Source organism: Micromonospora avicenniae (assembly GCF_900156065.1).
Lineage (GTDB): Bacteria > Actinomycetota > Actinomycetes > Mycobacteriales > Micromonosporaceae > Micromonospora > Micromonospora avicenniae.
Map to the genome: position 1 here is coordinate 1 of NZ_FTNF01000018.1, position 57,671 is coordinate 57,671.

Consider the following 57,671-nt stretch of genomic DNA (forward strand, 5'->3'; position numbering starts at 1 on the left):
CGCCCGGTAACATTCCGAACCCGGAAGCTAAGCCCTCCAGCGCCGATGGTACTGCACTCGGGAGGGTGTGGGAGAGTAGGACACCGCCGGACATTTTTCCAGTCGAGGGCCGCCCCATCCGGGTCGGCCCTCGACTGCGTAGCGCCGCAGGTGGCGCAATCAGGAAGGATGTACCCCGTGAGTTCAGGACCGCAGGGCAGCGACCGCCCCCGCCGTCAAGACGACCGTACGGACCGGTCGGGCGGGCGTGACCGGACGCCGCGGCGTGACGACCGCGACCGGCCGCCGTACCGCGGAGACCGCGACAACCGCGGCGGCTCGCGTGGGTACGCCGGCGACCGTGAGGGCGGCTTCCGCGGCGGCGACCGCCGTGAGGGTTTCCGTGGGGGCGACCGGGACCAGGGGTTCCGTGGCGGCGATCGCCGTGGCGCCGATCGGGACCCGCAGGGCTTCCGCGGCGGCGAGCAGCGCGGTGGCTTCCGGCGTGATGACCGCGAAGGCGGTTTCCGTGGTGGCGACCGCCGCGAGGGCGGCTTCCGTGGCGGGGATCGTGAACGCGGTTACCGCGGCGGCGACCGCGCCGGCGGGTTCCGGTCCGGCGACCGCCCGGGTGGCTTCCGCCCCGCTGATCGGGACGCCCAGTTCCGCGGTGGCGACCGTGAGGGTTTCCGCGGTGGTGAGCGCCGTGAGGGTGGCTTCCGCGGTGGTGACCGTGAGGGTGGCTTCCGGGGCGGTGAGCGCCGCGAGGGCGGTTTCCGCGGTGGTGAGCGCCGTGAAGGTGGTTTCCGGGGCGGCGACCGCGAAGGCGGTTTCCGGGGTGGGGACCGTCGCGAGGGCGGCTTCCGCGCTGGCGACCGGGACAGCCGCGGTGGTGAGCGCCGTGAAGGTGGTTTCCGGGGCGGCGACCGCGAAGGCGGTTTCCGGGGTGGGGACCGTCGCGAGGGCGGCTTCCGCGCTGGCGACCGGGACAGCCGCGGCGGTGACCGTCGTGAGGGTGGCTTCCGCGGTGGTGACCGTGAGGGTGGCTTCCGGGGCGGTGAGCGCCGTGAGGGCGGTTTCCGGGGCGGCGACCGGGACAGCCGCGGCGGTGAGCGCCGTGAGGGTGGCTTCCGCGGTGGTGACCGTGAGGGTGGCTTCCGGGGCGGTGAGCGCCGTGAGGGCGGTTTCCGCGGCGGTGACCGGGACAGCCGCGGCGGTGACCGTCGTGAGGGTGGCTTCCGGGGCGGTGACCGTGAGGGTGGCTTCCGGGGCGGTGACCGTGAGGGTGGCTTCCGGGGCGGTGAGCGCCGTGAGGGCGGTTTCCGGGGCGGCGACCGTGAGGGTGGCTTCCGGGGCGGCGACCGTCGTGAGGCTGGCTTCCGCGGTGGTGACCGTCGTGAGGGTGGCTTCCGTGGTGGTGACCGTGAGGGTGGCTTCCGCGGTGGCGATCGTCGTGAGGGCGGCTTCCGGGGCGGTGACCGGGACAGCCGCGGTGGTGAGCGCCGTGAGGGTGGCTTCCGTGGTGGTGACCGTGAGGGTGGCTTCCGGGGTGGGGACCGTCGTGAGGGTGGCTTCCGCGGTGGTGAGCGCCGCGAGGGTGGTTTCCGGGGCGGCGACCGGGACAGCCGCGGCGGTGAGCGCCGTGAAGGTGGCTTCCGGAGCGGTGACCGTGAGGGCGGCTTCCGGGGTGGGGACCGTCGTGAGGGCGGCTTCCGCGGCGGGGACCGTGAAGGCGGGTTCCGGGGTGGCGAGCGGCCGCGCCGGGATGAGCGCCGGTTCGAGGACCGCCGGGGTGAGGGCGGCTACGGTGGCCGTCGCGACGAGGGCGGGCCGGAGCGGGCTGCGGGCGACCGCGTCGCCGCTCCCGCGCTGCCCGATGAGATCGTCGCGACCGATCTCGACAAGGATGTCCGCGCCGAGCTGCTGTCGCTGGCCAAGCCGGTCGCCGAGACGGTCGCCCGGCACCTGGTCGCGACCGGTGTGCTGATCGACGAAAACCCGGCCGAGGCGCTGGCGCATGCGTTGGCCGCCCGCCGGCTGGCGTCCCGGATCGCCGCCGTACGGGAGGCGGTCGGGCTGGCCGCGTACCACGCGGGGGAGTGGCAGACGGCGATCGCCGAGCTCCGGACGTACCACCGGATGACCGGGCTGCAGAGCCACATCGCGGTGCTGGCCGACTGCGAGCGCGCGCTCGGCCGCCCGGAGCGGGCCATCGACCTGTTCCGCGGCGCCGACCGAGACGCGCTCGACCCCGCGACCTCCATCGAGCTGCTGATCGTCGCCGCCGGCGCGCGCGGCGACCTCGGGCAGAAGGACGCCGCGGTCGCGATGCTCCAGGTACGCGAGCTGACCAGCGACACGACCGAGCCGTGGACGGCGCGGCTGCGCTACGCGTACGCCGACGCGCTGCTCGCCGCCGACCGGCGCGAAGAGGCACGGGAATGGTTCTCCCGCGCCGCCGAGGTGGACACCGACGGAGAGACCGATGCCGCCGAACGGCTGCTCGAGCTCGACGGCGTGCTCATCGAGGGCGACGAGGAGGACGACGAGACGGCGGAGGAGATCGCCGCGGGACCGGGTACGCCCGGCGCGGTGCCGGCCCAGCCGGATGTCGACCTCGTCGCGAACGCGGACGAAGACGACGAGGACGAGGACGACTCCGACGACGAGGACGACGACGACGACTCCGACGCGGACGACGACGACTCCGACGAGGACGACTCCGACGACGACGACGAGACGCGGCCGGCCGAGGGCGAGCGGGTGACTCGCGACGACGTGGTCGGCCGGGGTGGCCCGGACGACCCGGACCTCGGCACGCGTGGCGGGGCGGAGGCTCCGGTGGGTGACGACGAGACGGGTCCGGTCGCCCGGTGACGGGAAACGCCGGGGCGCGGCTGGTCGACGGGTACGCCCAGGTCGTCTTCGACCTGGACGGTGTGATCTACCTGATCGACCGGCCGATCCCCGGCGCCGTCGAGGCAGTCGGCCGGCTGCACGCCGAGGGGCGGGCGGTCGCGTACGCCACGAACAACGCCTCACGCCGGTCGAGCCAGGTCGCCGAACTGCTCACCGGCATGGGTGTGCCGGCCCGGCCGGAGGAGGTGCTCACCAGCGCAGCCGCGGCCGCGGAGCTGCTCCGAGACCGGCTGCCGGCCGGTGCCCCGGTGCTCGTGGTCGGTGCCGAGGCGCTGCGTGCCGAGATGGCCGCGGTCGGGCTCGTACCGGTCGACCGGGCCGAGGACTCCCCGCAGGCGGTGGCGCAGGGGTACGGGCCGCAGGTCGGCTGGGCCGACCTGGCCGAGGCCACGGTGGCGGTCCGGGCCGGCGCGATCTGGGTCGCCACGAACACCGACCGCACGCTGCCCAGCGCCCGGGGCCCGCTGCCCGGCAACGGCTCCCTGGTGGCCGTCGTGCGTACCGCGCTCGGCCGGGACCCGGATGTGGTGGTGGGTAAGCCCGAGCCGGAACTGTTCGCCACCGCCGCCCGTCGTGTGGCCGGTGGCCGGACGCTTGTCGTCGGTGACCGGCTGGACACCGACATCGAGGGTGCCCGCAGGGCCGGACTGGACAGCCTGCTCGTACTCACCGGCGTCAGCGACGTACCCGAGTTGCTCGCCGCCGAGCCGGCGCGCCGGCCCACGTACGTCTCGCGGGATCTGGCCGGGCTCTTCGACCCGGCGGCGGTGGTGCGGGTGCCCGGCCCGACGGACGCCGGAGGTTGGTCGGTGACGGCACGCGACGGCGGGCTGGAGCTCGGCGGCGACGGGGCCCCGCTGGACGCGCTCGCCGCCTTGTGCGCCGCGGCCTGGTCGGCGCCGGCGGTGCCACCGATCCGTGCCGCGTCGGCGGACGTCGCTCGTGTGCTGGCCTCGCTCGGCCTTCCCGCCTGAGCGCGCGCCGGCCTCGACCACCGGCGCGCGGCCGCGCCGCGGCCGCGCGCCGGTGGTCGAGGCCCGGGCGGACGTCGCCGGCACGGGACCTTCCGCCGACGGCGCGTGAGGCCGTCGCCTCCGCCGGCCTCGGCGTGCCCGTCGTCAGAGCAGCTTGCGGAGCTTCATCAGGTCGAACGGGTTGGCCTTGATCGACACGCGGCGGGAAGCCACCGCCCGGCCGATGTCGAGATCGCCGCGCACCAGCGCGACGAGGTCGTCGCTGCTGGTGTTCAGAGCGATCTTGGCCTTCGGGTCGTCGCCGTCGGTCAGGTCGATCAGCCGGCCTCCGGTCAGACGACCGTGGAAGGCGGTGTCGAGGTCGGTGATCCGGCAGGCGAGCGTGCGGTCCAGGTCGACGCGCTCCCGCACCGTCTCGGCGTTGCGGTCCAGCCGGGCAGCGAGCTCCTGCAACGCCTGCCGACATTCGTCCACGCTGGCCACCCGTCGCCTCCTCACCGTGAGCCACGCCGTCCTCGGCACCGTACCGCACGGGCCGGTCACCGGTGCCCGGTAGCGTGACACCTGCAAACCCCGCCCCGCGGAAGGACTCAGGCATGCAGGACGCGTGGCGCGCCTACCTCGAGCTGGCCATGGGCCTGACGGAGGCGCCCCGGAAGAAGGCCCAGGACGTGGTGCGCCGGGTCGTCGGTTCGGGTGGCACGACGGCCGCCCAGCTCCAGGCGCTCGGCGAGGAACTCGTCTCCACCGGCATGGCGAATCGCGACGCGCTGACCAAGCTCGTCCGCTTCGAGGTCGACCGTGCGCTCGGCCGGGTCGGGCTCGCCACCGCCGAAGAGGTCGCCGAGCTGACCCGGCGGGTGCAGGACCTGGAGCGCCAGCTGCGGGAGGCGCGCTCGGCCGGCGCCGGTGCCGCGCCCGGAGCCGGCACGAGCCGGACTGCGGCGGCCGCCGGTGGCCCGCCGCACGCTCCCGCCCCGGCGACCGCGCCCCAGGGTGACGCGGCGGCTGGCGGGCCGCCGGCTCCCGCCGGCCCGGTGCCGTCCGCCGAGTCGCTCTCCGCCCCGGTCGCCACACCGCCGGCGAAGAAGACGGTCGCGAAGAAGACGGTCGCGAAGAAGGCCGTGGCGAAGAAGACGGTCGCGAAGAAGGCCGAGCCCGGCAAGGCCGTGATGCGGCGCTCGCCCGGGACGCTCAGTCCGACCGGTGGGGACGCCGAACCGGCGCACCCGCCGAAGAAGGCCGTTCGCAAGCAGCAGCCGGGCGGTGCCGAGTGACCGTCCCGTACCGTCCGGGTCCGCCGCCTGGCGGCTCGCCCGGGCCCCGGCCCGGACCGCCGTCCGGTGGCCTGCCCGCCGCGCGGCCCGGCCCACCGCCGGGAGCGCGTCCCGGGATGCCGGCGCCCGGTGTGCGCCCGGCGCCACCGTCCGCCGATGATCTCGACGGGCAGGGGCACCCCGCGGTCGATGCGGCAGTGCAAGCGATGATCAACGCCTCGTCGCTCGCACCGGCCGACCAGATCGCCCAGTACGAGGCGGCGTACGAGACGCTGCGCGAGACCCTGGCCGGCATCGACCAGGCCTGAGACCGGAGAACGAATGGCACGTCGCAACCGGCTGGACGCCGAGCTCGTCCGCCGTGGCCTGGCCCGCTCCCGTGAGCAGGCTGCCGCGCTGGTGGAGGCCGGCCGGGTCCAGCTGCGCGGGGTACCGGCCCGCAAACCGGCCGCGATGGTCGACCCTGCCGACGCGTTGCTGGTCACCGGCGCGGATCCGACCATGGAGTACGTCTCCCGAGGCGGGCACAAGCTGGCGGGCGCGCTCGAGGCGTTCGGTGGGCTGGCCGTCACCGGCCGGCGTTGCCTGGACGCCGGCGCGTCGACCGGCGGCTTCACCGACGTGCTGCTGCGCGCCGGCGCCGCCGAGGTGGTGGCGGTGGACGTCGGCTACGGCCAGCTGGCCTGGCCGCTGCGCACCGACGAACGGGTCCGGGTCTTCGAGCGGACCAATGTGCGCACACTCGGCCCGGACACGATCGGCGGTCCGGTCGACCTGACCGTGGCGGACCTGTCGTTCATCTCGCTGCGGCTGGTGCTGCCCGCGCTGGCCGGCTGCACCAGGCCGGACGGTGATCTGGCGCTGATGGTCAAGCCGCAGTTCGAGGTCGGCAAGGAGCGGGTGGGTGCCGGCGGGGTGGTGCGTGACCCGGAGTTGCGCGCCGAGGCGGTGCTCGACGTGGCGGCGGCCGCCGCGCAGCTGGGCCTCGGTCTGGCCGACGTGGCCGCGAGTCCGCTGCCGGGGCCGAGTGGCAACGTGGAGTTCTTCGTATGGTTACGCCGGGACGCGCCGCCGGCAGACCCGCAACGGGTGCGGGCGGTGGTTGCGGCCGGGCCGCGGGGCCCGGTGACGCCCGGTGACGTGCCGGGCGCGGCGGCGGAGGAGGTCGCAGGGTGAACGCGAGCAGCGGAGGTAGCGCGGCAGGCCGATCGACCCGGGACAGGGTCGCGGCGGATGCCTCGCGGCGGCCCGTGGCGATGAGGTGGGCTCGGTGAGCCGGACCGCGCTACTGGTCACCCACACCGGTCGCCGGCGCAGCACCGAGCACGCCCGGGCGGTCGCCGCCGACCTGATCGCTGCCGGCTTCGAGGTGCGCGTCGTCGCCGAGGAGGCCGACGATCTCGACCTGCCCGGCGTCGTCCCGGTCACCGGCCTGGAGGCCGCCGAGGGCGCTGAGATCGTCTTCGCGCTCGGCGGGGACGGCACGTTCCTGCGTGCGGCGGAGCTGGCGCGGCCGGCCAAGGTGCCGCTGCTCGGCATCAACCTCGGCAAGGTCGGCTTCCTCGCCGAGGCGGAGATCGGCGACCTGGACAGCGCGGTCCGCGACGTGGTCGCCCGGAACTACACGGTCGACGAGCGGCTCACCCTCGACGTCACCGCCGAGTTCGACGGCGGGCCGACGATCGAGTCCTGGGCCCTCAACGAGATCAGCGTCGAGAAGGGGGAGCGGGCGCAGATGCTCGAGCTCCTCGTCGACGTGGACGGCCGGCCGCTGTCCCGGTACGGCTGCGACGGTGTGGTCTGCGCGACCCCCACCGGCTCCACCGCGTACGCCTTCTCCGGCGGCGGGCCGGTGGTGTGGCCGGAGGTGGAGGCGTTGCTGCTGGTGCCGATCAGCGCGCACGCGTTGTTCAGCCGGCCGCTGGTCACCGCGCCCACGTCGACGTTCGCGATCACCGTGGATCCGTTCACCACGCTCGCGGTGATGAGCTGCGACGGCCGACGGGTGTACGACCTGCCGCCGGGTGCCCGGGTGACGGTGCGCCGGGGCGCGCTGCCGGTGCGGATCGTCCGGCTGCGGGACCGCCCGTTCACCGATCGCCTGGTGGCCAAGTTCGGGCTGCCGGTGCAGGGGTGGCGCGGCTCGCGTCGCTGAGCGGCACCGGCCACGCCCAGCCCGACTCGCCGGGTCTCGGCCGGGCACCCAGACCCTTCCGCCCCCGCGTGTCGGCGCGACCCGGACCAGGCTGTCCGTAACCTGTCGGACACGCGGCGGTCGTTCCGTCGCGGCCCATGTGTCCACCTGGCGACATGTCGCCGGTGCGGCGTGCGCCAGCTAGTGACCACTAGGTGATCTCCGTCGCAGACTCCGATCGGTCGCCCCCGAGGGGTGCCGATTCTGGAGTAGAGGAGCGCATCTCATGCACTGGTCCCCACGCTGGCTCGCCGCCGGCGCGGTCGGGGCGCTGGTGGTCGGGCTCGCCGCACCGGCGTCAGCCGATCCGCCCGCCCGGCCCGCCGGCCCGAGCCCGGCCCCGCCCGCCCCGGGCGCCGCGCCCGCCCGCATCACCCTGATCACCGGTGACCAGGTCGAGCTCGCCCAGGCAGCCCCCGGCCGCGTTGCCGCCACGGTCCACCCGGGACCCGGTCGTGAGCGGATCACCTTCCAGACCGTGTCGGCCGACGGTGGGCTGCGGGTGCTGCCCAGCGACGTCGTGCCGTACGTCTCCGCCGGGGTGCTCGACGCCGACCTGTTCGACGTGGAGGAACTCGTCGCGCAGGGGTACGGCGACGCCGCGCAGGGCAGCCTGCCGCTGATCGTCCGCTACCAGGAGCCGGCCGCCGGTCGGGTCCGGCCGCTGGCCGGGGCCGCCGCCGCCCGGCCGCTGGAGAGCATCAACGGCGCCGCGCTGCGCGTCGGCAAGGGTGAGCTCGACGAGTTGTGGAACACCCTGCGGAGCACGCCGGCCGGCCGTACGACCGCCGGCGGGGCGGTGCGGCTCGGGGCCGGCATCGCCCGGGTGTGGCTGGACGGCCGGGTCCACCCGGCGCTGGAGCACAGCGTGCCGCAGATCGGCGCCCCGGCGGCCTGGGCGGCCGGCCGCGACGGCAACGGTGTCGAGGTCGCGGTCCTCGACACCGGCGTCGACGCCACGCACCCCGACCTCGCCGGGCGGATCGCCGAGGCGCGGGACTTCACCGGCGGCGGCAGCACCCGGGACGGCCACGGCCACGGCACCCACGTGGCGGCCACCATCGCCGGCAGTGGCGCGGCCTCCGACGGGCTGCGCAAGGGCGTCGCGCCCGGTGCGAAGCTGCTCGTCGGAAAGGTGCTCGACGACTCCGGCTCCGGCTACGACTCGGGGATCATCGAGGGCATGGAGTGGGCCGCCCACTCCGGCGCCAAGGTGGTCAGCATGAGCCTCGGCGGGGGCCCGACCGACGGCACCGACCCGATGAGCCAGGCGGTCAACGACCTCACCGCCGAGACCGGCACGCTCTTCGTGGTCGCGGCCGGCAACGAGGGCGCCGCGCAGAGCGTCGGCAGCCCCGGCGCGGCCACCTCGGCGCTCACCGTCGGCGCGGTCGACCGCAACGACGACCTGGCCGACTTCTCCAGCCGCGGACCGCGGGTCGGCGACAACGGGCTGAAGCCGGAGATCACCGCCCCTGGTGTCGACATCGTCGCGGCCCGCGCCGCCGGCACCAGCATGGGTACGCCGGTGGGCGACGCGTACACGACCGCGTCGGGGACGTCGATGGGCACCCCGCACGTCGCGGGCGCCGCCGCCATCCTCGCTCAGGAGCACCCGGACTGGACCGCCGGAAAGCTCAAGGACGCGCTGGTCAGCACCGCGAAGAACAATCCCGAGCTGACCGTCTTCGAGCAGGGCGGCGGCCGGGTCGACGTGGCGCGAGCGCTGGGCCAGCGGGTGTACGGGTCGGCCACCGCCGACTTCGGCCGGGTCTCGACCGGTGGTCCGGTGGTCGAGCGGACCGTCACGTACACCAACGGCACCAGCGCGCCGCAGACCCTGCGTCTGGCGCTGGAGCTGCGCAACCTGGACGGCGGCGTGGCCGAGACCGACGGCGTGTCGGTCGGCGCCAGCGAGGTGACCGTGCCGGCCGGTGGCAGCGTGCCCGTCGCGCTGCACGCCGACCCGGCGAAGCTGGATCGCGGCCTGCACAGCGGCTGGCTGGTCGCCACGGGCGCGGACGGTGTCGCCGTGCGTACCGCCGTCGGCCTGACCCTCGCCGGCCCGTTGCACACCGTCACGCTGCGTGCGTTGGACATGACGGGGAAGCCCGGCCTGGCGCCGGTGCTCACCCTGTTCGGCGAGCATCCTGAGTCCGACTACCTCGGCTGGATCGCCGGTGAGTTGCAGGTGCAGGTCGAGGAGGGCCCGTACCTGGTGGAGGCCCTGATCGAACACGGCGCACCGCTGGACGAGCAGCTCACCCTGGTCACCGACCCGGAGTTGACCGTCGACCGGGACCTCACGGTGGTGCTCGACCCGCGCAAGGGGACCCCGGTGCGGATCGAGACGCCGAAACCGACCGAGCAGTACGCGGGAATCAGCTTCTACGAGCACCGGATCTTCGGCAACGGCCGGCAGATCGACCACGGCACGATGACGTTCAGCACCGTTCAGCAGGTCAACGTCACGCCGACCAAGCCGGTGCGGCAGGGCGAGTTCGAGTTCTCCTCCCGCTGGCAACTCGTCGCGCCCATGGTGGACGCCGAGTTCAGCAAGGTCTCCGGGCCGCTGGACATCAACCTGCTGGGTCAGTCCCCGGCACCGTCCGGCCGGCGGAAGCTGCCGGTCGTCTGGGGTGGCGGCGGGACTCCCGCCGAGCTGACCCGGGCCCGGGGCGCTGCCGTCGTCGTCGAGGGCAGCCTGGACCGTTCGGAGGACGAGCAGATCGCGGCCGCGGCCGCAGCCGGCGCGGCGTCGGTGTTCATTGTCCGGCCGGCCGACTTCAGCGCGTGGACGGTCTGGAGTCCCACCGGAGACCGCCTGCCGATTCCCTCGATGGTGGTGGCGCACGACGACGGGCAGAAGCTGATCGCGGCGGCGAAGACCGGCCGGATGATGGTGGACCTGACGCTGACCGTGGACAGCCCCTACCTGTACGACGTGTGGCAGGTGTCGAAGGGCCGGATCCCCGAGGAGATCGTGCACAAGGTCACCGCGGCGAACACCGCCGAGGTCACCGCCCACTACGGCGACACCGGCGGGTTCGACTGGGCCACCGAGCAGCGGTTCGGCTGGCGGCCGTGGCAGGAGTACTCCTGGAACGACGACAAGCGGATGGTGCGTACCGGCACCACCCGGCAGGAGTTCGTGAGCTCCGGTGACTCGTGGTGGCAGCAGCGGGTGCTGCACAAGCTGCAGTCCAACTGGGGACCGCTGCTCGGTGGTCTGACCGAGCAGCCGCGCCGGTACGCAGCCGACGACAAGATCGCCACGAGCTGGTACGCCCCGGTGGTGCGTCCGGCCGTTCCGGCCGGTGGGCCGGTGCCGACGCGTACCGGCGACGAGCTCGACCTGCGGGTGTTGGAGTTCGTCGACGCCGACGGCCACTACAGCCCGGCCGGCGCCGGCGAGGAGCAGGACACGGTGCAGGCCCGGCTCAGCCGCGACGGCGAGCAGATCGCCGACCTGTCCGGCGGTTGGGCGCCCGTGGCGACCACCCCGGGTCCGGCGCGTTACCGGCTGGACGTCACCACCGAGCGCTCCTCGGACGAGTGGGTGCGCGCCACGCGTACGGAGACGGCGTGGCAGTTCACGTCGGCCCGGCCGGCCGGGGACGCGGCGCAGCCGTTGCCGCTGCTGCAGGTGGACTACGACGTGCCGGCCGACCTGCACGGCGAGGTGCCGGGCGGTAAGGCGCACAACCTCGGGCTGACCCTGCGCCAGCCGGTGGGGGTGGCCGAGCCGGCCGGCACCACCCTGCGGGTCGAGGTCTCCTTCGACGGCGGCCACAGCTGGCGGCCGGCGTCGGTGAAGGGCTCGGGCACCCGGTTCACGGCGACGGTGCCGGCCGGACGCGGCACGGTGTCGCTGCGGGTGCACGCCGGCGACCGCACCGGCAACACGGTCGACCAGACCGTGATCGACGCGTACGGCCTGCGCTGACGCGGGTGGGGGCGGGACGGGTACGTCCCGCCCCCACCACCGGTCTCAGAGCCAGCCGCGCCGGGCGGCCTGGAAGGCCAGCCCGGGCCGGGTGTCCACCCCGGCGGCGGTCATCAGGTCGGCCAGCCGCCGTTGCACGGTACGACGGCTCACGCCCAGCTGGGAGGCGATGGACTTGTCCGGCACGCCGGCCACGAAGAGCGCGAGCAGCCGGGTCTCGTCGGCGTCCGGCCGGAAGTCGTCACCGGCCGGTTCGTGCACCGGTGTGCCGGTCGACCGCAGCGGGGTGGCGATGCGCCAGTGGCTCTCGAAGAGGGCGAGCAGCGCGTCGAGCAGCTGGCTGCGGCCGATGACCGCGGCGCTCGTCTCGCCGCCGGCCCCGTCCGGCACCAGCGGGCAGATCGCCGTGCGGGCGTCCACGATGGCCAGCCGCACCGGCAGCCGGTCGAGCACGCGGGCCTGCTCGCCGGCCCGGACCCCGTTCTCGAGGTCCTCCAACGCGCCGGGTTCGAGGAGCATCTCGCGCTCGTAGATGGCCCGGTAGCGCACCCCGCGGGCCAGCGCGTCGAACTCCTCGAGGTTGTCCTGCCCCACCATGGCCAACGGGTTGGCACGGCAGAACCACAACACCTCGTCGCGGGCGCCGTTCTGCAGGTCACGCAGGCGTTCCCGGAGCGCCCCGGCGCCTCGGACGATCTCCACCAGGTGCGCCGCGTCGTGCCGGCGCATCCCGGCCCGGTACTCCTCGGTGAGCTGGTTGACCGCCGCGCGGGCGGTCTCCAGCGCCTCCTGCCGGCGCAGCAGCGCCGCGCCGAGCGGCACGTCGGGCGCGAGCGGCCGCAGCGGGGCGTCCGGGTCCGCTCCGGCGGGCGGCACCAGCCCCTTGCCGCGCAGCGCGTCCAGCTGCGTCAGCACCTCCGTACGGGGCCAGCGCAGCCGCTCGACCAGCTCGTCGACCCGCGCGGCCGTGAGCCGCACCAGAGCGCGGTAGAGCTGCTCCTCAGCCGGGGTCAGGCCGATCACCTCAAACACGGAGCTGAACTGTACGAGCCGCCCGACGTGGGGTCGTCGGCTGGTCAACTGTCGGACTGCGCGTCTACTGTCAGGTGCTGTGCTGGAGGAGCTGCGCATCACCGGACTGGGCGTCATCGAGGACACCACGCTGCCGTTGACCGGCGGCATGAACGTCATCACCGGCGAGACCGGTGCGGGCAAGACCATGGTGGTGACCGGCCTCGGCCTGCTCTTCGGCGGTCGGGCCGACGCCGGGCGCGTGCGGGCCCAGCCCGGCCGTGCCGTGGTGGAGGGGCGGCTGCGCCTGACCGGCCGGGTCGCCGAGACGGTGCACGCCCGCATCACCGACGCCGGCGGTGAACCGGACGAGGACGGCTCGCTGCTGCTGAGCCGCACGGTTACCGTCGAGGGCCGATCCCGGGCGCACGTGGGTGGCCGCAGCATGCCGGTGTCGATGCTGGGCGAGGTCGGTGAGCAGGTGGTCGCCGTGCACGGCCAGTCGGACCAGCTACGGCTGCTGCGTCCGGCCGAGCAGCGGGCCGCGCTCGACCGGTTCGCCGGCCCGGAGCACGAGAAGCTGCTCGAGACGCTGCGCGAGGCGTACACCGGGTGGCGGCGGGTGGTCGACGACCTGGCCGACCGGCGGCGCAACGCCCGCGAGCGCCACCAGGAGGCCGACCTGCTGCGGCTGGGGCTCGACGAGATCACCAGGGTCGACCCGCAGCCCGGCGAGGACGACGAGCTCAAGGCCGAGGCGCAGCGGTTGGAGCACGCCGAGGGGCTGCGCACCGCGGCGCAGATCGCCCAGCAGTGCGTCGCCGGCGGCGCGGAGGCGGCCGACGACACCCCGGACGCCACGGCCCTGCTCGGCGCCGCCCGGCGGGCACTGGAGGCGCAGGCCGGCACCGACCCGGCGCTGGGTGACCTGGCGGCGCGGTTGGAGGAGGCGGCCACCCTGGTCACCGACGTCTCCGCCGAGCTGTCGACCTACCTCGCCTCGCTCGACGCCGACCCGGCCCGGTTGCAGACCGTCTACGAGCGGCGGGCCGCGCTGCGCGCGCTGACCCGCAAGTACGCGGACGACGTCGACGGGGTGATCGCCTGGGCCGAGCGGGCCCGTACGCGACTGTCCGAGCTGGACACGTCCGACGAGTTCCTCGACGAGTTGGAGCGGGAGGGGCAGCGGCTCGCCGCCGAGGTGGCGGAGCTGGCCGGCCGGGTGTCGGTGTCCCGACAGGAAGCGGCCCACCGGTTCGCCGAGCAGGTCACGGTCGAGCTGGCCGGGTTGGCCATGCCGCACGCCCGGATCGAGGTGGCGGTGGTGCCCCGGCCGGCCAATCGCACGGAGCCGACCCTGACGGTCAACGGATCCGAGGTCGGCGTCGGCCCGGACGGCGGTGACGAGGTCGAGCTGCGGCTGCTGGCCCATCCGGGCGCGCCGTCGCTGCCGTTGCAGCGGGGCGCCTCCGGCGGTGAGCTGTCCCGGGTCATGCTCGCCATCGAGGTGGTCTTCGCCGGCTCCGGCGGCCCGCCCACCCTGGTCTTCGACGAGGTCGACGCCGGTGTCGGCGGCCGGGCGGCGGTGGAGATCGGGCGCCGGCTGGCCCGGCTGGCTCGCAGTCACCAGGTGCTGGTCGTCACCCACCTGCCGCAGGTCGCCGCGTTCGCCGACCGGCACCTGGTGGTCGCGAAGGACACCGGGGGCGCGGTGACCACCAGCGGGGTGCGTGTGGTGGAGGACACAGAACGGGCCCGCGAGCTCGCCCGGATGCTCGCAGGTTTGCCGGACTCGGATCTGGGTATCGCTCACGCCGAGGAGCTTCTGGCCGTGGCGGCCAAGGAAAGGCGGGCGTGACCGCCGGTATTGTGAGCGCAAGCACACCAGCCTGCGCTCTGGTGTGCTTCCCTGGGTAGGCGGCCCTGCTCAGGCATGTCGCGACAGAAATCCCTGCCTCACATGCCAGGATGGTCAGGATGCGTCTACCCACGTTGCGCCGGACCCGGAACGCGGAACCGGGCAGTGTCCTCGGCACCGCACGTCTGGATCGCCGTACGAAGCGGCTGGTCGGCCGGCTCCGCCCCGGCGACATCGCGGTGATCGACCACGTCGACGTGGACCGGGTGGCCGCCGACTCGCTGGTCGCCGTCGGCGTCGCGGCCGTGCTGAACGCCAAGCCGTCGGTCTCCGGGCGCTACCCGAACCTCGGCCCCGAGGTGCTCATCGGCGCGGGCATCCCGCTCCTCGACGACCTCGGCGAGGGCATCTTCGAGCAGATCCGCGAGGGCGACACCGTGCGGATCGAGGGCAACACGGTCTACGTCGGCGACGAGCCGGTGGCGCACGGCGCCCTGCAGGACGCCGAGACGGTGGCCAAGGCGATGGCCGACGCCCGGGAGGGGCTGTCGGTGCAGTTGGAGGCGTTCGCCGCCAACACCATGGACTACCTCAAGCAGGAACGGGACCTGCTTCTCGACGGTGTCGGCGTCCCCGAGATCGAGACCCAGATCCAGGGCCGGCACTGCCTCATCGTGGTCCGTGGCTACGACTACAAGGCCGACCTGGACGTGCTGCGCCCGTACATCCGGGAGTTCAAGCCGGTGCTCATCGGCGTCGACGGCGGGGCCGACGCGCTGGTCGAGGCGGGCTACACCCCCGACATGATCATCGGTGACATGGATTCGGTCACCGACGACGTGCTGCGCTGCGGCGCCGAGGTGATCGTGCACGCGTACCCGGACGGGCGGGCGCCCGGCCTGCCCCGGGTCACCGCGCTCGGCGTACCGGCGGTGACCTTCCCTGCCGCCGCGACCAGCGAGGACCTCGCCATGCTGCTCGCCGACGAGAAGGGCGCCTCGCTGCTGGTGGCCGTCGGCACGCACGCCACCCTTGTCGAGTTCCTCGACAAGGGCCGAGGCGGTATGGCCTCGACGTTCCTCACCCGGCTGAAGGTCGGCGGCAAGCTGGTCGACGCCAAGGGCGTCAGCCGGCTCTACCGGCAGAGCATCTCCGGCTCCTCGCTGCTGCTGCTGGTGCTCTCGGCGATCGCCGCGATGGCCTCCGCGGTGGCCGTCTCCACGGTCGGAAAGGCGTACCTGGGCGTGGTCTCCGAGTGGTGGGACAATTTCGTCTTCCAGCTCGGCCAGCTCTTCTAGCTCCGACGATCAAGAGGCTGCAAGCGTGATCAATTTCCGCTACCACGTGGTGTCGCTGACCGCGGTGTTCCTGGCGCTGGCCATCGGCCTGGTGGTCGGCACGGCCGCCCTCAACGGCCCGGTGGCCGACTCGCTCAAGGAGCAGGTCACCGCTCTGCGCAAGGACAACCAGCAGATGCGCCAGACCGTCAACAACATGGAGAAGGAGCTGGAGTCGGAAGAGGGCTTCGCGGCGGAGATGGCGCAGGTCGTGCTCCCCGGCAAACTCACCGGCCGCCGGGTCCTGGTGATCAGCCTGCCCACCGGGCGGGACCACACCGAGGGTGTGCTGAAGTCGCTCCAGCTGGCCGGCGCGAACGTCACCGGCCGGGTGGACCTGCAGGACAAGTTCATCAACCCGGACAACAACAACAACCTGCTGGAGCTGGCGGTGACCGCGGTCCGGCCGACCAGCGCGCAGACCAGCACCCTGCCCGGCAACGGCCAGGGCGTGGAGACCTCCAGCGCGCTGCTGGCCAGCGTGCTGCTCGACCGGGGGGCGGGCGTCCCGCCGGTCACCGACGCCGACCGGCGGGCGGTGCTGGCCGCGTACACCAACGACGGCTACCTCACCACCGAGGACCGCATCAGCGGGCCGGCGGAGGCCGTCGTGGTGGTCAGCGGCCAGCCGTACGTGGACAAGGACTCCGCCAAGAAGGACGAGTCGGTGGTGAAGGTCGCCGAGCAGTTCGATCGGACCGGCGCGATCGTGGTCGGCGGCAACGGTTCCGACGGCGGCAACCTCGTGGCGAGCGTTCGCGGCGACGCCGTGCTCTCCCAGTCGATCTCCACCGTCGACAACGCGAACACCATCCAGGGCCAGTTGGTCACCACCCTCGCCCTGGTGCAGCAGCTCACCGAGAAGAAGGCCGGCCAGTACGGCGTGGGCAACAACGCCGAGTCGCTGCTGCCTAAACTGCCCCAGTGAGCGAACAACGTACCCGGATACCCGTCGACGAACCGATCGGAGCGAGCGCGTGAGCATGCTGGGCCGGCTGCTGACCGCCGGCGCCGGGGCGATCGCCGCCCGGTACGCGCTGCGCGGGGTGCGCACCTCCCCGGCCGGGCCGGCGCTTACGCGTACCAACTTCCGGGGCCGCTCGGTGAGCCTCGCGGCGGGCCCGGCGCTCGCCGTCGGCGCGTCCGGTGCGGCGGCGCTCGGCGCCACCAGCGTGGCGTCCGGCGCCGCGAGCATGGTCGCCGGCCTCGGCGCGGGCGCGGTGGGGCTCTACGACGACGTGGTCGGCGCCCGGCCGGAGCAGAAGACGGCAAAGGGCTTCGCCGGTCATCTCGCCGCGCTGCGGGAGGGGCGGGTCACCGCCGGCCTCATCAAGATCGTCGGGGTGGGTGCCGCCGGGCTCGGCGCGGCCGCGCTGCTCGCCGCCGACCCACGGGTCGCCGGGCACCGTCGCCGGGCCCGGCTGGGCGCGCTCGGCCGCGGCGCCGACGTGCTCCTCGGCGCCGGCGTGGTCGCCGGCACCGCGAACCTGCTCAACCTGCTCGACCTGCGTCCCGGCCGGGCGCTCAAGTCCGGTCTGCTGCTCGGCGCGCCGCTCGCCGGCGGCCCGCACGGCGGCATCGCCGCCGGGGCGGCCGGGGCGGCCGCCGGGCTGCTCCCGGACGACCTCGGCGAGGAGGTGATGCTCGGCGACAGCGGCGCGAACGCCCTCGGCGCGGTGCTCGGCGTCGCGCTCGCCGCCCGCACCGGCCCGCTGGGCCGGGCCGGTCTCCTCGCCGTGCTCGCCGGTCTCACCGCGGCCAGCGAGAAGGTCAGCTTCACGCAGGTGATCCAGCGGACACCGGGGCTGCGTGAGCTCGACGCGCTGGGCCGCCGCGCCGACTGACGTGACCAGACCGGCACCCCTCGCCGGCGCCGGCCGAGTGGCCGGAGCGGCCGCGCTCATCGCCGTCCTCACCGTCGTCAGCCGCCTGGCCGGCTTCGGCCGCACCTCCGTGTTCACCTGGACGCTGGCCGACACCGACCTCGGCGGCACCTACGTGGTCGCGAACAACCTGCCGAACATCGTCTTCGAGATCGTCGCCGGTGGCGCGTTGGCCAGTCTCGTCGTACCGCTGCTGGCCGGTGCGGTGGAGGCGGGCGACCGCCGGGCGGTGAGCGCCACCACCAGCGCGCTGCTGACCTGGACACTCAGTCTGCTCGTGCCGTTGGCCGTGGTCGTGGCGCTGCTCGCCCACCCGCTGATCGGCCTGCTCGGTGGCGGCCTCAACGCCGAGCAGCAGCAGGTGGGAGCGCGGATGCTGCTGCTCTTCGCGCCCCAGTTGCCGCTCTACGGCATCGGTATCGTGCTCACCGGGGTGCTCCAGGCGCATCGACGGTTCGCCTGGCCGGTGATCGCCCCGCTGCTCTCGAGCCTCACCGTGATCGCCGTCTACCTCGGCTTCACCGCCTGGCAGGGGCTGCTCGCCACGGTCGGATCGGTGAGCCGGGGCGGTGAGCTGCTGCTCGCCGGTGGCACCACCCTCGGCGTGGTGGTGCTCTCCCTGTCGCTGCTGATCCCGCTGCGCCGGCTCGGGTTGCGCCTGCGACCCGGTTACCGGTTCCCAGCCGACGTCCGGGCCCGGGTCGGTGGGCTGGCCACGGCCGGGATCGTGGCCGTCACGGCGCAGCAGATCGCCGTGGCGGTCGCCCTCCACCAGGTGACCTTCGGGTCCCGTTCCAACCCGGGTGCCTACAACATCGCGCAGACCGTCTACTTCCTGCCCTGGTCGGTGCTGGCCGTACCGCTGGCGGTGGCCGCGTATCCGACGCTGGTGGCCGCCCGAGCGGCCGGCGACGAGCGGGCCTACCGGCAGACCCTGGCCCCGGCGGTGCGCGGCGTGGTGCTGTTCAGCCTGCTCGGCGCCGCCGCGCTGGCCGGCACGGCGCAGCCGGTGGGACAGCTCTTCTTCGCCCACTCCCCGCACACCGCCGCGACCACCGCGGCGGCGATCATCGGGTTCGCGCCCGGCCTGCTCGGCTACGGCCTCTTCGCCGTGCTCACCCGGGCCCTCTACGCGCGCGGCGCGACCCGGTCGGCGACCCTCGCCACCGCGGTCGGCTGGCTGGCCGTACCGGTGCTGGCGATCCTGCTCGGGCGCCTGCTGCCGCTCGCCGACCGGGTGCTGGCGGTGGCGCTGGCCAACTCGGTCGGGATGTTGCTGCTGGGCGGGCTGCTGATCATCGCGGTACGCCGGAGCGCGGGCTCCGCGGCGCTGGCCGGTACGCCCCGGGCGGCGGCGGCCGGACTGCTCGGCGGGCTGGCCGGGGCGCTCGCCGGCGTGGGCGTGCTCCGGTGGCTCGACACGCCGGGTGACGGCACCCCGACGATGGCGGCGGCACTCGGTCAGGGCATGCTGTCCGGAGTTCTGGTCGGCGTCGTGTTCCTCACCGTGGTCTGGCTCGTCGACCGGCAGGCCGTACGACCGCTGCTCGCCGGGGTGCTGCGACGCCTGGGCCGCGGCGGTGCGCGGGGCCGCGGGAACGCGGGTGCGGAACAGGAGCAGGACGGCAGCCCTCCGGAGCGGGGTGACGGGAAGGAGACGGTGTCCGGGTGAGCGCGGCGACGGAACCGACACCCGACTGGCCGGGCAGCGTGGCGTTGCTGCTCGCCTCCAGCACCGGTGGGGTGGGGCAGCACGTCCGGTCGGTGGCCCGCGGGCTTACCGCCGCGGGCGCCACCGTGCTGGTCTGCGGTCCGGCGGCCACCCAGGAACAGTTCGACTTCACCGGTGTCGGTGCGCGCTTCCAGCCGGTCGAGATCCCCGCCAAACCGACCCCGGCCGACGCCCGAGCGGTCGCCGCCCTGCGCCGTGCCCTGGCCACCACCCCGGTGGACGTGGTGCACGCGCACGGCCTGCGGGCGGGGCTCGTCGCGGTGCTCGCCCGGCCCGCGGCGCCGGTCGTGGTCACCTGGCACAACGCGGTGCTCGCCGGTGGGCTGCGCGGCACCCTGTCCCGGCTCGTCGAGCGGGTGGTGGCCCGGGGCGCCCGGGTCGCGCTCGGCGCCTCCGCCGACCTGGTCGACCGGGCCGCGGCGCTCGGCGCCGCCGACGCCCGGCTCGCCCCGGTCGCGGCACCCACCCTGCCCGCCCCGCGCCGCCGCCCGGCCGCGGTCCGCGCCGAGTTCGGCGTCCGTGCCGACCAGCCACTGATCCTCTCGGTCGGCCGGCTCCACCCGCAGAAGCGGTACGACGTGCTGATCGACGCGGCCGCGCGGTGGCGTACCCGCGACCCGGCGCCGGTAGTGGTGATCGCCGGCAGCGGGCCGGCGTACCTGGCGCTGGCCGCGCGGATCTCGGCGGCCCGGGCACCGGTGACCCTGCTCGGTCACCGCACCGACGTGGCGGACCTGCTCGCCGGCGCGGACCTGGCCGTGGTCACCAGCGACTGGGAGGCCCGCCAGCTCTTCGCGCAGGAGGCGCTGCGTGCCGGCGTACCGCTGGTGGCGACCGCCGTCGGCGGCCTGCCGGATCTCGTCGGCGACGCGGCGGTGCTGGTGCCACCCGGCGAGGTCGACGCCGTCGACACCGCGGTACGGGAACTTCTCGACGACGCGGACCGGCGGGCCGCGCTGGGCCGGCGCGGCGCGGAGCGGGCGGCCACCTGGCCCACCGAGGCGGACACCGTCGCCACGCTGGCGGCGCTCTACGCCGAAGTTGCCGCGCAGCCCGGCGGCCCGGCCGCCGCAAACGTCGACACACCCAGGTCGGGACCACGCTGATGCTGCGCCGACTTCTCCCCGTCGTGCTGAGCCTCATGGTGGTGGTGCTCGGCGTCACGGCGCTCGCCGCCCGCCCGCAGCGCAGCGTTCCGCACCGGACCGCCGACTTCGTGGTCATCGCCGGGGTCGCCGGGCTGCGGTGGGAGGACGTGGACCCGCAGACCACGCCCACGCTGTGGCGGATGGCCGAGCAGGGCTCCATCGGTTCCCTGTCGGTCCGTTCCGCGCACCGCCCCACCTGCCCGATGGACGGCTGGCTGACCCTCGGCGCGGGCAGTTTCGCCGCGTGGTCCGGTAACCGGCCCGCCGGCAGCTGCCCGGCGCAGACGGTGGCCGTGGAGCGGCCCGACGGCAACGGGGCGAATCTGCCCGACCAGGAGACAGTGGTCCACTTCAACCAGGAACAGCTGCCTTGGGGCGCCATGCCCGGGTCGCTCTCCGAGTCGGTGCGCTGTTCGGTGGCGGTCGGCCCCGGCGCCGCGGTGGCCGCCGCCCGGCCGTTCGGTCGGGTGGACCGGTACGCGCCGGCGCTGCCGGACGACCCGACGCAGTTGCTCGGCTCCTGCGTGCTCAGCATCGTCGACCTCGGCACCGTCGACGGCGCCACGAAGGCGCAGCGGGTGGCGGCTGCCCGGGCGGCCGACCGGCAACTGGCCCGGGTGCTCGCCGCCCGTCCACCGCGTTCGCTGGTGCTGGTCGCCGGGGTCTCCGACACCGACCGGTCGGCCCGGCTGCACGTGGCGGTCGCCGACGGGCCGGGCTGGGAGGGCGGGTGGCTGACCTCCGCGACCACCGGCCGGGACGGGTACGTGCAGCTCGTCGACCTCGCGCCGACGGCGCTGGCCGCGCTGGGCAGGCCGATGCCGGAGCGCCCCTTCGTGGGTCGCCCGGCGGTGGCCGTGGGCGGTCGCCCGGACCTGGCCGACGCGATCGCCCAACCGTTGGACGCCGAACGGGAGGCGGCGAACCAGCGGGGCGTCGCCGGTTGGTTCTTCACGCTGCTCGCCGCCGCCCTGATGCTGCTGGCCGTGGCGGTGCTGCCGCTGCTGCGCCGGGCGCGCCGGCACGCCGGCCCGTACGGCCCGGAGCCGGTTCCGCGGCGGGTGGTGGCGCTGGTGGAACTGCTTCTCATCGCCGCCGCGCTGGCGGTGCCGGCCGCGCTGCTCGCCGACGCGGTGCCGTGGTGGCGGGCGGACCGGCCCGGTCTGGCGTTCGCCGGGGTGACCGCCCTGCTGGTGGTCGCCGGTACCGCAGCGGTCCGGTTCGTGCCGGGCTATCGCAGCACCCTCGGGCCGTTGGGCGCGGTCGCCGCCCTCACCGTGCTCGTCGTCGGCGCCGACGTGCTGACCGGGTCGCGGCTGCAGCTCAACGGCGTCGTGGGCTACTCGGCGCAGGCAGGTGGCCGGTACGCCGGGCTGGGCACCGTCGGGCTCGGGGTGTTCCTGGCCGCCGCGCTGCTGAGTGCGGGCTGGCTCGCCCAGCACGTACGCAAGGGCTGGCGGCCGGCGGTGATGGTGGCGGTCACCGGCCTGGCCGTGGTGATCGTGGGCAGCCCGTACCTGGGCGCGGATCCGGTCGGGGCGATCGCGTTGACCGGCGGGCTCAGCGTCGCGGCGGTGATCAGCGCGGGCGGCTGGCTGACGGTGAGCCGCCTGGCCTGGGCGGTCGTGGCGGCGATGGCGGTCACCATCGGCCTCGCGGTGGTGGACCTGCGTCGCCCGGCGGTGGAGCGGGGCAGCCTCGGTCGTTTCCTGGCCGCCATCGGCGACGGCTCCGGCGGACTTCCGCTGCACCGTTCCAGCACCGCCAACTTCGACACCCTCGTGAGCAGCCCGCTGACCGTGCTGGCCCTGGCCGGCGCCTTGCTGGTGTGGTTCGCCCTGTTGCAGCCCTGGGGCGGGCTGATGCGGCTGTTCGGCATCTACCCGGCGATCCGGGCGGCGATGGCCGGCACCGCCGTGGCGGCGGTCATCGGCGGTGTGCTCGGCGGTGTGGCGCTGGACGTGGCCGGTGCGGCGGCCGCCCTGGTGGTGCCGATGGCGGCGTTGGCCGCGCTGCGGGTGCTGGACCACTCGACCGACCGGACCGTGCCGACCGCCGGGCGGACCCGTGCCGAGGACGCGGGTGTGGCCGGGGACGGACTGGCCGACCCGTCCGGTCCGACTCCGTCAGGCCAGGAGCCGCCGGCCACGGATCGAGGCACGGGTGCCGGCCGGACCGCCGACCCGGGTGAGGCCCGGGCCGACCGGCGGCCGCCGGTGCCGTCGCCCCGGCCGTCGCGCCCGGTCACCGCGCGCTGACCGACCGCCGATCGCCTCGTCGTGGCGGCCGTGACCTCGGTGCGGCCTGCGTCCCACCGCCGTAGAGGTGTTACCGTGGAATCCCGTGGATCGCGTGATCACTTTGCTGATCGGCTCGGCGTTCTGCACGACCGCTACGGACGACACGGGAGCAGGCCTTGGCCCCTTCAGCACGGACGACCAGGCATATTTTCGTCACTGGGGGCGTTGCCTCCTCGCTGGGTAAGGGGTTGACCGCCTCCAGCCTCGGCAATTTGTTGACCGCGCGCGGGTTGCGTGTGGTGATGCAGAAACTCGACCCGTATCTGAACGTCGACCCGGGGACGATGAATCCGTTCCAGCACGGTGAGGTGTTCGTCACCGAGGATGGTGCGGAGACGGACCTCGACGTGGGGCATTACGAGCGGTTTCTGGACCGGGCGTTGTCGGGGAAGGCGAACGTCACCACCGGCCAGATCTACTCCGAGGTGATCGCCAAGGAGCGCCGCGGCGAGTATCTGGGTGACACGGTGCAGGTGATCCCGCACATCACCAACGAGATCAAGTCCCGGATCCTCGGCATGGCCGACCCGGACGCCGACGGTCAGGTGCCGGATGTGGTGATCACCGAGGTGGGTGGCACCGTCGGTGACATCGAGTCGTTGCCGTTCTTGGAGGCGATCCGGCAGGTCCGTCACGATCTGGGCCGGGACAACTGTTTCTATCTGCATGTGTCGTTGGTGCCGTATCTGGCGCCGTCGGGTGAGTTGAAGACGAAGCCGACGCAGCATTCGGTGGCGCAGTTGCGCAGTATCGGTATTCAGCCGGACGCGTTGGTGTTGCGCTGTGACCGGGACATCCCGGACAAGGTGAAGGAGAAGTTGTCCCTGTACTGCGACGTGGATCGGGAGGCGGTCACGGCCGCGCCGGACGCGCCGAGTATCTACGACATTCCGAAGGTGCTGCACCGGGAGGGCTTGGACGCGTACGTGGTGCGTCGGCTCGGGTTGTCGTTCCGGGATGTGGACTGGGCCAGCTGGGATGATCTGCTGGAGCGGGTGCACCAGCCGCGGCACACGGTGACCGTCGCGGTGGTGGGTAAGTATGTGGATCTGCCGGATGCGTACCTGTCGGTCAGTGAGGCGATCCGGGCGGCCGGGTTCGGTCACCGGGCGCGGGTGCAGTTGCGGTGGGTGCCCAGCGACGAGTGTGTGACCGTGGCGGGGGCGTCGGCCGCCCTGGCCGGGGTGGACGGCATCGTCATCCCGGGTGGGTTCGGGGTGCGGGGTATCGAGGGGAAGATCGGCGCGTCGCGGTACGCGCGGGAGAACCGGATTCCGCTGCTGGGTCTGTGTCTCGGTCTGCAGTGCATGACCATCGACGTGTCCCGGCATCTGGCCGGTCTCGACGGGGCCAACAGTGTGGAGTTCGACGAGAAGGCCCGGCACCCGGTGATCGCCACGATGGCCGATCAGCAGGACATCGTGGCCGGTAAGGGCGATCTGGGTGGCACCATGCGCCTGGGCGCGTACCCGGCGAAACTCACCGACGGTTCCCTCGTGGCGCAGGCGTACGGCAGCACGGAGATCAGTGAGCGGCACCGGCACCGCTACGAGGTGAACAACGCCTACCGGGACAAGCTCACCAAGGCCGGTCTGCACATCTCCGGTACCTCCCCGGACGGCCGGCTCGTCGAGTTCATCGAACTCGACCGCAGCCTGCACCCCTACTTCGTCGCCACCCAGGCCCACCCCGAACTGAAGAGCCGACCCACCCGACCCCACCCGCTGTTCGCCTCGTTCGTCAAAGCCGCGATCACCTACTCCCAGGCCGACCAGCTCCCCGTCGACCTGGACGCGCCGGCCACCGAGAAGGCCGCCGGCAACGGGGCCGCCGAGAAGGCCGCCCGCAACGGGGCCGCGGCGAAGGCGGCGTCGGCGTCGTGAGCGCCGTCGAGCACCGCTACGAGGTCCGTTCCCGGCAGCAGCGCTGGTCGGGCCGGATCTTTGACGTGGTCACCGAGGAGGTGACCATGCCGGGCGGCGGCACCGCGCCGCGCGACATCGTCCGGCACGTCGGTGCGGTGGCGGTGGTGGCGCTGGACGACGCCGGCCAGGTGGCGCTGATCCGCCAGTACCGGCACCCGGTCGGGCGGCGCCTGTGGGAGCTGCCGGCCGGCCTGACGGACGTCTCCGGGGAGGACCTGGCCGCCGCGGCGGCGCGGGAACTGGCCGAGGAGGTGGACCTGACCGCCGGGCGGATGGACGTGCTGGTCGACCTGCACAGCTCGCCCGGCTTCACCGACGAGCTGGTCCGGGTGTTCCTGGCCCGGGACCTGGCGGACGTGCCGCCCGAGCGGCGGCACGAGCGGCGCGACGAGGAGGCCGACCTCCAGGTCGTACGGATCGACCTGGACGAGGCCGTCGCCATGGTGCTCGCCGGTGAGATCACCAACGCGTCCTGCGTGGCCGGGCTGCTCGCCGCGGCGCGGGCCCGCGACACCGGCTGGTCGGCGCTGCGCCGGGCGGACGCCCCGCTGGTGCGCTGACCCGCGATTCTCTCGCGACGAGAAGGGGCCGTGCGGTACGCCGCACGGCCCCTTCCGTGTTGCCGGATGTCAGTCGCGCAGCGGGCGACCCTGTCCGTCGACGCCACCGTTGACCAGGATCAGGATGCCGTCGATGAAGCCCCAGAGGGCGCCGACGCCGCACGTCACCAGGGTCACGACGAGCTGCAGCACGCCGATCTTGGTGTGGCCCATGTAGAACCGGCCGACGCCCAACGAACCGAGCACGATGCCCAGGATGCCCGCGACGACCTTGCTCTTGTCAGAAACGCCCTGCGGATACCCGGGTCCCTGGGGGTACCCGGGCGGGTAAGGAGGAGTGGTCATGAGGCGACACCCTAGTGATCCACACGCGTCCTGTCCGCAGCGGCACCCCGTTGATGGGACGATGACGGACGAACATTGTCCTGACGGCTGATAGCGACGTCCACCGCGCGACACCTGACAGTCCGTCAGGGGGCTCTTGCACCGGATATCACTCTGCTGGCCCTGACGGGGTCACGGCGCGCCTAGACTGCCGCCGGCGGGACCGGTGGACCGCGGCGGCAAAGGGGCCGGCGCGCACCGCGCAGTCGGGGGAGTGCGCCGCCCCGGAGAGAGGTGTCTGCATCGTGAAGGTCGGAATCCCACGCGAGGTCAAGAACCACGAGTACCGCGTGGCGATCACGCCGGCGGGCGTCAACGAGTTCGTCCGCAGCGGTCACCAGGTCTTCGTCGAGGCCGGTGCCGGCGTCGGGTCCAGCATCTCCGACGACGACTTCACCGCGGCCGGCGCCAAGATCCTCGCCACGGCCGACGAGGTGTGGGAGACCGCCGAGCTGGTACTCAAGGTCAAGGAGCCGATCGCCGAGGAGTACCACCGGATGCGCGAGGGGCAGGTGCTCTTCACCTACCTGCACCTGGCCGCGTCCAAGGAGTGCACCGACGCGCTGCTCGACCGCAAGGTGACAGGCATCGCGTACGAGACGGTGGAGCTGCCGGACCGGTCGTTGCCGCTGCTCGCCCCGATGTCCGAGGTGGCCGGCCGACTCGCGCCGCAGGTGGGCGCGTACCACCTGCAGGCGCAGGGTGGCGGTCGCGGCGTCCTCATGGGCGGCGTCTCCGGCGTGTACGCGGCCAAGACCGTGGTCATCGGCGCCGGCGTGTCCGGCATGAACGCCGCCGCCATCGCGCTCGGCCTCCAGGCCGAGGTGCTGCTGCTGGACAAGAACGTCGCGCGGCTGCGCCAGGCCGACGCCATCTACCGGGGCCACCTGCAGACGGTCGCCTCCAACGCGTACGAGATCGAGCGTGCGGTGCTCGACGCGGACCTGGTGATCGGCGCGGTGCTGGTGCCCGGCGCCAAGGCCCCGACGCTGATCTCTAACGAGTTGGTCTCCCGGATGAAGCCGGGCAGCGTGCTCGTCGACATCTCCATCGACCAGGGCGGCTGCTTCGAGGACTCCCGTCCCACCACGCACGCCGACCCGACGTACCGGGTGCACAACTCGATCTTCTACTGCGTGGCGAACATGCCCGGCGCCGTGCCGCACACCAGCACGTACGCGCTGACGAACGTCACCCTGCCGTACGCCCTGGAGTTGGCCAACAACGGCTGGCGTGAGGCGCTGCGCCGTGACCCGGCCCTCGCTCTGGGCCTGAACACCCACGACGGTCGCGTCACGTACGGTCCGGTGGCCGAGGCGCACGGCATGAGCGTCCTGCCGCTGGCCGACGTGCTCGCCTGACGAGGCCGCGGCCTGAGCGCCACGGCGGAGCGGGCCGGGGCGGGCGCGGAGCCCGCCCCGGCCCTGCGCCGTGCCGTGCGCACCTACCTCGACCACCTCACCGTCGAACGAGGACTGTCCGCGAACACGCTCACCTCGTACCGCCGGGATCTGGAGCGCTACCTCGCGACCCTGGCGGGCGCCGGCATCGGCGACCTCGCGTCGGTCGGCGCCGGTGTCGTCGAAGCGCACCTGGCCCGGTTGCGCAGCGGGGACGACGACCACCCGCCGTTGGCCGTCTCGTCGGCGGCCCGCGCCGCGAGCGCCGTGCGCGGCCTGCACCGCTTCGCGCTGCGCGAGGGGCTGGCGGGGGCCGACCCGAGCCGGGATGTCCGTCCGCCGAAGCCGCCGCGCCGGCTGCCCCGCGCGCTGCCGGTCGACGACGTGGTCCGGCTGCTGGAAACCGCCGGCCCGGTCGCCGTGACCGGTGCGGAAGCGCCGCTCGCGTTGCGCGACCGGGCGCTGCTGGAGTTCCTGTACGGCACCGGGGCGCGGATCTCCGAGGCGGTCGGCGCCGCGGTGGACGACGTGGACCCGGACGAGGGCACGGTGCTGCTGCACGGAAAGGGTGGCCGCACACGGCTCGTGCCCGTCGGCGGCTACGCGGTCGAGGCGCTCCGGGCCTACCTGGTGCGGGCCCGCCCCGGGCTGGCCGCCGCGGGCCGCGGAACCCCTGCGGTCTTCCTGAACGCGCGCGGCGGCCCGCTCTCCCGGCAGGGCGCCTGGACGATCCTGCGGCGGGCCGCCGAACGGGCCGGCCTCCCGGTCGACGGGCCGGCCGCCGTCTCCCCGCACACGCTCCGCCACTCGTACGCCACCCATCTGCTCGACGGTGGCGCGGACGTGCGGGTGGTGCAGGAACTGCTCGGCCACGCGTCGGTGACCACCACGCAGGTGTACACACTGGTCACCGTCGAGCGGCTGCGCGAGGTGTACGCCACGGCGCACCCGCGAGCCCACGGCTGACCGCGGCGAGTCGTCGCGGACCGGCTCGGGCGGGGGCCCGTCCGACACGCCGAACGGGTAATGAACCGCCTGCTGGCCGGTGGCGTACAGTCGGCATCGGCGCGGATCCCCTAGAGCTGTCGGGCCGGGGTGCGCAGCGGCGCCGCGAAGGACGTCGGAGGGCTCCGACGCCGGGTGGTCGTCGGGAGGGGGCAACGAGGACATGGCTGGCAACGAGAACCGTGCCGAGACGTGGACGTCGGAGCTCCGCGAGCAGCAGGCCGCGCTCGGCAACGACCTCGGACCTGCGGATCCGGCCGCCTACACGATGCGCAAGCCGATCCCCGAACCGATGCCCACCGACCGGCACGGCCCTGCCCGGATCATCGCGATGGCCAACCAGAAGGGCGGCGTCGGCAAGACCACGACCACGATCAACCTGGGTGCCGCGCTCGCCGAGTACGGCCGCAAGGTGCTGCTTGTCGACTTCGACCCGCAGGGCGCGCTCTCGGTCGGGCTCGGGGTCAACCCGCACAACCTCGACCTGTCGGTCTACAACCTGCTCATGCAGGACGACATCACGGCCGAGGACGTCCTGATCAAGACGGACGTGGCGGGGCTGCACCTGCTGCCCGCCAACATCGACCTCTCCGCCGCGGAGATCCAGCTGGTGAACGAGGTCGCCCGGGAGATGGCCCTCGCTCGGGTGCTGAGGACGATCCGCAAGGAGTACGACTACATCCTGATCGACTGCCAGCCGTCGCTGGGCCTGCTGGCCATCAACGCGCTGACCGTCGCGCACGGCGTGCTCATCCCGCTGGAGTGCGAGTTCTTCAGCCTTCGTGGTGTCGCCCTGCTGCTCGACACCATCGACAAGGTCCGCGAGCGGCTCAACTTCGACCTGGAGCTCGAGGGCATCCTCGCCACCATGTACGACAGCCGCACCACCCACTGCCGGCAGGTGCTGCAGCGGGTGGTGGAGGCGTTCGGCGACAAGGTCTACCAGACGGTGATCACCAAGACGGTCAAGTTCCCCGAGTCCACCGTCGCGGGCGCTCCGATCACCACGCTCGATCCGGCCTCGTCCGGGGCCCGCAACTACCGCCAGCTGGCCCGCGAGGTGATCGCCGCGCAGGCCGAGCGGTAGGTGCCGGTGCCCTTCCGCGTCCCGTCAACTACGGTCGTCGGGTGACCGCCCCGCCCCTCGACCAGCCCGCCGCGCCCGAGCAGCCGTCGTCCGGGCCCGCCGCCGGCCCCGGCGCCGCCGCGTCGGACGCCGGGCTCCCGTCGCAGGTTGAGCCGTCGTCACTGGCGGAACCGTCGGGCGGCTCCCCAACCGAGCCCGGGGGCGAGCCCTCGTCGGCCGGCTCGCAGGCCGAGCCGGGGGGCGGGTCGTCGCCGGAGGACGCGGGGGAGAGCAGCGGCTTCACGGTCCGGCTGGCGAACTTCACCGGACCGTTCGACCTGTTGCTTCAGCTGATCGGCAAACACAAGCTGGACGTCACCGAGGTGGCGCTGCACCAGGTCACCGACGAGTTCATCGCCTACATCCGGGCCATGGGCGACCAGTGGGACCTCGACGAGGCGAGCGAGTTCCTGCTCATCGCCGCCACCCTGCTGGACCTGAAGGCGGCCCGGCTGCTACCCGCCGCCGAGGTGGAGGACGAGGAGGACCTCGCCCTGTTGGAGGCGCGGGACCTGCTCTTCGCCCGGCTGCTGCAGTACAAGGCGTTCAAGGAGGCCGCCGCGTTCATCGCCGACCTGGAGGCGGTCGGCGGTCGGCGGTACCCGCGCGCGGTCTCCCTCGAACCCCGGTACGCCGAGGCGCTGCCCGACCTCGTGCTCGGTATCGGCGCGGAGCGGCTGCGTACGCTCGCCGTCCGGGCGATGACGCCGAAGGTGGCTCCCGAGGTCTCCATCGCCCACGTGCACATGGTCCGGGTCAGCGTCCGGGAACACGCGGCGATCATCTCCGAGCGGCTGCGCCGGGCCGGCACCGCGACCTTCTCGACGCTCTGCGCCGACTGCGAGGCCACCCTGGAGGTGGTGGCCCGGTTCCTGGCGCTGCTGGAGCTTTACCGCGAAGGGCTGGTGGCCTTCGTCCAGGAGCAGGCCCTCGAGGAGTTGACCATCCGGTGGACCGGTCCCGCCGACGGCGGCTCGGACCTGCAGATCGACGAGTACGCGGGCACGCCCGCCGAGGCCGGCACCCCGGAAACGGCAGCTGCCGGACCGGCAGACCCCGCAGCCGACCCGACCGGAAGCCGCGACGCGGGCACGAGCGAGGATTGACGCGATGAGCAACGAGGAGACCCGCAACTCCCTGGCCGACCAGGCCGCTGCCTGGGTCCCGCCCTGGCAACGTCCCGCCCCACCCCGGGACACCCCCGCACCGCCTCAAGAAGAAAATCTTGGAACGGAGGCGCCCGCGGAGGCGCCCGCGGAGGCGCCCGCGGAGGCGCCCGCGGAGGCGCCCGCGGAGGCGCCCGCGGAGGCGCCCCCGGCGATGCCGCCGGTTTCCGAGATCGCGGCGGACGCCGACGCCCCGGCGGCTGCGGAGGACGCCGTGGTGGAGGGGACGGCTGCTCGCGTACCCAGGAAACAGCCGGCTTCCCGACGGCGGGCGACCGCGGCTCCGGAACCCCCGCCGGAGCTCGACGAGGCCGAGCTGCGCGGGGCGCTCGAGGCGATCCTGCTGGTGGTGGACGAGCCGGTCAGCGAAGCGACCCTGGCCGAGGTGCTGGAACAGCCGGCAGCCCGCGTCGGCGCGATGCTGGACCAGATCGCCGCCGGCTACACCGCGTCCGGGCACGGTTTCGAGCTGCGCCGCGCCGCCGGTGGCTGGCGTCTCTACACCCGCCCGGAATACGCGGGCTACGTGGAGCGGTTCGTGCTTGACGGGCAGTCGGTACGGCTGACCCAGGCGGCGCTGGAAACGCTCGCCGTGGTCGCCTACAAGCAGCCGGTCACCCGCTCACGAATCTCGGCGATCCGGGGTGTCAACTGTGACGGGGTGATCCGTACCCTGGTCACCCGCGGCCTGGTGGAGGAGTGCGGAAGTGAGCCGGAAAGCGGCGCCTTCCTCTACCGGACCACCACCCTGTTCCTTGAGAAGCTGGGTTTGAACAGTGTCGACGAGCTGCCGCCGCTCGCGCCGTTCCTGCCCGATGATGTGGAAGAGCTGAGCGATGTCACGCGATGACCGCACCCCTCACACCGACGCCCCAGAGGGCACCGAGCGCCTGCAGAAAGTGCTGGCCGCCGCCGGTGTGGGTTCCCGACGCGCCTGCGAGGACCTGATCTTCCGGCGCCGGGTCACCGTCAACGGGCGGGTCGCGCAGCTCGGTGACAAGGTCGACCCGGCCACCGCGGTGATCCACGTCGACGGGGAGCGGCTGGTCACCGACACCCGGCTGGTCTACCTGGCCATGAACAAGCCACGCGGTGTCGTCTCCACCATGGCGGACGAGAAGGGGCGCACCGCGCTCGCGGACTTCCTCGGCAACCGGGTCGAGCAGCGCGTCTACCACGTCGGGCGGCTCGACGCCGACAGTGAGGGCCTGCTGCTGCTCACCAACGACGGAACCCTGGCGCACCGGCTCATGCACCCGTCCTACGGCGTGCCCAAGACGTACCTCTGCGAGGTGTCCGGGCCGATCCCGCGCAACCTCGGCAAGCGGTTGATGGCCGGCGTGGAGCTGGAGGACGGCCCGGCGAAGGTGGACTCGTTCCGGGTGGTGGACACCCTGGGACGAACCGCCCAGGTCGAGTTGACCCTGCACGAAGGACGCAAACACATCGTCCGGCGGATCCTGGCCGAGGCCGGGCACCCGGTGTCCCGGCTCATCCGTACCTCGATCGGGCCGATCCGCCTCGGTGACCTGCGCGCCGGGCGGACCCGCCGGCTCACCAACGCCGAAGTCGCCGCGCTGTTCAAGGCGGTGGGTGACTGACCCGCCGAACGGGGTACGGCTGCCGGTAGGCTCCGTGACGGTCGGGTGCCGGCCGCGCGGTGGCGCGGGTCGCGCCCGACGGCGTCGCGCGCGCTCCGCCTCGGAGCGGCGGGCATCATTGACCAGGAACATCCGCTCACGGCGCCGGAAGGCCGGCGACCCGTGAGGTACGGGCTGAGGAGGACGACGGTGGAAGACAACGTGCGGGCCGGGCGATGTGTGGTCGCTGTGGACGGGCCGTCCGGTTCGGGAAAGTCCACCGTCTCCCGACGGCTGGCCGCCGGTATCGGCGCCCGCTACCTGGACACCGGGGCGATGTACCGGGCGATCACCTGGGCGGTGCTGCGCTCCGGCGTCGACCTCACCGACGCGGAGGCCGTGGCCAAGGTCGCCCAGGAGGTGGACCTGCGCATCGGAACCGACCCGCAGGGGTACGGCGTGACCGCTGACGGTGTCAGCGTGGACGCGGAAATCCGTGGGCCCGAGGTGACCCAGGCCGTCTCCGCCGTGGCGGCCGTGCCGGCCGTACGCGCGCTGCTCGTCGCCCGGCAGCAGGAGATGATCGCGAACGCCGGACGGATCGTGGTGGAGGGCCGGGACATCGGTGCCGTGGTGGCGCCGGACGCCGACCTCAAGGTCTACCTGACCGCGTCCGAGGCCGCCCGGGCGGCCCGGCGCAGCGCCGAGGACGCCACCGATGCGGTGGTCACCGCCGCGGACCTGGCCCGCCGCGACCACCTGGACTCGACCCGCAAGACCTCGCCGTTGCAGCAGGCGTCGGACGCGGTAGTGCTGGACACCACCGAGCTGGGCATCGACGAGGTCGTCCAGCGGTTGCACGCCCTGCTCACGGAGCGGGGAGTGGCATGAGCGAGCAGAACATCGGATCCAACGCGGTTGAGCCTCGTGCCGGCGCGGACCGGAAGGAGGTGTCGGCATGAGTGACGGCGGCGGTTGGGTCGACCTGCAGGAGCCGGACCTCGACACCGGGGAACCGACCGGCCCGCAGCCGGTGGTGGCCGTCGTAGGCCGGCCGAACGTCGGCAAGTCGACGCTGGTCAACCGGATCATCGGTCGCCGGCAGGCGGTCGTCGAGGACGTCCCCGGGGTGACCCGGGACCGGGTGCCGTACGACGCGCAGTGGGCCGGCCGGGCGTTCACCGTGGTGGACACCGGCGGTTGGGAACCGGACGCGAAGGACCGGGCGGCGGCGATCGCCGCGCAGGCCGAAACGGCCGTGGCGACGGCCGACGTGGTGCTCTTCGTGGTCGACGCGATGGTCGGTTCGACCGATGTGGACGAGGCCGCGGTGCGGATGCTGCGCCGCAGCGCCAAGCCGGTCATCCTGGTGGCGAACAAGGCCGACAACACCTCCATCGAGATGGAGTCGACCTCCCTGTGGTCACTCGGCCTGGGCGAACCGCTGCCGGTATCGGCCCTGCACGGCCGGGGTTCCGGTGACCTGCTCGACGCGATCATGGCCGCGCTGCCGGAGGCGCCGGCGATCGTCGAGCACGGGCCGCGCGGCCCGCGCCGGGTGGCGCTCGTCGGCCGACCGAACGTTGGCAAGTCCAGCCTGCTGAACCGCTTCTCCGGCGAGCAGCGGGCAGTTGTCGACTCGGTCGCCGGCACCACCGTCGACCCGGTGGACAGCCTCGTGCAGATCGGCGGCGAGACCTGGCACCTGGTCGACACCGCAGGCTTGCGCAAGCGGGTCGGCAAGGCCAGCGGCACCGAGTACTACGCGAGCCTGCGTACCGCCTCGGCCATCGAGGCGGCCGAGGTCGCGGTGGTACTGCTCGACGCCAGCGAGCCGATCAGCGAACAGGACCAGCGGATCCTGTCGATGGTCACCGAAGCCGGCCGGGCCCTGGTGATCGCCTTCAACAAGTGGGACCTGGTCGACGCCGACCGCCGGTACTACCTGGACAAGGAGATCGACCGGGAACTGCGCCGGATCCCGTGGGCGATCCGGCTGAACCTGTCGGCGGTGACCGGCCGCGCGGTCGACAAGCTCGCTCCGGCGCTGAACAAGGCGCTCGCCAGCTGGGAGACCCGCATCCCGACGTCGCGGCTCAACCAGTGGCTCACGGCTCTCGTACAGGCCACCCCGCACCCGGTGCGGGGCGGTCGGGCGCCGCGGATCCTCTTCGCCACCCAGGCCGGCGCGGCGCCGCCACGCTTCGTGCTGTTCACCACCGGGCCGCTGGACGCCGGCTACCAGCGGTTCGTCGAGCGCAAGCTCCGCGAGGAGTTCGGCTTCGAGGGCAGCCCGATCGAGATCTCGGTACGCCCGCGCAAGAAGGTCGGCCCCGGCGGCCGCGGCAAGGCGCACGGCTGACCGTCTGATCCACGAGCGGGCCGGGTCGGGGCTTCCCCGACCCGGCCCGCTTCGTCCGCTCGGCCTTCTGGGTCCCGCCTCCCGGCCCGGCTTCGTCCGCTCGGCCTTCCGGGGCCGTGCCTCCGCTTGATCAACTCGGGTTCATTGGAGTCGGGTTAACCGACCCGAGCGGACACCCCGACTTCATGGAGCCCGAGTGGATCAAGCCGGCACCCGTCAGCGGCGGTGGGCTGGATCGGCAGCTCGACCTGACCGAGAGCCCAGTCGCGCTCCTACCTATCTGCCTAGGACGCCTTAGCGGTGGTGCGGCCGGTCATGCCGCTCGGGAGACCGAGGGCTGTGCGTGACCGGTGGGGCCTGTGCGGACGGCGTGAGGAAGCTGCGCTAAGCTGTACCGGCTGCCGCAGGGGAGACCAGGCGGGAGCATCGGGACGTGGCGCAGTTTGGTAGCGCACTTGACTGGGGGTCAAGGGGTCGTCGGTTCAAATCCGGCCGTCCCGACAAACTGAAACGGCAGGTCAGAGGCCATCTGGAAGATTCCAGGTGGCCTTTTCTGATCTTGTACAGCAGCGAAGTACCGCAACGGCTCATTGATCGAGGCTCTCGCCGAGCCTCCGCAGGGCTTCCCGGCTGGCCTTGGACGAGACTTGGCTGTAGATCTCCATCGTGATCGAGAAATCCGAGCCTTCTCCTTGGCGGCCGCCTGTTGCCGGTAGCGATGTCGTAGCGCGGTGACACAGACGGCTGGCAGCGGTAGGGGAGCGTCTGACTCCTCGTCTTGGTGGATCGATGCAGGAGCTGGCCGTGTCTCACGATCGCCATCGCGATCCGGGGATGCACGTCCAGGTCGACCAGGAGTGAACCGTAGGTACGCCGGCGGCGGGACCGTGATCTTAGGTACGCCGGCGCTGGCAATACGGCTGTCGTAGGAGCGGTTGAAGTTCCGCAGCTCGACCGGCAGTCCATAACGGGTCGTGAAGATCATGCCTGTGTCGTGCCACGCCTCGCCGCGTACCCGCTGGAGCTGCTTGTCGATGACGAGGCTGATGTCGTGGCTGTCCCGACATTGCTCGCAGAATTCCTCACCGTGCGGAGTGCAAGGCTTGTCCCAGCCGTCCCACTCGATGTGGTCCCAGGTGAGCCCGAGGACTTCTCCCTTGCGTAGGCCGAGCACGAGGACCAGGACGTAGGCGGCGTACAGGTAGTCGTCGCCGTCGCGGGACGACTCTAGGAATGCGCGCGGGCTTCCTCGCTGCTCCACGACTTGCCCTTTCTGGCGCGGATCGGCGGAAGCTTCACGAGAGCCGCGACATTCTTCATAACCAGTTCCTCCACCACATCCTGAGAGAGTGCGGAGCGGAGCACAGCGCGGATGCCCTTGACGGTGCGAGCGGAGGGAAGGTCTTGGCAGCACCGGCCAACCGCGCAGCATTTCCGGTTTTCCGGTGGCCGACGTTCGTCCTTGCCCTGGGCGCAGCACTGGCACGTCTTCGCGACTTTGTTCAGCCAGGTCTGCACGTCCCGTACGGACAGCCGACAGTCGAGCCGCTTGGCGCCGAGTCCGGGAACGATGTACAGGCGGCTCAGCGTCTCGTAGGTGGCGAAGGTCAGGGGGGCGAGGTTCGGCTCCACGATCTCGGCGAGCCAGTACGTCATGTAGTTCGCCACGGTGGGGACGTTCGTGGCGACCGGACCAGCCTTGGCTTGCTGGTGCAGTCTCACCCACTTGTCGTGGACCTCATCGCGGCTCTTCCCGTAGACGTACTTGCGATCGCGTTTGCCGTCCGGCTTGGTCACTCAGACGTAGGCGGCGAACCCGTTGCGGTACGGGAAGATGGAGCCTTCGCCGTTGCGCCGCTTCCCGGCCATCAGGCCGCCTCCTGCCGCTCGATCTGAGCATGGATGTACTCATCGATCCACTCCGGCGGGACGCGGCAGTACTTGCCGTCCCTGACTGAGCGCAGTTCGCCGGTGGCGATTTCATCTTCACCTTGGACAAGCCGTAGCCGAGGATCGCGGCGACCTCGGCGGGGGAGTGCCACTTCGGAACGACCGGAACAGGACCTCTATCCATGTGATGTCTCCTTAGGGGTGGTGACCTTGGCACGGTTTCCGCCAACGGGCTTGGTTGATAGCGAGTGCTGCTTCGGTGGATGGCCCGAACGCAGCTTTCGGAGGGGCCGTGGAGCCCCGCGTATGGTCGGCTGTGTGACTGCGGATGAAGATCGTGACCGCCTCGCCAAACAGCTCCTGGAGTTACCGGTCCACGAACTCGTAGATGTCTTGCGGCGCGTCTTGCCGCACTACACGGAGGACGAGTACGGCCTTCGAACGACGCTGGTCCTGGCCACCGCGAACAAGGATGAGGACGTGTCGGACGTACCTGACCTCGCCCTCGTCGCCTGGCCTGACCGCGACTATTACGACGGTGGCCTTGGACCCGACCAGGGTCTATGGGAGGAGGGCCACTGTGCGAAGTGCGCTACGGACCTGGCTTCGAATGCCAAGCGTGCGTACTGCCCGGCCTGCGGCGCGAGGTGCGCCCTCACCTGACACCCAGGTCTGGAGCGCTCAGTTCGATGGTTGAAACGTTGTGGAGTTGTCCAAGATCGAGCACCGGGCGAGGTGTGGGTGCTGACACGTACGTGTCAAGCGGCGATGGAATGGCCCGTACCGTGGGCGGCCAGCGCGTCGAGGCCAGCTTGGTGTCGGGCGCGGGCCATGGCGGCGGCGGCCTCACTGGGCGAACGGAGTGCGGTGATGCTGCTCATCCGGGCAGAGTGTCGCCGGGGAAGCTGAGGCACGGGAGGACGTCGCAGGTCATCATTCGGGCCTGCACGCAGGGGTCTGCGGCCATGATCTCTCGGGCCGCCTCGATCGGCACATTCATGATCATTACGCCCGCCACGCTGTCGGAGATGACCGGACACAGGATCGCGATCACGCCATCGGCGCGCAGGGACACCATGCGTCGTTGGTGTTCGCGCTCGATCGCCTCAGCCCCGTCCTGGTGCCGGTCCGGGCCCCAGCGAAGTTGCACCAGGCTGTAGGGCTTAGCGGTCGCCGCCAACTTCTGGATCTGCTCGTCAGTCACGTTCGTGCTCATCGCCGTCACATCCCGATCTTCTGGTGGTCGACCTCGATCAGGCCCACGACCCGTTCCTGGTCACGGCCGTAGGGGGCGCCGGTGTATTTAGTCGCGATCTCGTCGACCACCTTCCACCCCTCCTCTCCGTCGAGCCACTCAACGACGCGTCCGCGGAGCATGACGGGCAGGAACGGATCGTCGGGTGGAGTGAGCGAGATCGCGACCCTGGGGTCGCGGCGCAGGTTGCGCGCCTTGCGGGAGTTCGGTCCGGTCAGGAACGCGACCCGGTCGCCGACGGTGCCGATCCACAGCGGAATCGAGTGCGGTGAACCATCGGGCAGAGTGGTCGCCAGATGCGCGATCGGGGTGCCGTCCAGGACAGCGCGTACGTCGTTGCTGAGCATGGTCGTGCTCCTCACTTCTGGATCTGGTAGTGGAGGTGGGTGACGCCGGGGCCGGGGACGGCGTCGACGAGGGTGAGCCGGATGTGTTCAGGGAGACGCCCGAACAACGGACGACCGGCGCCGAGGAGGACCGGCACCTGGTGCAGGATCACCTCGTCGACCAGGCCGGCTTCGATCGCTGCGGTCAGGGTGACGCCACCCTGGATCGCCACGTCTTTGTCGCCCGCCAAGGCCTGGGCCCGCGTGATCGCACCCTCGATCGAGTCGGCGAAGATCTGACGTGGGGAGCCGGCGTGCTCGGCAGGCTGCGGACGGTGACTGACCACGACCATCGGGGCAGTCGGGTGCGGGCTGCCCCCGCCGAAGCTCTCAGAGTCGTCGTACGTCTTACGCCCGGTGACCACCGCGCCGACGCGGTCGATGAGCTGCTCGTAGACGACGGCGTGGCGGGCGTCGCCGTACCAGTCGAACAACATCCCGCCGTCACCCAGACCGTCGCCGGGTCGGGGGTCGCTGCCCGTGAAGTAGCCGTCGACCGAGACGGCCAAGGCTGCGAAGACCTGGCTCAGGTGTTTCCTCTCGGAGTTTCCTTAAGGGACTCTGGGACCGTAACAGGCGAAGTTCCGTAAGGGAACCCCAGGTGCTAGGTTTGGTCCCATGCAGCGCACACAGTTCGGTGAGATGGCGTGCTCCATCGCCCGCACGCTGGACGTGATCGGCGAGCCCTGGTCGCCGTTGATCCTGCGCGACGTCTGGGTGGGCCTGAGCCGTTTCGACCAGATCCAGGCCGACCTCGGCATCTCCCGCAAGGTGCTTACTGAGCGACTCAACCACCTGGTTGAGCAAGGTGTGCTCGAGCGCCGGCCGTACGACGCCCGCCCGCGCTTCGAGTACCACCTCACCGACAAGGGGATCGATCTGGTGGAGATCCTCATGGTCATGGTGCGGTGGGGTGACCGCTGGCTCGCCGGTGAGGCGGGCCCACCCGTCCTATACCGCCACCACGCGTGCGGTCAGGTCGCGGCAGTCGACCCGCGCTGCAGTCACTGCGGCGAGCCGATGCATGCTGACGGCGTCGACCTCCTGCCGGGGCCGGGTTCGGCTCGATGACGAGCGCCGCCGTATCGCGGCGGCATCAGGGGCGCGGCCGTGGGGGAAGGCTGAACCAGCCGGTGAAGCGGTCGGCCGTCGCAGAGCCATCCCTGTAGTTGTTGGAATGTCGTCGGGGGACGGTGGTCTACCGCCTCAACCTGAACATGGAACGTGGGCCACGGGTCGTCCTCGACGTGGGAACAACCAAGGCTGTCACCGACGCGAGCTTCGCCAGCGACGTGTGGCTGCCCTGGTGGCAATCTGTCCCGCCGGTGCGCTCGGCGGTGCGATCCAGGTCCAGATTCTCCACCATCGACCGCGAACCGGCCGGTCGGTTTCCGCTGTCGCCAGCTCGCCGACTTTTCGGGGCAGCCATCCCCAGCGAGCCCGCAGCCGCCCGTAGCGCAGGTCGTCGCCGTACTGCCGCGCCGCGGCGCAGGCCTACGACCGGGCTCCCGATTGGTTCGGCAGGTTTGTCGACGTTGGCGGTCAGGCGGCTGAACCTGGGCGAAGGCGAGGCCGGCCAGGCTCAGGCGACCCTGAGCCCGGCCGGCCACGCCACGTGCGGCTAGGGGTTGTGTCGAAGCCCCTGGCCGGCCTGCGGCGCGCCCAGACGACGACCGGCGGTGTCGGGGATCCGTCCGGATACGACACCGGTGTCGAATCCCCGCGTTGCCGGACCGCCGCCTGGACTCCGCCGCGGCTCGACCGAAGACGTTGACGCATGCCCTACGCGCGGCCGGAGCCTGCCCCGGGCAGCGTCCGCACGACGGTCAGCGTCACGTTGCCGTCCTGGTAGGACACCCTGAACATGTGGCGGCCCGCGTTCAGGACCCGCCGTTCCGGCAGGGAGTGGAAGTTACCCTTGATCGAGTCACCGCTCATGATCGTCAGTACCGTGCCCGGAGTGAGGGGCCCGCGAACGTCCAGGGCGAGTTCGCCGGACAGCACCAGGTCACCCGCGGCCCGCACGCTCGTGTAGTCGTGGTCGCCGGAGATGGTGATGGCGAGACGACCAGTTCGGCTGACGGTCACGGCACCGCCGACCTTCAGGACGTTGCCGGGCGCGACGTCGGTGAGGGTGAAGGACGCCGCGGACGTCGCTTCATCGGACGACAGACCGGGCTGCAGCACGCCGCTGTGGACGTCGATGCTGCCTGCCACGAAACCGGTGCCGCCGAGCGTGCCGCCCTTGACGTCGATCGAGCTTGCGTGCGAGCCGGTGATCGAAAGCTTACCGCCTTCAACCGTCGTGCCGCCCTTGTAGGTGTTGTCGCCCGTCATGACCAGCGTCCCGGAGCCCTGCTTGGTCAGAGATGCCGTGTAGAGGTTGTTGTCGATGTTGTTCTGGATGTAGGCCGCGCGCTTGTCCATCCATTCCTTGCGCCACTTGACCGCGTCCCCATGGGTGATCTTGTCGTACAACTCGGGATGGCCGTTGGTGATCGCTTGGATGTAAGGGTCAGCCAAAATGCCCTGAAGCATGAAGGCCTGTTCGCTGAGCGTGCCGTCCGGGCTCAGTACGTTGGGGCTGAATTCACCGGCGTAGGCGATGCCTTGCTCCTTGTAGCCCGCCAGCCACTCCAGATCCTCCCGCTCCCTTTCCTTGATCGCGATCTGGCTGATGTCGTTCGACCAGACGTCCAAGGGCGCCTTATCCATGTTGTAGGTCATGGGGCGCAGGAACTGGCCGGGGCCGTACATGCCCTTGGCCAGATCCGGAATCCCCCAGCCCCATCGGTCGTCCGGAAGGCCGTCGGGAGCGGTCCAGGCGATGGATGCCCCAGAGGGGGAGGTTTGCCCGGTGCCGAGGAATCTCACGCCGTCGGACATCTTGTTGTTCGCCGTGGTGAACATCAGCTCACGCACCTGCTTGGCGTCCATGTTCGGATAGCGGGAGAGCAGAACCCCCATCACCGCTGTCGCGACGGGCGTAGCCGGTGACGTGCCGCTCGAGTTCGAATAGTTGGTGTCGCCACCGCTGCTCGTGGTCCGAACGCTGTTTGAAGGGGTGGACACGGACCACCATTTCGCGAGCCCCGCCTCGTTGTACCCGAACTGCTTGGTGTATTCGGGATTGGCTGCCGTGGGCGGTTGCACCCCGCCGACGGATACCCACTGCCTTTCCGCCAAGGGGTTGAAGAAGGGATACGCCGGGCGGTAGAACGGGTTGCTCCAGTCGTTGTTACCGGCCGACCTCACGTTGACGGTGCCGCTGTCCTTGATGGCGTCCCAGATGGCGTCCATGAAGGAGAGCCCGGGGAAGTTCGGATTGTATTGGATGCCGCCTTCCGAATAGCTCTTCTTGAAGAGGAAGTACTGGTACTCCAGATCCTTCAGGTACTCGTTGGGGAGGATGGTCGCCATCGCCGTGGGGCTGGCGCTGTCCTTGCCACGCACTTGGTAGGCGTTGGCGAGATTGCCGTTGGCGCCAAGGTCGTTCCCCAGGCCGTCGAAGCGAGTTCTGTCGATGGTCTGGACGTAAGAGCCCCAACTGCTGTTGATTACCTGGGCGCCTGCGTCGACCAGGGCCTTGTTGGCTGTATGCCAGTACACGTAGTCGTGGAAGGGACCGTGGGACTGGGTATCGGAACCGCCGGTCTTGGCGACATACATCGTCGCCCCGAAGACGATGCCGTGCTGCTCTTTGCCATCGCGGATGCCGGAGGTGACCCCAAGCATTCCGGTCCCGTGCGAGTAGTCACTTGTTCTCGCCTGATCGCCGGCCACAGTGAAGGGCTCGCCCGCAGTGAACGGGTTCGCCGGGGTTGGTGCGTTGCGATACCCGAAGCCGGACGTGCCGTAGACACCCTCCGCTCTCACCGGAACGATGAGCCCGGTCTGAAATGCTTCGTGGGTAGTCCGGTAGCCCGAATCCATCATGCCCAGCGCGACGCCCTGCCCGAAATACCCCAGGGCGTAAGCGGTGGACGCGTTTACCGCGACGAGCTGCCATGGGGAATCGATGGCTACGCCAGGATTGGAAGGATTGTGGCCGGTGTAATACCCATATTCCGGCGTTTCCCAGCTGGCTTTGGCCGCAGCTAGTTCCTCTGGGCTCTTCGCGACAAAGCCGGGGTCTCCCGGGTACGTGCACTGCGGGCAGCCCTCCCGGTACGCCAGCCCGCCACCCGTATGGCCAGGCGTCGATGTCGAACCTGTTCTGGGTGATGCGGAGGCGAACCCGGCCGGGAAAAGCGCGATGCCTGCCCCGGCGACAAGGGTGCCTCCCAACCGCTGCAGGAACTGTCGCCGACTTGTGGACCTCATGCTCATTTCCGGTTCCTTCCCAAATTGGGCGATATCTCTAACGAACGGGTGCGGCCTGTTGCGTCCGAGCCCCACGGTCCACACACGCTGGTCGAGACAAAATAAGGAAAAACCGCCACGTCAGAACGGCGAGCTGGAACTGTCCCACGCGTGGCCTCCCCTACATGATCACCAATTAGACTGCGAGGGATGTGCCTCGTCAAGGGGGCGACATCGGTCCACCAGAAGCGGCGTGAGCGACCGTCTACATCGATGATCGCAACCATCATGGGCCGGGCCGTGGGCTCCTCGCAGGGCCGGACGCGTGACGGTCCTGGTTGGAACTCGGCCGATGTTGAGCTGGGATCATGTGGTGGCCGCGGGCTCGTTGGGGAGTCATCCAGGTGGGAGTGGGACGTTGCAGTCGTCGGTCGGGGCTCGCCGGGTGGGCCGACCTTCGCTACCCTGCCCGCCATGCTCCGAGGGCCGTTTGAGGTCAATTGAGCCGTCCGGGACGCACGCGGGGCAGGCACTAGACAGCGTCGGATGACCCTCTCGCCGCGTACACCTGCGGCTGTTGGATGGCGACGGCCGGGCGGGGACGGTGGAGGGCCCGGTGGGGCCGGAGGGGCGGGAGGGGCCGGGCTTCGGCGCGGACGTCTCGCCCCACCTGACCTCGAAGATCCTCTATGATCCGCTGACAACGCGACCGGGACGGGGGAACGCCGGTGATCGACGCGGTCTTCTTCGACATCGGCGGGACGATTCTCGACGAGTCGCGCGAGTTCGAGGCCTGGGCGGACTGGCTCGGCGTTCCACGGCATACGTTTTCGGCGGTCTTCGGTGCGGCGATCGCGCGGGGTTCGGACTGGCAGGAGCCGTTCCGGGTGTTCCGGCCCGATTTCGATCTCGCGGTCGAACTCGAACGCCGGGCAGCCGCGGGCAGACCGGAGTCTTTCGGGGAAGAGGATCTGTACCCCGACGCGCGATCGTGCCTCGCCGCTCTGCGGGATCAGGGCCTGTTCGTGGGCCTGGCCGGCAATCAGCCGGCGCACGCTGAGGCGATTCTCCGCGCTCTCGACCTGCCCGTGGACGTGATCGGCACGTCGGCCGGTTGGGGTGTGGCGAAGCCGTCACCGGTCTTCTTCGAGCACGTGGTTCGCGAAGGTGGTGGCGACGCCTCCTCGATCCTGTACGTCGGCGATCGGGCCGACAACGACGCACGCCCGGCCGTCGCGGCCGGTTTGAAGGCGTGCCTGATCAGGCGTTCTCCGTGGGGTTACCTCCTCGACATTCCGGCCGTGTCCGAGCAGTGCCTGTTCCGCATCGATTCGCTCGACGAACTCCCGAGCCTGGTAGCGAAACACAACGCGGCGAGCGGCTAGCTCGGTGAGCTGCGGTGGTGACCGGGGCTCCGGTCAGGGTGGCGCTGGTCCTACGCGTGGATGCCGTGTGACACCTCGGCCGCCTCCAGCCAGCGCCGGTACCAGCGGGCGAAGCCGAGTGGTGTCCCGTCGTCGTCGTGCAGCGGCCGGAAACCACCATCGTCGGCGGTGTCGTCCGCCCACATCTGGCCCCGCGCCGGGCCGCTGACAACGAGGGCCTCTCGCAGCGCGCAGCCGAGATGGCACAGGTACAGCAGGCCAACCGAGTGTTCGGGCTTGTAGACGACGGAGTGGTGGTGTTCCCAGTACGCGTCCTCAGCCGCGTTGAATTCCTCCTCCGAGTCGTAGTCCTCCTCGTCCGGCGGATCCGGTAGACCGTCGGCGGGGTTGAACGCCTCGACGTGTGGAAAAGCCAGTTTGAGGGTGTCCCGCTCGGTCAGATCGGCGCCGTCGCCCTCCCACTGCCAGCGCCCGTCGACGCTTCCGGATGGGGAAGAGTCCGTAGGCGGGTCCTGCACCCCCTCGCCCCGCTTCCAGCAGGAAGGACCGGTACTCGCTGGGTAGGGTGATTTGGAGCTGGGCCTCTGCCTCGGCCAGATCCTCGGCGCTCAATGGCGGCTCAAGCTCAAGCTCCCAGCCGTGGCCTGAATCGTCGACGGCGTCGGGCGCAGCGGCCAGCCGCGCAAGCCGTTCGCGTACATCTGACCAGTCGCAGCGCGTCACGGGCGGGACGATACAAGCCCGCTCGACTTCTGCTGAGGCCGCCTGCCGTTTCGGGCGTACCGCTGGCGAAGCGTGGCGGTCAGTAACCGCCGACCAGTGCGAACCCGAGGAAGATGATCGCCGCCAGCGGCAGGGCGGCAACCAGTGCGAGCGCTCGCTGCCGGAACGTCCGTCCGATGAGCGCGACGATCAGGACGGCGAGCGCCACGTCGATGGCGACGTTCCACCCGGCGCCCGGGGGATAGTTGGGGTCGTTGGCGTGGCGGACGAACCGCGCCGCTTCCTCGAAGAACACCGCGGCCGGCAGCGCGCTCCCGATGATCTGTCGCCAGCCCGTCCTGCGGGCCCAGGTGCCGCCGATGCCGAAGACCACCCCGGCGAGGACGCCGAAGAGTATCCAGAACAGCGACGACTGTTGCCACAGCACGGCCAGCGCGTCGCCCTGGATGAGCGCCGCCGCCAGGTAGTAGCTGGGTACGGCCACGACGAGCAGGACGGCGGCGCCCAGGGCCGGGCGTACCCGGCCGGATCGGACCCAGTAGCCGAAGGCGAAGGCGGCGACCGCCCAGGTGGCGGTGGAGTTGCCGAGTTCGGCGAAGGGATACGGCACCGACTTGATCCACAGGAAGTCGAGGACACCGAGCAGGATGCCTCCCGCCACGGCGGCGAGTCCTGTCGTTCGCTGATCAGGTTGCACGGCGGGAAGCATACTCAGTATGGCCTCGCGGGGATCTCGGCAGCCGCGGCGGCTCCCGCCTTCCCACCGGCCGCTCAGCGGCGGGCGGCCCCGTCGACGATCTCGGCGATCGCGTCGAACGGCTGGTACTGGCCGATCTCCTTCGCGAGAACCTGGACCCGGGAGCGGTAGGCCGGATCGCCGAGGACCGCCTGCACCGCGGTACGCAGGTCCGCCACCTCCGGGTTGCCGGTACGCAGGTTGACGCCGGTGCCGGTCCACTCGACCCGGTCGGCCACCTCCGGCTTGTCCTCGCTGGCGCCGGCGACCACCAGCGGCACCTCGTGGTACAGGGCGGTCTGCACGCCGCCGTAACCGCCGTTGGTCACCAGCACGTCGGCGTGGGGCAGCAGCCGGTCGAACGGTACGAAACCGGCCAGCCGGACGTTGTCCGGTACCTCGGGCAGCGCCTGGCGCACCAGGTCCGGCCCGTCCTCGCGTGCGGTGGCGGCCACCACGAGGACGTCGAGGTCGGCGAGGGCACGCAGCGTGGGGATGACCAGTTCGTTCAGGTCGACGTTGGCGACCGTGCCCTGGGTGACGACCACCACCGGACGGCCGGCCGACAGCTCGGGCCACCACGCCGGCTCGACGTAGTCGCGGCCGGCAGTCGGGGGCAGCATGCCCACGAACCGGAAGTTCGCCGGAAGGTTGTTGCGGGGGAACTCGAAGCCGGGCACGGTCAGCTGCAGGTAGTGGTCCGTGCGCTGCAGGGGCGCCTGGAAGAGCGGGTCGGGCAGGGTCGCGCCCAACGACTCGAACGTCGCCTCGGTGAACTTCTGCAGCTGGACGAAGATGTCGGGCACCTGGGCGTTGGGCGCCGCGTCGCCGCTGTCCGCCTGCTCGTCCGACGTCGGTTCGGTACCGGCGTCGACCGCCGCGGTGTCCTCGCGCGGGAGCAGTACGGGGATGGTGCCCAGCGTCACGAGCGTCGGGCGTTGCTCCGGCGGCGTGGAGAGGTAGAGCACCGGAATCGACAGGAACCCGAGCTCGCCGATGATCACATCGGCGGGGAACTCGGCCAGCAGCGCCCGCAGGCCCCGCACCTGCGCGGGCAGGTGGCCGACGAAGACGTTCTCGAAGTCGAACGCCAACTGGGCCGGGCCGGGCGGGAGGGTGGCCCGCACCGGGTAGAGCTTGTCGAACTCCCGGTCGTCGAGGTCGGCCTCTGGCGGCAGTGCCTGGAACCGCGCGCCGATCGCGAGCGCGTGCCGCTCGAAGCGGGACCCGGTGTACACGACCACCTCATGGCCACGCCTGACCAGCTCCGCCGCGACCGTGAGGACCGGGCTCACGTGCCCCTGGAAAGGGGTCGCCCCCACTACTACCTTCGCCATCCGGACCTCTCTCGTCTCGAAGCTGCCGGGCGCGGCGCGGCCCGACCAGCACTTCCAGCACGGAAGATGCGGCGCGCGCGTTCACGTGATCTGCGCTACGTCGACGACACCGGCCGTACCGGGCGGGGTGCCGAACCGGACGGCGCGGACGGCGTACCTGTCGGGTGCGTTGCGGCGGAGCTGGGACGCACCCGATGCGTCACCTACTGACCGACCTTACGCCGGGCTGCGCCGGCCAGCAGGTAGATGCCCGCGACGAGGGTGACCAGGCGTACGACGAAGATCACCGCTCCGATGATCGCCGCCAGCGCGCCCATGGCGATGATCCCGTACGGAAGCCAGTCCGTCTCCGGGATGATGCGCGCCGACTCCGGGTCCTGCGGGAGATAGGAGACGGTGGCGGTGGAACCGACCCTCGGGCGCTTGCTGCTCTGTTCCGGCTCGGTGAACTCCACCGGCCGGTTGTCCGAGGTGGTGAACGTGAGAACCCGCGAGTACAGCATCCGGCCGTCGGTGTCGCGGGAACTCGTGACCCCGGTGACGGTGGCGGTCGCCGACGTCCCACCGGGGTAAGGCTGATGCTGACCGTGCCACCACCAGCCGATCCCGACGAACAGCAGGCCGACGGCGAGCACCACAAGGGAGCCGAAGATGCCGGTCCGCTTGCGCCCGCCGGGAACGTCGATGCCGACCAGCCCGTCGGCGATCAGCGTCGCGCCTGCGGCGGCGCGTGCGCCCCTGCCGGTCAGAATTCCGGCCAGGCTCCTCATGATCTGGTTGGGCATGTCAGCCGTCCTCCGGTCGCCAATCAGGTCCAGCGTTGTCACCGCACCCACGTGACGAGGACGGCACCGGTTCGGCCGGCCGACGCTCAAGTGACCTGGATCTCGTGCCGGTGTGGTCGGCTGTCCACTCGGCAGGCAGGAGGGGCCGGGGTTCCGCTTTTCACGGAACCGTCGGCTGACGCCCTACAGATCGGGGGTGGCGGATGATGCTTCGGTTCCGGGAAGCGGTAGACACGATGCTCCGGATCACAGCCGGCCACGTGTCGCCGGAAGCAGCCCTACCGCGGGGTGTCCATCGGCTTGGAGCAGAGGATGTCGGGAAACGGCAGGTAGCCGAGGGCCTGCCAGAACCGCAGCGCCCCGTCGTCCTCCGGCAGGACCAGCAGGTTCACTCTCGGGCAGCCCAGCGCCGTGAACCGCTGCTCGAGTTCACCGATCAGGCGGGTGGCGATGCCGTGCCGGCGGTGCGTCGGATCGACCGCCAGCCGGAGGATCCATCCTCGCCGACCGTCGTAGGTGCCCAGCACCACGCCCACGACCGTGTCGTCGGCCTCGGCCACGAGGAAGAGCTGTGGGTTACGCAGTAGCTTCGTCTCCAGCTCGTGCCGGGACAGGACGTCGCGGCCCGCGGAATTCCACAGCTCGGCCACCGCGTCGTAGTCCGGCCAGCGAAACTGCCGTACACCGATCACCACGCTCGTCCTTCCCGGGCTGACGGCGGTGAGCGTAGCGTGCGGTCTTTCGAGGGTGCGCGGGCAACTTGTGGCGCGGCCACGCAGGTCGGTGCGGCGTCCGGTCAGCGGGGGCTTCCGCCGAATCCGATCTCGTTGCCGTCGGGATCGACGTACGTGATCTTCCGTACGCCGTTCTCGTACGTCTCCTGTCTGGCCGGCTCCAGTCCCCGCTCGGCCGCCGCGGCCACCCGGGTGTCGAGGTCGTCGACGAAGATGGTGTGCATGGCGTGCCCGGCGTGCTCGGGTAGCCGTTCGATGTAGACGAACCGGTGTTCGGCGAGTTCCCAGACGGCTTCGGTGTCGTTCGGGAGGAACGCCGGCGGAGTGCCGAGCAGCCTTTCGTACCAGGTCAACGCCGCGCCGTAATCGCTGACGGGGATCCCCGCGAACAGGTCGACGGCCATGCGGCCAGGTTAACCGGACGCGGGATCCGGGTGGGGGAGGACGCGGGCGGGCACCGGCGCGGTGCCCGTTTTCTATGCTTCGAGTACGCGTCGAGGACCTGTCGCCTGCCCGCCGCGGTCCGCGCCTGCCGTGCCAAGATCGCTGCCATGAATCTCGATGATCTCGCTCGTCAGGTCAACACCAGGGCCCGGCTCACCGGCGAATTCGTGCTGCGTTCCGGGCGGGTGGCCACGGAGTACTTCGACAAGTACCAGTTCGAGGCCGACCCCGTGCTGCTGGACGCCCTGGCCGAGCAGATGGCCGCCCTGGTGCCCGCCGGCACCGAGGTGCTCGCCGGGCTGGAGATGGGCGGGATCGCCGTCGTCACGGCGCTCGGCCGGCACACCGGGCTGCCGTGCGCGTTCGTCCGCAAGGCGGCGAAGCCGTACGGCACCGCGCGGCTGGCCGAGGGCGCGGAGGTCGCCGGGCGGCAGGTGCTGGTGGTCGAGGACGTGGTGACCTCCGGCGGGCAGGTGGTGCTCTCGACGAAGGAGCTGCGGCAGCTCGGCGCGCGCGTCGACGCCGCCGTCTGCGTGATCGACCGCCAGGAGGGCGGAGCCGAGGCGTTGGCCGCCGAGGGCATCGCACTGCGTGCGCTGCTCACCCGCGCCGACCTGACTCCGACCGAGCAGGGCCGCTAGCAGCGAGATCGGAAAACTCCGACTCTGGGGCCGCCCGGACCCGGGGGCTAACCCCCGGCTCCAGTGGGGGTTGACCGGTAGGTGCGTGCGGGGGCGCATCGGATGGCTGTGTGGGGCGCGGACGGCGAGGCTGGTGGATAGATCAGCATCGTCCGAAGCCGGTCCGTCCAGATGCCACGGCCGGCTGATCCTCGTATGGAGCACCTGATGACCGTCCTCGCGACATGCCTCAACGCCCTGCGCAGCTGGCACCGCCCGCTGGTGGCGAACGCGGCGCTCATGTTCACCCTGACCCTGGTCTCCGCCGTCGGTCTGTTCGTCGACGATCGGCTGCTGATGGGCGAATCGATCTGGGTGAAGCCGATGAAGTTCGGCTTCGCGATGGGGGTGTACGGCCTGACGCTCGCGTGGCTGCTCAGCAGGCTGAGCAGGGGCAGACGTCTCGGCTGGTGGCTCGGTACCGTCTTCGCGGTCGCCGGCCTGCTGGACGTCGGCGCCGTCGCCTACGCCGCCGCGCACGGCACCGTCAGCCACTTCAACAACAACGACGAGCCGGTCGCTGAAACCGTGCGGACGGTGTTCAACATCGGCGTCGCGCCGCTCCTGCTGATCACCATGATCATCGCGGTGCTGGTCCTGATCCAACGCACCGGCGACCGTGCCATGTCCCGAGCCCTGCGCGCGGGGCTCGGGCTCGCCATCGCCGGCATGGTGGTCGCGCTGTGGCTCAGCAACTCCGCGGGTCCCCGCACGGTGACCGACGCCAACGGCGACCCGGTGTCCATGAACGGCGGCCACGGCATCGGCGACCCCGACGGCAACGGAATGTTCCTCACCCACTGGAGCACGACCGGCGGCGACCTTCGCGTACCGCACTTCGTCGGCCTGCACGCCATCCAGGTGCTGCTGTTCATCACCGCGATCCTGGGCGCATTCGCGGCCCGTCACGGTTGGCTCCGCGACGAACGGGTACGGGCCCGGCTGGTCGGTGTCGCCGCCCTCGGCTACAGCGGTGTGTTCGTGGTGCTCACCTGGCAGGCGAAGCGGGGCCTGCCGGTGACTCGCTTCGATCGGCCGACACTGGTCGCGTTCGTGGGGGTGGCGGTGTTCACCGTCGTGGCGGCCGCCGCGGTGGTCGCCGCCGCGCGTCGGCGGTCCACCTCGCTCATCGGCGAGGAGCAGCGCGCCGAAGTGCGGGTGGGGGTGTGAGCCCTCAAGTCGCGGTGCCGACCTGGTGCCGTTCGACGAGGACGCGGTTCGGCGGCCCGGCGGGCGGCGTGCTGTCGGCTGGGCGGTCCGGGCGCCCGTTGGTAGCCTGGACCTGCGCGACTGGCGAGGGTGGTCAACCACCGGGGAGCGCTGTCAGCTGGAGCATCGTCCGCCTGGGTGCTCCTCACCACGAGGGTGAGGAGCCGCACATGACCGCGACGTTGATGGACGGGCAGACCCTGTCCCGGAAGCTGCTCGACGAGACCGCGGAGCGGGCCGCGGCGTTCGAGCGTACGCAGGGACGCCGGCCGTGCCTGGCCACGGTTCTCGTCGGAGACGACCCCGCCTCGCACACGTACGTGCGGATGAAGGTGAACCGTTGCGCGGCGGTGGGCATCGAGTCGCGTCGAGTGGACCTGCCGGCTTCTGTCGGCACGGAGGAGCTGGTGGGGGTGCTGCGGGAGCTCTCCGCCGATCCCGCCGTGGACGGCATCCTGTTGCAGCACCCGGTGCCGGCGCACATCGACGAGCGGGCCGCGTTCGACGCGATCCCAGCGGACAAGGACGTCGACGGGGTGACCGGGGCGTCGTTCGCGGCGATGGCGTTCGGGGAGCGCGGATTCGTGTCCGCCACGCCAGCCGGCATCATGCGTCTGCTCGACGCGTACGACGTGCCGCTGCGTGGGCGCCGGGCGGTCGTCGTGGGGCGCAGCGCGATCCTCGGCAAGCCGGTGGGGATGCTGCTGCTGGCGCGGGACGCGACTGTGACGTACTGCCACTCCCGCACCGTCGACCTGGCTTCCCACGTGGCGGAGGCGGACGTGGTGGTGGCCGCGGCGGGTGTGCCGGAGCTGGTGCGCGGCGAGTGGATCAAGCCGGGGGCGGTGGTGGTGGACGCCGGTTACAACCCGGGCAACGTGGGCGACGTCGAGTTCGCCGGCGCCGCCGACCGGGCGAGCCTGATCACCCCCGTGCCGGGCGGGGTGGGGCCGATGACCATCGCCGCGTTGCTGTCGCAGACCGTGGACGCTGCCGAGCTGCACGGCTGACCCCTGGCCGGTGGGAGCCGGTCGTACCGGGGCCCGGAGTCGGCGGCGGGCCGGTCCCGCCGCCGACTGCGGCTGGCGGCGGAAACAGATCGGGCGGCGGGTGAACCAGCCGGACCGGCGCACCGTCATGCATGCGGAGACGGTACGCAGGGAGGAACAACAGAAATGCGATCCACGCCCGGCGCCGGTGGCTCGTCGAAGCTGCGCAGCGTGCTCACCGACGTGTCCCGTCGTGCTCGACGAGGCTTGACGCCGCCGTCCCCGGCGGGGCGGGTGCTGCGCGGCGGGTGGGCGCGGCTGGACACTCCGGTGCGGAGGGGTGTCGCGGCGGGCGCGGTGTTCGCGCTGGCCGCCGCGGCCGGAGTCGCGGCCGTGTCCGGATTCGGGGCCGCCACCGCCGACGACATGCGTACCGGCCAGCCGGTGCCGGCCAGCCAGGTGCAGACCATCTCCGCCGCTGCGCTGGCCTGCCCGACGCTGACCCCGGCTCGTCTCGCCGGGCAGGTGATGGCCGCGTCCGGGTTCGATCCGGCGGCCCGCACCGAGGGCGGCGGTACGGGTGTCGCAGGTCTGACCGACGCGGTGTGGGACGAGTGGAAACCGGGGGCGGACGCGCGGCGGGAGGACCCGGAGGCGAACATCGTCGCGCTCGCGCACTACATGTGTGACCTCGCCGGGCGGGTACGGGCGACCGACGCGAACGGTGACCGGTGGCAGTTGGCGTTGGCGGCGTACCGCTCCGGGCTGTCCGCGGTCCGTGACGCCGGTGGCGTGCCGGACGAGGCCGAGCGGTACGTCGGCGTGGTGGCGGGCTACGCCACCTGGTACGCGCGCCAGCCGGAGTTCACCCAGAGCAACCCGACCCGGTCTCCGGGGCCGGTCGGTGGGGTAGAGCCGAGCACGGGTACGCCGGCGACGCCGGTGCCGGACGCCTACCTGCCGGCGATCCTCGCCGCCGGGAAGGCCTGTCCGGCGGTGCCGTCGACACGGGTCGCCGCCCAGCTGATGGCGGCGTCGGCGTTCAACCCGAACCTGTTCGGCTCGAACGGCGCGCAGGGCATCGCACAGTTCAACCCCGAGGTGTGGGCGCGGTACGCCCCGAACGCGGCCGCCGCCTCGCCGTGGGATCCGCACCAGGCGATCGGGGCGCTCGGTGCGGTGATGTGCCGGCTGGTCCGGGAGATGGGTCAGGTGGGACAGGGCGACGCGTACCAGAAGGCGCTCGCCGCGTTCCAGTGGGGACCCGAGGCGGTGCAGCGGGCCGGCGGCGTGCCGGACTCGCCGGCGGTGCGCAGGTTCATCGCGTTGACCGAGGCGTACACCACCAGCTACCAGGGCGACTCGCGGCTGCCGGGTCCGCGCCCGACCAAGTCGGCGGGTGCTCCGTCGCGTTCGCCCGTCGGGCCGGGTGGCACCGCGCCGACCCGGCCGGCGCCGGGTGGTCAGGCCACGGGCGGCACGGCCACCGGGGGACCGGCGCAGCCCGGCGGCACGAAGACCGCCGCGCCGCCACCGACGACGCCGAAGCCGCACACCAGTACCGCGCCGACGGACCCGGGGCCGCAGCCGGTGGGCGGGGCCGGCCCAATCATCGGGTACGGCAGCGGCCGGTGCATCGACGTGACCGACGGCGCGTACACGAGCAACCCGCAGTTGCAGATCTGGACCTGCAACGGCGGCCCGAACCAGCAGTGGACGTTCTACAGCGACGGGACGGTCCGGGCGTTCGGCCGGTGCATGACGGTGGCGGGCGGGTCGACGGCGAACGGCGCGAAGATCCTGCTGAGCAGTTGCACCGGCAGTTCGTCGCAGAAGTTCACGTTGAACAACGCGCACGACCTGGTGAACAAGCGTGCCGACAAGTGCGTCGACGCCAAGGACATGCAGACCAGCAGCGGCACGCGGTTGCAGTTGTGGGACTGCGGGGGCACCTCCAACCAGAAGTGGCACCGCTGAGTCGGGTCGCGGCACGCGAAGGGGGCACAGTCGTTCGACTGCGCCCCCTTCGCTTCGGCGAACCGTCTTCGGCTGACCTGGCGTCTGGAAATGCGCGCGTCCGGCCGCGGTGCGAGCGGCCGGACGCGCTCGTGCCACAGTACGTCACACCGTCCCTCACTTCGAGTGCGTGGATCGAGTCGCCGCAGGGCGGAGCGGCCTGAACCCGTTGACGGAGTGAATACTCACTCCGTATGGTCCGAGTATGACGAACACGCCTGTCCGGCGACGCGCGCCGGGAATGAGTCCGGAACAACGACGAGAAGCCGTAGTACGGGCGGCCCTGCCGCTCGTCGCGGAGCACGGGGCGAGCGTCACCACGGCCCAGGTGGCCCGCATGGCCGGCATCGGCGAGGCCACGATCTTCCGGGTCTTCGCCGACAAGGAGGAGCTGCTCGACGCCGTGGTCGCCGCAGCGCTCGACCCGGCCACGGTGCTGGGTGAACTCCGCTCGATCCCGCTGGACCAGCCGTTGGCCGATCGGCTGGTCGAGGCCGCCGATGCGCTGGAGGCCCATCTCGGACGGATGGGCACGGTGCTGGGCGCCCTGCACGCCTCCGGCCACGGCCGGTCTCGGCGGCGAGGCGAGGCGCCGCGCGAGCGGTCGGCCGGGCGGGACGCGAGCCAGGCGGAGACCCGGGACGCCGTCGCCGCCCTGCTGGAGCCGGAGCGGGAGGCGCTGCGCCTGCCGGTCGAGCAGTTGACCGAGGTGTTCCTCGCGCTCGTGGGCGGACGGGGCCGGTTCCCGGGCGGCGGCGCCCAGGAGCTGTCCAACCGGGAGCTGGTGGAGCTCTTCCTGCACGGTGCCCTCCGCGCGGCCGGGGACGCGAAGTGAGTCGCCGGGTGACCGGGTGATCCAGGCGGGTGCCCGCTCCGGGGACAAGGAATCCAAGGTCGGCGCGGCGGCGGCCCGACGGTGAGCCGGGCCGGGTGAACTCCCCGGGTCGTTGCGGAGGGCAACGATTCGGCCGGTAGCGTTCTGCGGCGGAACCACGGTTACGTTTGAGGAGGCTGCGGTGCAGACGACGACGGTCGACGTCAAGACCAGCGAAGGGGTGGCGGACGCCTACCTCGTACGCCCGGACGGGGAGGGTCCCTTCCCGGCCGTGCTGGTCTTCATGGACGCGTTCGGGCTCCGGCCCCGGATGGTCGAGATGGCCGAGACCATCGCCGCCCGCGGGTACGTGGTGCTGATGCCGAACCTCTTCTACCGGGCCGGCCGGTCGCCGCTGTTCGACCTCTCGATGCTTGGCGACGCGGAGCAGCGGGGCAAGATCTTCGAGAAGATCGGTCCGTACATGGCCGCGCTGACCCCGGAGGCCGTCACCCGCGACACCGGGACGTACCTGGACTTCCTGGCCGCACGCGACGACGTCGCGGCCGGGCCGGTCGCCATCGTGGGCTACTGCATGGGCGGGATGAACGCGCTGCGGGCCATCGAGGCGTACCCGGATCGGATCGCCGCGCTGGGTAGCTTCCACGCGGGCCGGGTGGTCACCGACGCCGCCGACAGCCCGCACCTCGGGGTCGGCTCGGTCACCGGCGAGCTCTACTTCGCGCACGCCGACCAGGACCACTCGATGACCGCCGAGCAGATCGCCACCCTGGAGCGGACCCTCGACGCCGCGGGCGTGCGGTACCGCTCCGAGGTGTACGAGGGAGCGACCCACGGGTTCACCATGTCCGACACCGCCGCCTACGACGAGGCCGCCGAGAAGCGGCACTGGGCCGCCATGTTCGACCTGCTCGACCGCACGTTCGGCCGCTGAACCACGAAACGTGTGCCGGGCCCGACCGGTCGGGCCCGGCACAGTGCTCAGGACGCTGAACCGCTGAGCCGAACACCCGGCCCAGAGGCACGAGGGGCACCCTCGGCCGTCGGCGGGTGATGCGCTCGGCCTCCCGATCGGACAGGATGACGGGGACGATCCGTCGTGCTGCGCGACGACCATCCGGCCCGCCGAACGTCCCGCAGGCGGCCCGTGAGAGGAGACCCGTGCCGTCCACCCTGCTCTCCCGGCGCGATCTGCGGTTCCTGCTGTACGACTGGCTGGACGTGATCCGGCTGACCGTCCGCCCCCGCTACGCCGAGCACTCCCGGGAAACCTTCGACGCCGTCCTCGAACTGGCCGAGCGGGTGGCCACCGAACACTTCGCCCCGCACAACCGGGCGGCCGACCTCGACGAGCCCACGTTCGACGGCCGGCAGGTCCGCCTGATCCCCGAGATCAAGGCAGCGCTGGACGTGTTCGCGGAGACCGGCCTGCTGGCGTCCACGCTGGACGAGTCCGTCGGCGGCATGCAGCTGCCGCACACCGTGGCCGCCGCCTGCTTCGCCTGGTTCCAGGCCGCGAACGTGGCCACCTCGGCGTACCCGATGCTCACCCTCGGCAACACCAATCTGCTGCTCGCCCACGGCAGCCCGGAGCAGATCGACACCTGGGCGCGCCCGATGATCGAGGGACGGTTCTTCGGCACCATGTGCCTCTCCGAGCCGCACGCCGGCAGTTCGCTGGCGGACATCACCACCCGGGCCGAGCCGCAGGCCGACGGCACCCACCGGCTGTACGGCACCAAGATGTGGATCTCCGGAGGGGAGCACGAGCTGGGCGAGAACATCGTCCACCTGGTACTTGCCCGACGTCCCGACGGCCCGCCCGGGGTGAAGGGGATATCTCTGTTCATCGTGCCGAAGCTGCTCCTCGGCCCGGACGGCGAGCCCGGCGAACGCAACGACGTCGCGCTGGTCGGCCTGAACCACAAGATGGGCTACCGGGGCACGACCAACACCCTGCTCAGCTTCGGCGACGGCGCACACCACCCGGCCGGCCGAGCCGGTGCCGTCGGCTACCTGGTCGGCGAGCCGCACCAAGGGCTGGCGCAGATGTTCCACATGATGAACGAGGCCCGGATCGGGGTGGGTGCCGGCGCCACCGCGCTCGGCTACACCGGCTACCTGAAGTCCCTGGAGTACGCCCGGCAGCGGCCGCAGGGCCGGCCGCTGGCCGACAAGGACCCGACGGCACCACAGGTGCCCATCGTCGCCCACCCGGACGTGAAACGGATGCTGCTCGCGCAGAAGAGCTACGTGGAGGGCGCGCTGGCGCTGGTGCTCTACAGCGGGCGGCTGCTCGACGAGGAGAAGAGCGCCCCGGAGCCGGCCGACCGGGCCCGCGCCCACCTGCTGCTCGACACGCTCACCCCGATCGTGAAGAGCTGGCCGTCGCAGTGGTGTCTCGCCGCCAACGACCTGGCCATCCAGGTGCACGGCGGCGCCGGTTACACCCGCGACCACGACGTCGAGCAGCACTGGCGCGACAACCGGCTCAACCCGATCCACGAGGGCACCCACGGCATCCAGGCGCTGGACCTGCTGGGCCGCAAGGTCACGCTACGCGACGGGGCGGGCCTGGCCGCGCTGGCCGAGACGATCGGCATGTCCGTCGAGCGGGCCCGGAAGATCGGTGGCGAGACCACCGAGCTGGCCGAGCAGCTCGCCGCGGCGGTGCGGCGGCTCACCGATGTCACCCGCCGGCTCTGGAGCGACGGTGACCCACAGCTCGCGCTCGCCAACGCCACCGTCTACCTGGAGGCGGCAGGTCACGTGGTGATCGCCTGGATGTGGCTGGAGCAGCTGCTCGTCGTCGAGGCGGCCGGCGCCGCCGCGCCGGACGCCGACCTGTACGCCGGCAAGCGGCACGCCGCCCGTTGGTTCTTCCGGTACGAACTGCCCCGCACCGGTCCGCAGTTCGACCTGCTGGCCAGCCTGGACCGGACCACCCTGGAGATGCGCGACACCTGGTTCTGACAGGTGCCGCCGCCCGAGGCGGGTGGGCCCTTCGCGGTCAGGCCTCGTGACGGGCGACGTAGACCGTGTTGGTCGACTCACCGCCGGTCAGCGGGTTGGGAAACGGCACGACGTGCGCCTGCGCGGTGGCGAAGCCCTCGGTGAGGGCCTCCATGAACACCGGGTCGGGCGGATCGTCCGACCAGAGTGCGAACACCCCGCCGGGGTGCAGGCGACCGGCGAGCCGCCGCAGCCCGGCCGGCGTGTAGAACGCGGCGTTCCGCGGGTGCAGCACGTGCCGGGGAGAGTGGTCGATGTCGAGCAGCACGGCATGGAAGCGACGCTCCGGCCGGTCCGGGTCGAACCCGTCGCCCTCGACGGCCGCGAAGAAGTCGGCTCGTACGAGACGGGTCCTCGGGTCGTCGGCCAGTCCGGCGGCGAACGGCAGCAAGCCACGCCGGTGCCAGTCGATGACGTCCTCGATCGCCTCCACGACGATCAGGGATCGCACCCGGTCGTCGGCGAGCGCGGTGCGCGCGGTGTAGCCGAGACCGAGACCACCGACGACCACCTCCAGCTGGCCGTCGGCCAGCGGGGCCAGGCCGAGCCGGGCCAGCTCGATCTCCGCGACGGGGAAGAGGCTGGACATCAGGAACTCGTCGTCGAGCTTGACCTCGTACACCTCGACGTGAAGCTCGGGGTCGCGGCGCCGGCGCAGGCTGATCAGGCCGATCGGCGTCTCCCGCCAGGCCAGTTCCTCGAAGCGCGCGCCCAACACAGTCCTCTTCTCGCCGGTTCAGTGCCGGATGCTACCGGGTTCCCGGTCAACCCGGCCCGAGCGCGCACGCCACCACCGCTGCCGCCACCACGATCGCGACCGCGCCGACCGGGCGGCGCAGCGGAGGCCGCCGGCGCAGCAGCACCAGCAGCGTGCCGGTCGCCAGCGA

General features: G+C 71.9%; 49 protein-coding genes, 1 tRNA gene, 1 rRNA gene, 3 pseudogenes and 1 riboswitch (1 of these 55 running past the window's edge). Of the genes and pseudogenes, 35 read left to right on the forward strand and 19 right to left on the reverse strand.

All coding sequences use genetic code 11. From position 1 onward, the window contains the following. Nucleotides 1-92, forward strand: a 5S ribosomal RNA gene (gene rrf / locus BXA10_RS23225); the annotation flags it as partial. A 91-nt stretch (nt 93-183) separates the two neighbouring features. Here the strand turns inward: rrf and BXA10_RS31625 are convergent. Further along, entirely contained in the window at nt 184-1,998 is a 1,815-nt protein-coding gene (locus BXA10_RS31625) for a hypothetical protein (RefSeq protein ID WP_175649283.1), read from the reverse strand. On the opposite strand from BXA10_RS31625, the gene BXA10_RS23230 reads away from it, so the two are divergent. Together BXA10_RS23230 and BXA10_RS23235 are read left to right on the forward strand one after the other, a co-directional pair. Further along, nucleotides 1,903-2,856 carry a tetratricopeptide repeat protein gene (locus tag BXA10_RS23230; RefSeq protein WP_139338106.1) on the forward strand — a complete coding sequence of 318 codons (954 nt, stop codon included), beginning with the start codon at nt 1,903-1,905 and terminating at the stop codon, nt 2,854-2,856. The genes BXA10_RS31625 and BXA10_RS23230 overlap by 96 nt on opposite strands. Continuing rightward, nucleotides 2,853-3,872: an HAD-IIA family hydrolase gene (locus BXA10_RS23235; protein WP_076472948.1), complete on the forward strand. Its 1,020-nt coding sequence runs from the start codon at nt 2,853-2,855 to the stop codon at nt 3,870-3,872. The genes BXA10_RS23230 and BXA10_RS23235 overlap by 4 nt, the downstream gene beginning before the upstream one ends. A gap of 144 nt (nt 3,873-4,016) precedes the next feature. Here BXA10_RS23235 and BXA10_RS23240 read toward each other — a convergent pair whose 3' ends face one another. Beyond that, nucleotides 4,017-4,355 carry an SCP2 sterol-binding domain-containing protein gene (locus BXA10_RS23240; RefSeq protein WP_076472949.1) on the reverse strand — a complete coding sequence of 113 codons (339 nt, stop codon included), beginning with the start codon at nt 4,353-4,355 and terminating at the stop codon, nt 4,017-4,019. 113 nt (nt 4,356-4,468) lie between these two features. Here BXA10_RS23240 and BXA10_RS23245 point away from each other — a divergent pair, with 113 nt between their 5' ends. From BXA10_RS23245 to BXA10_RS23265, 4 genes are all read left to right on the forward strand, one after another. Then, a complete protein-coding gene (locus BXA10_RS23245; RefSeq protein ID WP_076472950.1) occupies nt 4,469-5,149 on the forward strand; it encodes a phasin family protein in 681 nt (226 codons plus the stop codon). Between the two features lie 321 nt (nt 5,150-5,470). Further along, nucleotides 5,471-6,325, forward strand: a complete 855-nt coding sequence (locus tag BXA10_RS23255; protein WP_076472951.1) for a TlyA family RNA methyltransferase — start codon at nt 5,471-5,473, stop codon at nt 6,323-6,325. A 94-nt stretch (nt 6,326-6,419) separates the two neighbouring features. Further along, nucleotides 6,420-7,304: an NAD kinase gene (locus BXA10_RS23260; protein WP_076473017.1), complete on the forward strand. Its 885-nt coding sequence runs from the start codon at nt 6,420-6,422 to the stop codon at nt 7,302-7,304. Nucleotides 7,305-7,569: 265 nt separating this feature from the next. Continuing rightward, complete coding sequence (locus BXA10_RS23265; protein ID WP_076472952.1) at nt 7,570-11,289, forward strand: S8 family serine peptidase; 3,720 nt, start codon at nt 7,570-7,572, stop codon at nt 11,287-11,289. 45 nt (nt 11,290-11,334) lie between these two features. Here BXA10_RS23265 and BXA10_RS23270 read toward each other — a convergent pair whose 3' ends face one another. Further along, nucleotides 11,335-12,321: a helix-turn-helix domain-containing protein gene (locus BXA10_RS23270; RefSeq protein ID WP_076472953.1), complete on the reverse strand. Its 987-nt coding sequence runs from the start codon at nt 12,319-12,321 to the stop codon at nt 11,335-11,337. Nucleotides 12,322-12,400: 79 nt separating this feature from the next. Here BXA10_RS23270 and recN point away from each other — a divergent pair, with 79 nt between their 5' ends. The 9 genes from recN to BXA10_RS23315 all read left to right on the forward strand — a co-directional run bounded on the left by recN (nt 12,401) and on the right by BXA10_RS23315 (nt 25,043). Then, a complete protein-coding gene (gene recN / locus BXA10_RS23275; protein WP_076472954.1) occupies nt 12,401-14,158 on the forward strand; it encodes a DNA repair protein RecN in 1,758 nt (585 codons plus the stop codon). Between the two features lie 119 nt (nt 14,159-14,277). Beyond that, the gene (gene steA, locus BXA10_RS23280; protein ID WP_076472955.1) at nt 14,278-15,456 is read left to right on the forward strand and encodes a putative cytokinetic ring protein SteA; all 1,179 of its coding nucleotides are present in this window, start codon (nt 14,278-14,280) and stop codon (nt 15,454-15,456) included. Nucleotides 15,457-15,481: 25 nt separating this feature from the next. Further along, nucleotides 15,482-16,423, forward strand: coding sequence for a copper transporter (locus BXA10_RS23285; RefSeq protein ID WP_076472956.1), 942 nt, complete (start codon nt 15,482-15,484; stop codon nt 16,421-16,423). A 49-nt stretch (nt 16,424-16,472) separates the two neighbouring features. Further along, nucleotides 16,473-17,339: a hypothetical protein gene (locus BXA10_RS23290; RefSeq protein WP_139338102.1), complete on the forward strand. Its 867-nt coding sequence runs from the start codon at nt 16,473-16,475 to the stop codon at nt 17,337-17,339. Between the two features lies 1 nt (nt 17,340). Further along, nucleotides 17,341-19,050, forward strand: coding sequence for a murein biosynthesis integral membrane protein MurJ (gene murJ / locus BXA10_RS23295; protein ID WP_076473018.1), 1,710 nt, complete (start codon nt 17,341-17,343; stop codon nt 19,048-19,050). Further along, entirely contained in the window at nt 19,047-20,216 is a 1,170-nt protein-coding gene (locus BXA10_RS23300; RefSeq protein ID WP_076472957.1) for a glycosyltransferase family 4 protein, read from the forward strand. The genes murJ and BXA10_RS23300 overlap by 4 nt, the downstream gene beginning before the upstream one ends. Further along, nucleotides 20,216-22,516, forward strand: a complete 2,301-nt coding sequence (locus tag BXA10_RS23305; RefSeq protein WP_245828396.1) for a hypothetical protein — start codon at nt 20,216-20,218, stop codon at nt 22,514-22,516. The genes BXA10_RS23300 and BXA10_RS23305 overlap by 1 nt, the downstream gene beginning before the upstream one ends. Before the next feature lie 158 nt (nt 22,517-22,674). Beyond that, nucleotides 22,675-24,441: a CTP synthase gene (locus BXA10_RS23310; RefSeq protein WP_076472958.1), complete on the forward strand. Its 1,767-nt coding sequence runs from the start codon at nt 22,675-22,677 to the stop codon at nt 24,439-24,441. Further along, a complete protein-coding gene (locus BXA10_RS23315) occupies nt 24,438-25,043 on the forward strand; it encodes an NUDIX domain-containing protein (RefSeq protein ID WP_076472959.1) in 606 nt (201 codons plus the stop codon). Before BXA10_RS23310 ends, BXA10_RS23315 begins: the two co-directional genes overlap by 4 nt. A gap of 69 nt (nt 25,044-25,112) precedes the next feature. Here BXA10_RS23315 and BXA10_RS23320 read toward each other — a convergent pair whose 3' ends face one another. Next, nucleotides 25,113-25,388, reverse strand: a complete 276-nt coding sequence (locus BXA10_RS23320) for a TM2 domain-containing protein (protein WP_076472960.1) — start codon at nt 25,386-25,388, stop codon at nt 25,113-25,115. 284 nt (nt 25,389-25,672) lie between these two features. On the opposite strand from BXA10_RS23320, the gene ald reads away from it, so the two are divergent. The 9 genes from ald to BXA10_RS23365 all read left to right on the forward strand — a co-directional run bounded on the left by ald (nt 25,673) and on the right by BXA10_RS23365 (nt 34,567). Further along, complete coding sequence (gene ald, locus BXA10_RS23325; RefSeq protein WP_076472961.1) at nt 25,673-26,788, forward strand: alanine dehydrogenase; 1,116 nt, start codon at nt 25,673-25,675, stop codon at nt 26,786-26,788. A 12-nt stretch (nt 26,789-26,800) separates the two neighbouring features. Next, the gene (locus tag BXA10_RS23330; protein WP_076472962.1) at nt 26,801-27,793 is read left to right on the forward strand and encodes a site-specific tyrosine recombinase XerD; all 993 of its coding nucleotides are present in this window, start codon (nt 26,801-26,803) and stop codon (nt 27,791-27,793) included. A gap of 202 nt (nt 27,794-27,995) precedes the next feature. After that, the gene (locus BXA10_RS23335; RefSeq protein WP_076472963.1) at nt 27,996-28,919 is read left to right on the forward strand and encodes a ParA family protein; all 924 of its coding nucleotides are present in this window, start codon (nt 27,996-27,998) and stop codon (nt 28,917-28,919) included. Nucleotides 28,920-28,960: 41 nt separating this feature from the next. Then, nucleotides 28,961-30,064: a segregation and condensation protein A gene (locus BXA10_RS23340; RefSeq protein ID WP_076472964.1), complete on the forward strand. Its 1,104-nt coding sequence runs from the start codon at nt 28,961-28,963 to the stop codon at nt 30,062-30,064. Nucleotides 30,065-30,068: 4 nt separating this feature from the next. Further along, nucleotides 30,069-30,974 carry an SMC-Scp complex subunit ScpB gene (gene scpB / locus BXA10_RS23345; RefSeq protein WP_076472965.1) on the forward strand — a complete coding sequence of 302 codons (906 nt, stop codon included), beginning with the start codon at nt 30,069-30,071 and terminating at the stop codon, nt 30,972-30,974. Further along, nucleotides 30,961-31,725 (forward strand): pseudouridine synthase, encoded by a 765-nt coding sequence (locus BXA10_RS23350; RefSeq protein WP_076472966.1) that lies wholly within the window; start codon nt 30,961-30,963, stop codon nt 31,723-31,725. The genes scpB and BXA10_RS23350 overlap by 14 nt, the downstream gene beginning before the upstream one ends. Before the next feature lie 189 nt (nt 31,726-31,914). Continuing rightward, nucleotides 31,915-32,595, forward strand: a complete 681-nt coding sequence (gene cmk / locus BXA10_RS23355; protein ID WP_076472967.1) for a (d)CMP kinase — start codon at nt 31,915-31,917, stop codon at nt 32,593-32,595. Between the two features lie 67 nt (nt 32,596-32,662). Further along, nucleotides 32,663-34,066, forward strand: a complete 1,404-nt coding sequence (gene der / locus BXA10_RS23360; RefSeq protein WP_076472968.1) for a ribosome biogenesis GTPase Der — start codon at nt 32,663-32,665, stop codon at nt 34,064-34,066. 427 nt (nt 34,067-34,493) lie between these two features. Then, nucleotides 34,494-34,567 (forward strand) — tRNA-Pro (locus tag BXA10_RS23365). Nucleotides 34,568-34,870: 303 nt separating this feature from the next. Here the strand turns inward: BXA10_RS23365 and BXA10_RS23370 are convergent. Then, nucleotides 34,871-35,935, reverse strand: a pseudogene (locus BXA10_RS23370) (site-specific integrase); the annotation flags it as partial. Continuing rightward, nucleotides 35,935-36,140 (reverse strand): annotated as a pseudogene (locus tag BXA10_RS32600) (MerR family transcriptional regulator). The pseudogenes BXA10_RS23370 and BXA10_RS32600, both read right to left, overlap by 1 nt. Nucleotides 36,141-36,274: 134 nt before the next feature. On the opposite strand from BXA10_RS32600, the gene BXA10_RS23380 reads away from it, so the two are divergent. Next, a complete protein-coding gene (locus tag BXA10_RS23380; RefSeq protein ID WP_139338103.1) occupies nt 36,275-36,619 on the forward strand; it encodes a hypothetical protein in 345 nt (114 codons plus the stop codon). A 214-nt stretch (nt 36,620-36,833) separates the two neighbouring features. Here the strand turns inward: BXA10_RS23380 and BXA10_RS23385 are convergent, their stop codons facing one another. The 3 genes from BXA10_RS23385 to BXA10_RS23395 are packed head-to-tail and all read right to left on the reverse strand — an operon-like array spanning nt 36,834 to nt 38,106. After that, nucleotides 36,834-37,172 (reverse strand): YciI family protein, encoded by a 339-nt coding sequence (locus BXA10_RS23385; protein ID WP_076473020.1) that lies wholly within the window; start codon nt 37,170-37,172, stop codon nt 36,834-36,836. 5 nt (nt 37,173-37,177) lie between these two features. After that, nucleotides 37,178-37,558 carry a TIGR03618 family F420-dependent PPOX class oxidoreductase gene (locus BXA10_RS23390; protein ID WP_076472970.1) on the reverse strand — a complete coding sequence of 127 codons (381 nt, stop codon included), beginning with the start codon at nt 37,556-37,558 and terminating at the stop codon, nt 37,178-37,180. An 11-nt stretch (nt 37,559-37,569) separates the two neighbouring features. Next, on the reverse strand, nt 37,570-38,106 hold the full coding sequence (locus BXA10_RS23395; protein WP_217696833.1) for a dihydrofolate reductase family protein: 537 nt from the start codon (nt 38,104-38,106) through the stop codon (nt 37,570-37,572). 109 nt (nt 38,107-38,215) lie between these two features. Here BXA10_RS23395 and BXA10_RS23400 point away from each other — a divergent pair, with 109 nt between their 5' ends. Next, nucleotides 38,216-38,668 carry a winged helix-turn-helix transcriptional regulator gene (locus tag BXA10_RS23400; protein WP_076472972.1) on the forward strand — a complete coding sequence of 151 codons (453 nt, stop codon included), beginning with the start codon at nt 38,216-38,218 and terminating at the stop codon, nt 38,666-38,668. 711 nt (nt 38,669-39,379) lie between these two features. Here BXA10_RS23400 and BXA10_RS23405 read toward each other — a convergent pair. Continuing rightward, complete coding sequence (locus BXA10_RS23405; protein WP_084753177.1) at nt 39,380-41,926, reverse strand: S8 family serine peptidase; 2,547 nt, start codon at nt 41,924-41,926, stop codon at nt 39,380-39,382. Between the two features lie 701 nt (nt 41,927-42,627). Between BXA10_RS23405 and BXA10_RS23410 the strand changes: the two genes are divergently transcribed. Beyond that, a complete protein-coding gene (locus tag BXA10_RS23410; protein WP_076472974.1) occupies nt 42,628-43,284 on the forward strand; it encodes an HAD family hydrolase in 657 nt (218 codons plus the stop codon). Nucleotides 43,285-43,334: 50 nt separating this feature from the next. On the opposite strand, the gene BXA10_RS23415 is transcribed toward BXA10_RS23410, so the two are convergent. The 7 genes and pseudogenes from BXA10_RS23415 to BXA10_RS23440 all read right to left on the reverse strand — a co-directional run bounded on the left by BXA10_RS23415 (nt 43,335) and on the right by BXA10_RS23440 (nt 48,003). Continuing rightward, the gene (locus BXA10_RS23415; RefSeq protein ID WP_245828410.1) at nt 43,335-43,802 is read right to left on the reverse strand and encodes a hypothetical protein; all 468 of its coding nucleotides are present in this window, start codon (nt 43,800-43,802) and stop codon (nt 43,335-43,337) included. Between the two features lie 25 nt (nt 43,803-43,827). After that, nucleotides 43,828-44,007: pseudogene (locus BXA10_RS32250) on the reverse strand (SMI1/KNR4 family protein); the annotation flags it as partial. 79 nt (nt 44,008-44,086) lie between these two features. After that, nucleotides 44,087-44,704, reverse strand: coding sequence for a DUF6518 family protein (locus BXA10_RS23420; protein WP_245828399.1), 618 nt, complete (start codon nt 44,702-44,704; stop codon nt 44,087-44,089). A gap of 74 nt (nt 44,705-44,778) precedes the next feature. Beyond that, nucleotides 44,779-46,080, reverse strand: a complete 1,302-nt coding sequence (locus BXA10_RS23425) for a glycosyltransferase (RefSeq protein ID WP_076472976.1) — start codon at nt 46,078-46,080, stop codon at nt 44,779-44,781. A 203-nt stretch (nt 46,081-46,283) separates the two neighbouring features. Further along, nucleotides 46,284-46,865 (reverse strand): DUF3592 domain-containing protein, encoded by a 582-nt coding sequence (locus tag BXA10_RS23430; protein WP_076472977.1) that lies wholly within the window; start codon nt 46,863-46,865, stop codon nt 46,284-46,286. 278 nt (nt 46,866-47,143) lie between these two features. Next, nucleotides 47,144-47,557, reverse strand: a complete 414-nt coding sequence (locus BXA10_RS23435) for a GNAT family N-acetyltransferase (RefSeq protein WP_076473021.1) — start codon at nt 47,555-47,557, stop codon at nt 47,144-47,146. Between the two features lie 104 nt (nt 47,558-47,661). Continuing rightward, nucleotides 47,662-48,003 (reverse strand): VOC family protein, encoded by a 342-nt coding sequence (locus BXA10_RS23440; RefSeq protein ID WP_076472978.1) that lies wholly within the window; start codon nt 48,001-48,003, stop codon nt 47,662-47,664. A gap of 147 nt (nt 48,004-48,150) precedes the next feature. Between BXA10_RS23440 and BXA10_RS23445 the strand changes: the two genes are divergently transcribed. The 7 genes from BXA10_RS23445 to BXA10_RS23475 all read left to right on the forward strand — a co-directional run bounded on the left by BXA10_RS23445 (nt 48,151) and on the right by BXA10_RS23475 (nt 56,745). After that, complete coding sequence (locus tag BXA10_RS23445; RefSeq protein ID WP_076472979.1) at nt 48,151-48,684, forward strand: orotate phosphoribosyltransferase; 534 nt, start codon at nt 48,151-48,153, stop codon at nt 48,682-48,684. Nucleotides 48,685-48,891: 207 nt separating this feature from the next. Next, a complete protein-coding gene (locus BXA10_RS23450) occupies nt 48,892-49,893 on the forward strand; it encodes a hypothetical protein (RefSeq protein WP_076473022.1) in 1,002 nt (333 codons plus the stop codon). Between the two features lie 106 nt (nt 49,894-49,999). Beyond that, nucleotides 50,000-50,079, forward strand: a riboswitch (ZMP/ZTP riboswitch). A 23-nt stretch (nt 50,080-50,102) separates the two neighbouring features. Then, nucleotides 50,103-50,942 carry a bifunctional 5,10-methylenetetrahydrofolate dehydrogenase/5,10-methenyltetrahydrofolate cyclohydrolase gene (locus tag BXA10_RS23455; protein WP_076472980.1) on the forward strand — a complete coding sequence of 280 codons (840 nt, stop codon included), beginning with the start codon at nt 50,103-50,105 and terminating at the stop codon, nt 50,940-50,942. Nucleotides 50,943-51,107: 165 nt separating this feature from the next. Then, the gene (locus tag BXA10_RS31910; RefSeq protein ID WP_217696834.1) at nt 51,108-52,898 is read left to right on the forward strand and encodes a ricin-type beta-trefoil lectin domain protein; all 1,791 of its coding nucleotides are present in this window, start codon (nt 51,108-51,110) and stop codon (nt 52,896-52,898) included. Nucleotides 52,899-53,142: 244 nt separating this feature from the next. Beyond that, nucleotides 53,143-53,772 (forward strand): TetR/AcrR family transcriptional regulator, encoded by a 630-nt coding sequence (locus tag BXA10_RS23465; protein WP_076472982.1) that lies wholly within the window; start codon nt 53,143-53,145, stop codon nt 53,770-53,772. A 181-nt stretch (nt 53,773-53,953) separates the two neighbouring features. Then, a complete protein-coding gene (locus BXA10_RS23470; RefSeq protein WP_076472983.1) occupies nt 53,954-54,706 on the forward strand; it encodes a dienelactone hydrolase family protein in 753 nt (250 codons plus the stop codon). A gap of 227 nt (nt 54,707-54,933) precedes the next feature. Next, nucleotides 54,934-56,745: an acyl-CoA dehydrogenase gene (locus BXA10_RS23475; protein ID WP_076472984.1), complete on the forward strand. Its 1,812-nt coding sequence runs from the start codon at nt 54,934-54,936 to the stop codon at nt 56,743-56,745. 37 nt (nt 56,746-56,782) lie between these two features. Here BXA10_RS23475 and BXA10_RS23480 read toward each other — a convergent pair whose 3' ends face one another. Both BXA10_RS23480 and BXA10_RS31630 read right to left on the reverse strand, forming a co-directional pair. Beyond that, nucleotides 56,783-57,502: a polyamine aminopropyltransferase gene (locus BXA10_RS23480; protein ID WP_245828402.1), complete on the reverse strand. Its 720-nt coding sequence runs from the start codon at nt 57,500-57,502 to the stop codon at nt 56,783-56,785. Nucleotides 57,503-57,548: 46 nt separating this feature from the next. Next, nucleotides 57,549-57,671, reverse strand: partial view of a hypothetical protein gene (locus tag BXA10_RS31630; protein ID WP_175649284.1) — the 3' portion only. The gene runs 15 nt beyond the window's last position; 123 of the gene's 138 nt are visible here — the last part of the coding sequence; its start codon lies beyond the right edge, outside the window — the gene reads right to left on this strand; it ends in the stop codon at nt 57,549-57,551.

Coding starts and splice junctions, on each gene's coding strand:
- BXA10_RS31625 (WP_175649283.1), bottom strand. CDS start 1,998: ATGCGCCAGCGCCTCGGCCGGGTTTTCGTCGATCAGCACACCGGTCGC.
- BXA10_RS23245 (WP_076472950.1), top strand. CDS start 4,469: ATGCAGGACGCGTGGCGCGCCTACCTCGAGCTGGCCATGGGCCTGACG.
- BXA10_RS23255 (WP_076472951.1), top strand. CDS start 5,471: ATGGCACGTCGCAACCGGCTGGACGCCGAGCTCGTCCGCCGTGGCCTG.
- BXA10_RS23265 (WP_076472952.1), top strand. CDS start 7,570: ATGCACTGGTCCCCACGCTGGCTCGCCGCCGGCGCGGTCGGGGCGCTG.
- steA (WP_076472955.1), top strand. CDS start 14,278: ATGCGTCTACCCACGTTGCGCCGGACCCGGAACGCGGAACCGGGCAGT.
- BXA10_RS23305 (WP_245828396.1), top strand. CDS start 20,216: ATGCTGCGCCGACTTCTCCCCGTCGTGCTGAGCCTCATGGTGGTGGTG.
- BXA10_RS23320 (WP_076472960.1), bottom strand. CDS start 25,388: ATGACCACTCCTCCTTACCCGCCCGGGTACCCCCAGGGACCCGGGTAT.
- BXA10_RS23335 (WP_076472963.1), top strand. CDS start 27,996: ATGGCTGGCAACGAGAACCGTGCCGAGACGTGGACGTCGGAGCTCCGC.
- scpB (WP_076472965.1), top strand. CDS start 30,069: ATGAGCAACGAGGAGACCCGCAACTCCCTGGCCGACCAGGCCGCTGCC.
- BXA10_RS23350 (WP_076472966.1), top strand. CDS start 30,961: ATGTCACGCGATGACCGCACCCCTCACACCGACGCCCCAGAGGGCACC.
- der (WP_076472968.1), top strand. CDS start 32,663: ATGAGTGACGGCGGCGGTTGGGTCGACCTGCAGGAGCCGGACCTCGAC.
- BXA10_RS23385 (WP_076473020.1), bottom strand. CDS start 37,172: ATGAGCACGAACGTGACTGACGAGCAGATCCAGAAGTTGGCGGCGACC.
- BXA10_RS23390 (WP_076472970.1), bottom strand. CDS start 37,558: ATGCTCAGCAACGACGTACGCGCTGTCCTGGACGGCACCCCGATCGCG.
- BXA10_RS23400 (WP_076472972.1), top strand. CDS start 38,216: ATGCAGCGCACACAGTTCGGTGAGATGGCGTGCTCCATCGCCCGCACG.
- BXA10_RS23405 (WP_084753177.1), bottom strand. CDS start 41,926: ATGAGCATGAGGTCCACAAGTCGGCGACAGTTCCTGCAGCGGTTGGGA.
- BXA10_RS23425 (WP_076472976.1), bottom strand. CDS start 46,080: ATGGCGAAGGTAGTAGTGGGGGCGACCCCTTTCCAGGGGCACGTGAGC.
- BXA10_RS23430 (WP_076472977.1), bottom strand. CDS start 46,865: ATGCCCAACCAGATCATGAGGAGCCTGGCCGGAATTCTGACCGGCAGG.
- BXA10_RS23440 (WP_076472978.1), bottom strand. CDS start 48,003: ATGGCCGTCGACCTGTTCGCGGGGATCCCCGTCAGCGATTACGGCGCG.
- BXA10_RS23445 (WP_076472979.1), top strand. CDS start 48,151: ATGAATCTCGATGATCTCGCTCGTCAGGTCAACACCAGGGCCCGGCTC.
- BXA10_RS23450 (WP_076473022.1), top strand. CDS start 48,892: ATGACCGTCCTCGCGACATGCCTCAACGCCCTGCGCAGCTGGCACCGC.
- BXA10_RS23455 (WP_076472980.1), top strand. CDS start 50,103: ATGACCGCGACGTTGATGGACGGGCAGACCCTGTCCCGGAAGCTGCTC.
- BXA10_RS31910 (WP_217696834.1), top strand. CDS start 51,108: ATGCGATCCACGCCCGGCGCCGGTGGCTCGTCGAAGCTGCGCAGCGTG.
- BXA10_RS23465 (WP_076472982.1), top strand. CDS start 53,143: ATGACGAACACGCCTGTCCGGCGACGCGCGCCGGGAATGAGTCCGGAA.